Source organism: Pseudonocardia sp. D17 (assembly GCF_036984265.1).
Taxonomy (GTDB): domain Bacteria; phylum Actinomycetota; class Actinomycetes; order Mycobacteriales; family Pseudonocardiaceae; genus Pseudonocardia; species Pseudonocardia benzenivorans.
Window position 1 is genome coordinate 114044 of sequence record NZ_BPRG01000181.1, and the last position, 42018, is coordinate 156061.

Here is a 42018-nt window from a genome sequence, read left to right on the forward strand (position 1 = left end):
CCTCGTCCTCGCTCGTCGCGCCGTTGACGGTGACGCGGATCTTGTGGTGGGACATGTCAGCTCCGGTCCTCTCCGGCCGACTGCAGGATGCGCCAGACCTTCTGCGGGGTGCACGGCATCTCGACGTCGCGGACCCCGAGGTGGCCGAGCGCGTCGACGACCGCGTTCACGACGGCCTGCGGCGCCGCGGTGGCGCCGGACTCGCCGAGACCCTTGGCGCCCAGCGGGTTGAAGCTCGTCGGGGTGACGATGTGGTCGGTCTCGTAGCGGGGGAGGTCCATCGCCGACGGCAGCGTGTAGTCGACGAGGGTTCCCGTCGCGGGCTGGCCGTCGGCGCCGTAGCGGACCTCCTCGAGCAGCGCCTGGGCGATGCCCTGCGCGACGCCGCCGTGGATCTGCCCGGTCGCCATCAGCGGGTTGATGACGGTCCCGCAGTCGTCGACGGCGACGTAGCGGGCGACCTTCACGAAGCCGGTGTCGCGGTCGATCTCGACGACGCAGCAGTGCGCGCCGGACGGGTAGGAGAGGTTCTTCGGCTCGAAGTAGGCGGTCTCGTCGAGGCCGAGGTCGAAGCCGTCGGGCAGCAGGTGCGGCTTGAACGACCGCACCGCGACCTCCGCCATCGACACGCCCTGGTCGGGTGTGCCCTTCACCCGGAACCGGCCGTCGACGAGCTCGAGGTCGGACTCGTCGGCCTCCAGCATGTGCGCGGCGATCTTCATCGCCTTGGCGCGCACCTTGCCCGCGGCCTGGAACACCGCCGAGCCGCCGACGGGCGCGCCGCGGCTGCCCATCGTCCCGATGCCCTCCTGGACGGTGGCGGTGTCGCCGTGGACGAGGCTGATGCGCTCGAACGGGATCGACAGCTCGTCGGCGACGATCTGGGCGAACGCGGTCTGGTGGCCCTGCCCGTGCGGGGAGGTGCCGACCTTGATCACCGCGGACCCGTCGGAGTTGAGCCGCACGTTCGCCGACTCCCACCCGCCGACGTAGCCGAACTGCTCGAACAGCGGCGTCGGTCCGAAGCCGCCCATCTCGACGAAGGTCGAGAACCCGATGCCCAGCAACGGCTTCGAGGGGTCGTCGCGGCGGGCCGCCCGGTCGGCGCGCAGGGCGTCGTAGTCGATGACGGTCAGCAGCTTGTCGAGGGCGCCGGGGAAGTTCGCCTCGTCGTAGACGATGCCCTCGAACTGGGTCGCGAACGGCATCTCGTCGGCCTGGACGAAGTTGCGCCGGCGAACCTCCAGGGGGTCGAGCCCCAGCTCGGCGGCCACGTGGTCGACGACCCGCTCGATCATGAACGACGCCTCGGGCCGTCCCGCGCCGCGGTAGGAGCCGACCGGCGTGGTGTTGGTGACGACCGACCGGAAGCTCGGCGCGATGACCGGGATCTTGTAGCAGCCGCCCGACATGAACGACGTGAGCGTCGGCAGGCCGATGCCGGTGGCGTCGGGCCAGCCGCCGCAGTCCTGGGTGATCCGCACGCGCAGCGCGAGGAGCGTCCCGTCGTCGTCGAAGCCGACCTCGACGTCGTGCTCCTGGGCCCGGCCGTGGACCATCGAGATCATGTTCTCGCTGCGGGTCTCGACGAACTTCACCGGACGCCGCAGCCGCTTGGACAGCTCCGCGGTGAGGATGAACTCGGGGTAGAACGACGCCTTGGCGCCGAACCCGCCGCCGACGTCGGGCGCGACGACCCGCACCTCCTGCTGCGAGAGGCCGAACATCGCGGCGAGCTCGTTGCGGGAGTGGTGCGGGGTCTGTGTCGTCGCCCAGAGCGTGAGGCCGGAGGCCTGCCAGTCGGCGAGGCACACCGTCGGTTCCATCGGGACCGCGGCGCAGCGCTGGTTCTTGAGGTGGATCGAGAGCCGGTGCGGCGCGGCGGCGAGCTCGGCCTCGGCGTCGGTGGCCGAGAGCACCTGCTCGAGGACGACGTTGGACTCCAGCCCGTCGATGATCGGGACGGCGCCGTCGGCCGTCGCGGCCTCGATGCTCGCCATGACCGGCAGCTCCTCGTACTCGACGAGGACGGCCTCGGCCGCGTCGGCGGCGGCGTAGCGGTCGGCCGCGACGACGACGGCCACCGGCTCGCCGACGAACCGCACCTTGTCGCGGGCCAGGCAGGGGCGCTCCATGCCGGGCACCGACCGGTTGGGTGGGAGCCCCGGCAGGTCGGCGTTGGTCCACACCCCGAGGACTCCGGGCTTGGCCACGGCCTCGCTGGTGTCGATCGAGACGATCCGCGCGTGCGCGAGGTAGCTGCGCACGTAGACCATGTGGACGGTGCCGGGGAGCCGGACGTCGTCGACATAGGTGCCGCGTCCGGTGAGCAGGGCCGGGTCCTCCTTGCGGACGACCGCCGCGCCGATCATCGATCCCATGCGGACCTCCTCGTCCTCGACACTGTGAGCGGCAATGGTCGCTACAGCGACGATTGCCGCTCACAGGGTGCGTCAGCCGCGGGCCCGTGCGCGTGGCCGCGATCACGACGTTAGGAACCTAACGCCGGTCCCGTGGGGTCGCAAGGGCCGGGCGGCCCGGGTCAGCGGGTGCGGGTCGGCGCCCACCGCCCGGCCCGCACGAGCGGAAGCGTGCGGTGCGGGATGCGCCGGGTCAGGGCCATCTGGGAGCGGGTCCGCACGACCCCCGGCACCGCGATCAGCCGTTGGATGACGTGTTCGAGCTCGGTCGTGTCCCGCGCAACGACGTGACACAGCAGGTCGCCGTCGCCGGTGACCGTGTAGGCCTCGATGACCTCGGGGATCGCGGTGAGGTCCTCGACCACGGAGTCGAGGTAGCCCTGGGTGAGGTCGAGGTGGATGAAGGCGAGCATCGAGTAGCCGAACGCGCGCGGCTCGACGGCCGGCGCCAGCCCCGAGATCACCCCGGCCTCCTGCAGCCGCAGGAACCGCGCCGCGACCGTCCCTCGTGCCACTCCGAGGGTGCGGGCGTGCTCGCGCAGCCCGGCGCGCGGGTGCTCGAGCAGGAGCAGCAGCAGCGACCGGTCGAGCTCGTCGAGGGTCATGGTCCGTTGGCCTTCCTCTTCCGGCATCTGGCGCTCGGCACTGTACCGATGGCCCGGTCAACCGGGATCGACTCTGGACGATTGCTCAGTCTGTTCCTAGCGTCGCGCCATCCGTGACTACGCGAGGAGGCAACGGTGACGATCGTCGAACCCGGCCCGACGGAGACGCCGGCGCCTGCCCGCGCGTACTCCCTCGACGACCGCTACGTCGCCGAGGACGGCGTCGTCCACATGACCGGCGTGCAGGCGCTCGTCCGGTTGCTGCTGCAGCAGCACCGCCACGACCGTGCCGCGGGCCTCGACACCCGGACGTTCGTCTCGGGCTACGAGGGCTCCCCGCTCGCCGGGCTCGACCTGGAGCTCGGCCGCCGCCGCAGGCTGCTCGACGAGCACGGCGTCGTCTTCACCCCCGGTCTCAACGAGGAGGCCGCCGCCACCGCCGTGCAGGGCTCGCAGCTCGCCGCCGTGGCCGGCGGGCTGCGCCACGACGGTGTCGTCGGGGTCTGGTACGGCAAGGCGCCGGGACTCGACCGCGCCAGCGACGCGATCCGGCACGCCAACCTCATGGGCACCCACCGCACGGGCGGCGTGCTCGCCGTCGTGGGGGACGACCCGGCCGCGAAGTCGTCGAGCGTGCCGTGCACGTCGGAGATGACGTTCGCCGACCTCGCCGTCCCGGTGCTCTACCCGGCCGACCCGGGCGAGGTCGTCGAGCTGGGGCTGCACGGCGTCGCGCTCTCCCGGGCCAGCGGCCTGTGGGCCGGCATGAAGATGACGACGGCCGTCGCCGACGGGTCGGCGACCGTCCACGTCGACCGGTTCGGGATCCGACCCGTGATGCCGTCGCCGACCGATTTCCGGCACACCGTCACCGGCCGGCTGCTGCAGCCCACCCTCGGACCGCTGGAGCGCGACCTGCACGGCGCCCGCACCGAGGCCGCCCTGCGCTACGCCGCCGCCAACGGCCTCAACCGGATCCCCGTCCGCACCGGCGACGACCGGATCGGCATCGTCGCCGCCGGCAAGACCTGGCTCGACCTGCGGCACGCCCTCGACGCCCTCGGACTCGACGACGACGAGCTGCGCCGCCGCGGCGTCCGGCTGCTCAAGCTCGGGATGGTGCATCCCGTCGAGCCCGGGATCGTGCGCGAGTTCGCCGCCGGGCTCCGCGAGATCGTCGTCGTCGAGGAGAAGCGGGCGTTCCTCGAGACCGCCGTCAAGGAGATCCTCTACGGCCGCTCCGACGCGCCCGCCGTGCGGGGCAAGGAGCTGTTCGCGCCGCACGGCGAGCTCGGCTCCGACGCGGTCGCCACCGGCCTCGCGACGGTCCTGCACGACCTGCCGTCGGTCGTGGCCTGGCGGGAGGCTCGCCGTCCCGCCCGGCGCGGGCCCGTCATGCTGCCGCTCGCGACGACCCGCACCCCGTACTTCTGCTCCGGCTGCCCGCACAACACCTCGACCGCCCCGCCCGAGGACTCCCTGCTCGCGGCCGGCATCGGCTGCCACACGATGGTGCTGCTCATGGACCCCGAGCAGGTCGGCGAGGTCGTCGGGCTGACCCAGATGGGCGGCGAGGGCACCCAGTGGATCGGGATGTCGCCGTTCGTCGAGGCCGGGCACCTCGTCCAGAACCTCGGCGACGGCACGTTCCACCACTCGGGCTCGCTCGCCATCCGCGCGGCCGTCGCCGCCGGGGTGAACATCACCTACAAGCTGCTGCACAACGGGACCGTCGCCATGACCGGCGGACAGGACGCCGTCGGTGCGCTCGGCGTCCCGGCCATCACCCGGTTGCTCGCGGTCGAGGGCGTGGCCCGGACGATCGTCACCACCGACGAGCCCTCCCGGTACCGCGGCGTCACGCTCGCTCCCGGGGTCGAGGTGTGGCACCGCGACCGGCTGGAGGAGGCCCAGCGGCTGCTGGCGACGATCCCCGGCGTCACCGTCCTGATCCACGACCAGGAGTGCGCGGCCGAGAAGCGGCGCAAGCGCAAGCGCGGCAAGGCTGCCACCCCCGCGACCCGGGTCATGATCAACGAGCGGGTCTGCGAGGGCTGTGGCGACTGCGGGCAGAAGTCCAACTGCCTGTCGGTGCAGCCCGTCGAGACCGAGTTCGGCCGCAAGACCCGAATCCACCAGTCGTCGTGCAACCTCGACTTCTCCTGCCTCGCCGGGGACTGCCCGTCGTTCCTGTCCGTCGTGCCCGGTTCCCTCAGCAGGGAGGCGGCGCCGCACCTGGCCGCGGCGGCACTGCCCGACCCGGCCCCGACGGGGCGGACCGACGTCACCGTCCGGCTCGCGGGCGTCGGCGGCACCGGCGTCGTCACCGTGGCCCAGATCCTCGCGACGGCCGCTGTGATCGCCGGGCGCGAGGTCCGCGGGCTCGACCAGACCGGCCTGGCGCAGAAGGGTGGCGCCGTCGTCTCCGACCTGCGGATCACCGCGTCCGAGGTGGCGGCGGCGGGCAAGCTCGCCGACCGCGAGTGCGACCTCTACCTCGGGGCCGACCTCCTCGTCGCCGCCGACCAGACCCAGCTCGCCGTCACCGACCCGGCGCGGACGGTCGCGGTCGTCTCGACGACGCAGGTCCCGACCGGCGCGATGGTCACCGACACCTCCGTCGGGTTCCCGCAGGTCGACGGGGTCGTCCGGCGCATCGCCGACAGCGTCCGCGCCGGTACCTACCTCGACGCCCGTGGGCTGGCCGAGCAGCTGTTCGGCGACGACCAGTACGCCAACATGATCCTCGTCGGCGCGGGCTACCAGATGGGCGCGCTGCCCGTGCCCGCCGCCGCGATCGAGCGGGCCATCGAGCTCAACGGCGCGGCCGTCGCCGCCAACGTCCAGGCGTTCCGCCGGGGCCGGCAGGCCGTCGCCGACCCGGCCGCGCTGGACCGGGTCCTCGCGCCGGTCGAGACCGCGGCGCCGCACCCCGTCCGGGTGCCGGGTCTCGGGGCACCCGCCGACTCCGAGCTGGCGCGCATCGTCGGCATCCGGGTGCCGGAGCTCACCGACTACCAGTCGGCGTCATACGCGGCGCAGTACGTGGCGGACGTCGAGCGGGTACGCGCCGCGGAGGACGCCGCGGTCCCGGGCTCGACGGCACTCGCCGAGGCGGTCGCGACCAACCTCCACAAGCTGATGGCCTACAAGGACGAGTACGAGGTCGCCCGGCTCAGCCTCGATCCCGCGCTCACCGCGTCGGTGGAGGAGCAGTTCGGGACCGGGGCGCGCGTCGCGTACAAGCTGCACCCGCCGGTGCTGCGGGCCCTCGGGATGAACCGCAAGATCGCGTTGCGCCGCACCGCCGGCCCCGCGTTCCGCACGCTGCGGGCCATGCGTCGGCTGCGCGGCACCAGGTTCGACCCGTTCGGCCTCGCGGAGGTCCGCCGGGTGGAGCGCTCGCTGATCGAGGAGTACCGCTCGACGGTGACCGGCCTCCTGCGCGACCTCTCCGCCGACACCCTCCCGCGCGCCGTGCAGATCGCGGGTCTCCCCGACATGATCCGCGGCTACGAGGACATCAAGCTCGCGTCGGTCGAGCGGTATCGGGAGGCCCTCCGGTCCCTGTGAGTGGCGATAGTCGCCAGGGCGACCACTGCCACTCACGACCCCGGGGACGGTAGCGTCGGTAGGTCTCTCACGACGGGGGTGGCTGTGGACGAGGTCGATCTGGTCGTCGTCGGGTTCGGTGGCGCCGGGGCGGCGGCGGCGATCACCGCGCACGACGCGGGCGCCCGCGTGGTGGTGTGCGAGAAGCAGGCCGCCGGTGCGCACACCCCGAGCACCCGGATGTCCGGCGGGCTCGTCATGGCCGTCGACGACGCCGGCAAGGGCGCGGCCTACCTCGACGCCTGCGCGGGCGGGATGGTCCCCGCCGACGTCACCGCGGCCTGGGCGACCTCGGCCACCGACGTCCTCGACTGGCTGCGCACCACGGCGGGCCTCACGTTCTCGCGCATCAACACCGCCGAACACCCCGATCTCCCCGGGGCCGACGCCGTCGGCGTCCACCAGCCGGGCGACGCCGCGTTCCGGCTCGACCCGACGGCCGGCGGGGGCGACGCGCTCTTCGCCGCCGTCGCGGCCGCCGTCCACGAACGGGGCGTCGACGTGCGGTGGGCGACACCCGCGCGCAGGCTGATCGTCGAGGACGGGCGGGTCGTCGGGGTGGCCACGGACACCGGGCCGCTCCGGGCGCGCCACGGCGTCGTGCTCTCGTGCGGCGGCTACGAGTTCGACGAGGACCTCAAGCGCGACAACCTCCGCGCCCACCCCGTGCACTTCTACGGCAACCCCGGCAACACCGGCGACGGCGTCCGCATGGCCCAGGCCGCCGGCGCGGGGCTGTGGCACATGAACACCATGATCGGTCGTGCGATCGGGCACTTCCCGCTGGAGTCCGCCGAGGGCGGGTGGCTCAACTTCATCATCGACATCGACCCGCCCGGGCACGTCATCGTCGACCGCCGTGGTGAGCGCTACGCGAACGAGACGATGCAGGCGCAGCTCCTGCACGGCTTCTACTACGAGATGCTGCGCTACGACTACGACCGCGCCGCCTACAGCCGCATCCCCAGCTGGTGGGTCTTCGACGAGCGGCGGCGTACCGCGGGCCCGCTCACGTTGGCCCACATCGGTGCCGTGAAGGTCGGCCTCTACGACTGGAGCCCCGACAACTCGGCGGAGATCGCGCGCGGCTGGATCGCCCGCGGCGACACGCCGGCCCAGGCCGCCGCCGCGGCCGGGATGGAGGACCCGGAGGCGTTGGCGCGCACCGTCGCGGAGTACAACGCGGCCTGCGCGGCGGGCGTCGACCCACTGGGCCGGGCCGCCGACACCCTCGTGCCGCTGGACTCGCCGCCCTACTACTGCGTGCCGCTCTACCCGGGCGGGTCCAACACCTGCGGCGGGCCCCGTCGCGACGCCGCCGGCCGGGTGCTCGACCCCTACGACGTGCCGATCCCCGGGCTCTACGCCGCCGGTGAACTGGGGCAACCCGTCGGCATGCTCTACCCCGCCGACGGCGCCAACCTCTCCGAGGCCTTCTGTTTCGGGCGCATCGCGGCGTCGACGGCCCTCGCGGACTGAGCCCCTGGCACGAACGGCACAGTGGTGCCGTTCAGTTGCGCGACCGTGCCGTTCGTTCGGGGGTCGGGTCCGCGAACCAGCCCGACGGCGTCAGCGGGGCGCGGGCGGCGAGGCGAGGCGCGTACTGGTCGAGGAAGACCCGGCCGGTCAGTTCCCGGCGGCTGCGCACCCCCACCTTGTCGAAGATCGACTTGAGGTGGTCCTGGACGGTGTAGGCGGACAGGTGCAGTGTCCGGGCGATCTCGGTGGTGTCGACGCCGCGGAGCACGAGCGTGACGACGTCCTGCTCGCGCGCGGTCAGCCCGAACGCGGCGACGACGAGCGGCACGATCTCGGGCGGCCGGGCCTCCTCGATGGTGACCACGACGTCGGTCCCGGAGCCGTTGCGCGACACCAGCGGTGAGGCGTGCACGACCACCCAGCGGCCCGAGCGGGTGCGCAGCCGCGAGCGCGGGGTCAGCGTGACCTCGCCGAGCGCGAACCGGCGCGCGGCGCCGACCAGCGCGAGCACCGGGAACGGCAGCGGATCGTCGCCGATCGCGCCGCCACCCAGGTCGTCGACGTGCGCGGCGGCGGCGAGGTTGGCCTGCGCCACCTCACCCGCCGTGTCGACGACGAGAACCCCCGGCCCGTCGACACCGGCCGTGACGACCGGGTCCGCGGCGTTGGTGAGCAGCGCCGTCCGGTAGCCGACCGCGAAGGCCGACGACACGCTGCTGACGAACTCGTGCTCGGCCACGGTGAAGGCCGAGCCGGGGCCGTCGCGGAACAGCGCGAAGAGCCCCCAGGTGATGCCGTCGGCGCTGCAGCCCGCCCGCAGCTCGTCGTCGAACCCGTAGGTGGGGTGGAAGAACTCGGTGAACCGCCGCGAGCGGTGCGGGTCGCCGTCGGTCTCGTGGTGGGTCGAGGCGACGGCGCCCGGCCGGCGCATCACGTCACGGAAGTCGTAGAGGTCGGGCGCCTCGTACTCGTGGAACGCCCACTGGTCGTCCTCGCCGTCGGTCAGCCCGCCCCACTTCACGGTGGCGGTGACGATCTCGGTGGCCGGGTCGACGGTCCCGACGCACGCGGCGCTGAACGGCAGCGCGGTGCGCAGGACCTCGACCGCGGCGGTGGCGAACGTCGGCAGATCGAGGCCGGCGGTGGCCAGCGCCTGGATCCGGGCGCGGGTCCGGTCGGCCGAGGGGGCGGGCATGCGCCCAGTGTGCAAGTGCCCCACCGCGGGCGGTACCCCAGATCTCTGGGGGTCGGACTCCCCGGAGGTCTGGGATACCCGCGGTGCCGGAGCCGCCGCAGTGTTCCCGGCATGACGACGACCGCGCCTGCCGTGCGCCGCATCAACCCCACCAGCTGGAACGCCGCCTTCGGCTACGACCAGGCGCAGCTGCGCCCCGCGCCGGCCCGGGTGCTCACCCTCGCCGGGCAGGGCCCCGTCGACGAGCACGGCGCTCTCGTGCACGAGGGCGACGTCACCGCGCAGCTCGCACTGGCCATGGCCAACGTCGAGACCGTGCTCGCCCGCGGCGGGATGGACCTCGGTGACGTCCTGAAGCTGACGGTCTACGCCGTCGACGTCGACGCCGTCCTCGCCGGCTACGGGGCCGTCACCGAGCGCCTCGCCGCGTTCGGTGCCACCCCGCCCGCGACCCTGCTGGGCGTCACCCGGCTCGCGATCCCCGGCATGGCCGTCGAGATCGACGTCGTCGCCGCCCGCTGATCCCCCTTCCGCGACAGGAGAGTCCCGTGACCACGTTCGTCGACACCGACCTCGCTTCCATCGCCGGGCCCGTCCTCACCCCGGCCGACCCCGCCTTCGCCGACGAGGTCGCCGGGTTCAACGCGGCGATCAGGCCCTCGCCGTCGCTCGTCGTCGGCGCCACGACGACCGGCGACGTCGCCGCCGCCGTCCGCTTCGCCGCCCGCACCGGACGGCGCGTCGCCGTGCAGGCCACCGGCCACGGCCTGGTGGACGCCCTCGACGGCACCGTCCTGGTCTCGACCCGCCGGATGGCCGGGGTCGCGATCGACCGCGCGGAGCGGACGGCTCGGGTGCAGGCCGGTGCGACCTGGCGGCAGGTGATCGACGCGGCCGCCCCGCACGGGCTCGCGCCGCTCAACGGCTCGTCGTCCGGCGTGGGGGTCGTCGGCTACACGACGGGCGGCGGGCTCGGCCCGATGGCCCGCCGGTTCGGGTTCGCCGCCGACCACGTGCGGCGCTTCACGATCGTCACCGCCGACGGCGTCGCCCGCGACGTCGACGAGCGCTGCGATCCGGACCTGTTCTGGGCGGTCCGTGGTGGCAAGGCCAACCTCGGCATCGTCACCGGGATCGAGTTCGGGCTGCTGCCCGTGGCCCGCTTCTTCGGCGGCGGCGTCTTCTTCGCGGCCGACGCGGCCGCCGCGGTCCTGCACGGTTGGCGTGCCTGGGCGCCGACGCTGCCCGACGACGCGTCCACATCGGTCGCCTTGCTGCAGCTGCCGCCCGACCCGGCGCTGCCGGAGCCGCTGCGCGGGCGCTCCGTCGTCCACCTGCGGTTCTGCCACCTCGGCACACCCGACGAGGGGGAGCGGCTGCTCGCCCCGATGCGGGCGCTCGCCCCGGCGCTGCTGGACGCCGTCGCGGAGATGCCGTACGCGGCGATCGACGCCGTCCACATGGACCCGACGACGCCGATGCCCGTCCGGGACCGCGGGATCACGTTGGCCACGCTGCCCACCGAGGCCGTCGACGCGTTGCTCGCGCAGACGGGGCCGGACGCCGGTTCGCCGCTGACGATGGTCGAGCTCCGGCTGCTGGGCGGCGCGATCGCCCGAGAGCCGTTGTCGCCCAACGCCGTCTCGGGCCGGCACGCCGCCTTCTCGGTGTACGCGCTGGGGGTGCTGGCGGGCCCCACCGCCACCGCGGTCCCGCAGCGGGCCGACGCCCTCGCCGCCGCCCTGCAGCCGTGGGCGGCCGGCGAGGGGCTCGTCAACCTGCTCGGTCCGGCAGACGCGGAGCTGGTCGCGCGGCAGTGGGGGAGCCGCGACCGCGACCGGCTGCGGCGCATCGCCCGACGCTACGACCCTGCCGGGTTGTTCGCGGCGAACGTCCCGCTGCCCGCCTAGCTCCGGAGGCGGGCGGTCAGACGTTCTTGACCGTCCGCCAGTCGCCGCGGGGCGGGGCGTCGGCCTCGGGGTCGTTCACGTCGAACGGGCCCATGCTGACGATGTAGAACTGGCAGCCCTCGGGTCCGGCCGACTCGGAGCCGTACGCGGTGCCGCCGCGCACCCACCGGACGTCGCCCGGCCGGTAGGTGCCTTCGCCCTCCACCGAGAACTCGCCCTGGGTGATGATGTAGATCGTGTCGGACGGGTGCCAGTGCGAGGGGGCCCGGTAGTTCGGCGCGAACCGGGTGAGCATGAACGTGTGCCCGCTCTCCGGGTCGACGAGCGGCTTCACCGCGGCGCCCGGCGGGATGAAGCCGGTCTCGTCCTCGTACTCCACCCATGGCTGGTCGTCCACGTGGATGACCTGCATCTGGTCGAGGGGGTTCGCTGTCACGACAGTGCCTCCGGGGATCGGCGCCGATGACGATCATGGTCCAGCTCACGCGCCGAACCAGGGACATTGTTATCAGGAATCTGGGAACGGGGCAACCGTGCTGAACCGGGCGCGACGGCCGTCAGGCGCGCACGGCGGGCTCCTGGCGGGGAACCCACTCCCAGGTGATCTCGGGACGGTTCTCGATCACGGCGGCGTGCACCCGGCGCTCGGCGAACTGCCAGCCGTCGCGCGTGCGGGCGAGGACGTCGAGGTAGCGCAGGTGCGCCCGCCACTGCCGGCCTTCCCACTCCTCGTGCGAGGCGGTGACGTAGGTGACGGCGGTAGCCCGGTCGGGGTCGGCGGGGTCGAAGGTCACGCGGCTCTGCCCGAGCTGGTGGTGGGTCCGCCGGAACTGGGCCTGACCACCGGCGATCCGGTCGCGCACCGCCTCCCGGCCCGTGACGAGCCCGCCGCGGCCAGGGCCGTAGTCGGTCACGCAGTCGGGGGTGAACAGTGCGGCGACGGCGTCGATGTCGTACTCGTCGACCCGCTCGCAGTACAGGGCCATCAGGTCGCCGATGGCCACCCGGTCCTCGATGCGCATCGTCGTCAGACCTCCGTGTCGTCGGCTCGGAGCCGGGGCAGGACCTGCTCGCCGAGGATGGCGAGCCGGGTGAGCTGGACGTCCAGGTCCGGTTCGGGGAACAGCACCCGCAGCACGAGGTGCACGTTCGCCCAGTCGCGCAGCCCGTCGAGCACCTTCCGCAACCCGGCGACGACGTCGTCGACACCCCCGGCGACCTGGATGTACTCGTCGATGGAGCCGAGGGCGAGGCCGGCCGAGCCGGACGGGTCGCCGACCAGCCCGGCGTACACCGGGCGGCCGGCCTGGATCGACTCGTAGACCAGCTGCTGGGCCTCGAAGCCGGCCCGGGCCGAGGCCGCGCCGCCGCCGGGCGCGTCGAGCACGCAGGTGACGTTGACGGCCCGGGTGAAGGTCGGGTCGGACGCGTCGCGGACGGCGGCGAGCTGCGCGGACGCGGCGTCGACGATGTGCGGCGCACCGCGGCCGACGAGATGCCCGTCGGCGATCCGCCCGGCCCGGGTGACGGCAGCGGGCGCGTACCCGCCGAGCCAGATCGGGATGGGCCGGGTCGGGGTGGGGGTGACGCGGACGTCGGAGAGGCCCAGCTCCGGTGCCGAGAAGCTCGTGCCGGTCCACGCGTCCCGCAGCGAGCCGACCAGGGCTTCCAGGCGGGCCCCGCGCGACGCCGGATCGACGCCGAACGCCCGGTACTCGTGCTCGGCGTACCCGAGCCCGAGCCCGAGGACCAGCCGCCCGCCCGACAGCCGGTCGACGACGACGGCGTCCTCGGCCAGCCGCAGCGGGTGCTGCAGGGGGGCCAGCACGAGTCCCGTCCCCAGCTCGATCCGGGACGTCGCGGGCGCCAGCGCCGCCAGCAGCGTCAACGGTGACGGGAGGTAGCCGTCGGGCAGGCCGTGGTGCTCGGTCACCCAGAACGAGTCGAAGCCGGCCCGCTCGGCTGCGACCGCGAGCGGCACGGCGTCGCGGTAGTCGCTGCCCTGCCCGGTGTAGAGCCCGATCCCGACGCGCAGGCTCATCCCAGCGCATCTCCGAGCCGGGACCGCCACAGGCCGAGGTCGACGTAGTCGCGGAACGCCGTGATCAGCCCGCTGTCCGGATCGATCTCGACGACGCCGTTGCACTCGATGGCGTACTCGCGGCCGTCGATGCGGAACCGGTCGACTCGTTCCAGCCAGGCCCGCGTCTCGGCGAAGCTCGCGGTGACGATCTCCCACTCGACGTACTCGGCACGGTCGAGGATCGGCGCGAGCAGCCCTCGCACGCCCTCGGGGCCGACGACGGGCGGGTGCGGCATGTTCGCGTACGTCGCGCCGGGGGCGAAGCAGGCCGCGGCGGCGTCGGGGTCCCCGGCGCCGACGGCGGCGAGGAACCTCTCGACTGTGGCGCGGGCGCTCGTCATGCCCCGAAGACGACCGGGTACGACGAGAAGTGGTCGCGCGCCGAGTGCGGGTCGCGCTGCGGCGCCTTGTCCGGATCGGGGCGGCCACCGGCGCCGAGCAGCGCGTCGAGCATCAGCGTGACGGTGCCGAGCACCTGCTCGTGCGCCTCGTCGGGGGACTTCTCCGACGACGGCACCCCGCCCGCGAGCTCCGTCCCGATGCACGCGTGCATCCCGCCACCGAAGGCGTGCCCCCAGCGCGGCACCTCGGCCGGCACCTCGCGCAGCGGGTCGTACACGTCGGGGCGGTCGAAGACGGCGGGGTCGCGGTTGGCGGCGGCCAGGTCGAGCACCACGGCCGAGCCCTCCGGGATCTCGGTGCCGCCGCGCAGCGTGATCGGGGCGAGCGCGCGGCGCTGGGCGACCGGGCTCGCCGGGTGCAGCCGCAGCGTCTCGTAGACGCAGCGCTGCAGGATCGCCGGGTCCTGGCGGGCCTTCTCGGCCGCCTGCGGGTCGCGGGCCGCCCAGGCGAAGTAGTCGTCGGCGGCGTGGGTGAACGCGTCGGCGGTGGAGTGCGAGCCCGCCTGCAGGTAGAACGCGCACTCGCGGCGCAGGATGTCGTCGTCGATCTCGAGCTCGTCCCAGTTGCGCAGCAGCGCGGTGAGGACGTCGCGCGGCAGGTCGTCCTCGGTGATCTCGCCGGCGTCGAGCTGCGCGAGCAGCGCGCGGCGCCGCGCGATCGAGGGCTGCAGGAACATGGCGTCGAAGTCGTCGAGCGCCTGCTGGACCTCCGCGCGGACCTCCTCGGGGTCGCGGGTGGTGTGCACGAGCGTCGCGCCCTCGGAGAACTTCTTGGCGAAGCGGTAGAGCGCGTCGGTCTCCTCGACCGACCCCGTCGGCTGGTCGAGCCCGGCCACCATCGCCGTGAGGTTCATGATCGTGCGGTAGCCGAGCTCCTGCAGGTCGGCGCGGCCGGCCTCGACGAACGGGGCCAGCGTGTCGCGCACGACGTCACGCAGGAACGCCTTCTCCCAGTACCGGAACGTGCCGCGGCGGAAAAGGCGGTTCTCGACGCGGCGCCTGCGGCGATGGTCGGATCCGTGCAGCACGAGCAGGCAGTCGGCCATGACGACGCCCCCCGCGTCGTACAGGGCCTGCTCCAGATCGTGCTGCCGGAAGGCCTCGCGGACGTCGGCATAGCCGTCGAGGGTGATCGTCTGCATCGGCGTGGTCCCTGTCCGGTGAGTCGGCGTGATACTTCTAACGACGCTAGCAAGCGGCAGTGGGGCCGTCCAGGCTCCGTGGATCGAAGAACGGAGCCCGCGATGGAGTTCGGTGTCCTCATGATGGAGCCGGTGACGTCCCGGAAGCAGTGGTGCGACCGGGTGCGGCGGATGGAGGACGCCGGCCTGTCGACGCTGCACGCCACCGACCACTTCGACCGCGCCCCGATCAGCCCGCTCGTCGCGCTCGCCGCCGCCGCGCAGGTCACGGACCGGATCCGGCTCGGCACGCTGGTGCTCAACAACGACTTCCGGCTCCCGGCCGTGCTGGCCAAGGAGATCGCCTCGCTGGCGGTGCTGTGCGACGGTCGCCTGGAGATCGGCGTCGGCGCCGGGTGGATGGACGACGACTACGCCGTCTCCGGCATCGTCCGCGAGCCGCCCGGACGGCGGATCGACCGGCTCGCCGGCACCCTCGACCTGCTGCGCGCCCTCTTCCCCGCCGAGGGCCCGGCCGTCGCGCCGACGACTCTCGACGCGCCCGGCGTCGCCGTCCGGAACCTGTGCAACGTGCCCGCCCCGGCGACGTCGCCGCGGCTGTTCGTCGGCGGCGGGGGTCGGCGGGTGCTGACGCTCGCCGGCCGGACCGCCGACGTGGTCGGGGTGAACTTCGACATCCGTGAAGGCCGCCTCGGCGCGCACGCGACGGCGTCGGCCTCGGCGGACGCGACCGACGAGAAGGTCGGCTGGGTGCGCGCGGCGGCGGGGGACCGGGACCCGGTCCTGCACCTGGTGGCGTACTGGTCGGAGGTCACCGAGGACCCGCTGGACGCGGCCGCCCGCCGGATCGCGACCTTCGGCCTGGACCTGGCCCCCGAGCAGCTGCTGGCGTCGCCGCACGCGCTGATCGGGCCGGCGGGCGCGGTCGCCGAGCGGCTCGCCGAGCTGCGCGAACGCTGGGGCTTCGGCTACGTGTCCTTCTACGAGACGGACCTGCCGTCGCTGCTGCCGGTCCTCGACCGCGTCTCCTGAGCGGCGTCACGCTGGCTCGGGCTCCGATCGGGCTCGCCGGGGTCGGCCTCGGCGCCGCCCCGGGTCGTGAGTGGCGACGGTCGCCACCGCGACGATCGCCGCTCACGGGCGGGCAGCCGACGACTCGTCGTTAGGGGGTTGACGCCGCATCGTCGGCGTTAGAAGGTCTGGTGACTCCGCTCACCTCGTCGAAAGGCGGTCACCGTGGCCGAGACCTACGAGGCCGACGTCGTCGTCCTCGGGACCGGTCCCGCCGGGATGGCGGCGGTCTCGGCCGCCGCGGCGGAGGGTGCGCAGGTCGTCGCGGTCGAGGCGATGGACCACATCGGGGGCAACGCGGTGTGGTCGACGGGCTACCTGGCCTTCGTGAACTCGCAGATGCAGGCCGAGCAGGGGATCGTCGACAGCGAGGAGACCTTCGTCGCCGACGCCCGGCACATGGTCGACCTCGCGCGCGACCAGTTCGGCGTCGAGTGGGACGAGGCGCTGGTGCGGCTGTTCGCCCGCGAGTCGGCCGAGACCTACCGCATCCTCACCGAGCGGGGAGTCCGGTTCAGCCGGTTCATCCCGCGGCCCAAGCAGCACAGCGTCGACCGGATGGCCGCCGTCGAGGACACGTGGATGATCGGCCGCGCGTTCCGGCCCGACTTCGAGCGCGACAACGTCACGACCCTGTACCGGACGCTCGCCGACCGGCTCGTCGTGACCGACGGACGGGTCACGGGGGTGCTGGCCCACCGCGCCGACGGGACCCCGGTGCAGATCTCCGCCCGCAACGGGGTCGTGCTCGCCACGGGCGGCTACCAGTCCAACCCGGAGCTGCGGCGTCGCTACCAGCCCGAGTTCGTCGCCCGGGCGCCCTACCTGGGCGTCGACTCCTGCCGCGGCGCCGGGCACCTCATGGGCCAGGCCGTCGGCGGCGACCTCATCAACATGACGTTCGTGCCACCGCTGGTGATCGTGTCGTCGTCGGTCGTCGAGGACGCGATCGCGGTCAACGAGGCGGGGGAGCGCTTCCACGACGAGGCCGGGCCCTACGAGGAGCGCGTCGAGAAGCTGCACGCCCAGCCGAACCGGCGGGCCTGGTACGTCGTCGACGACGTCGTCGCCCGCGAGAAGGAGGGACTGATCGGCCAGATGCCGGAGCCGCCGGTCCGGGCCGACACCCTCGACGAGCTGGCCGCGACGCTCGGCGTCCCGGCCGACGCGCTGCGCGCCACCGTCGACCGCTGGAACGCGTTCCTCGACACCGACGGCGACGTCGACCCCGACCACGGCCGGGTCGTGCTGCCGCCGGGGCGCCGCAGGTGCGCGACCGGCCCGTTCACCGCGGTCCCGATGATCGAGGGCATCAACTTCTGCTGCGGCGGCTTCCGCACGACGACCGACATGCAGGTCGTCGACGTCTTCGGCGCGCCCATCCCCGGCCTGTTCGCGGGCGGCGACTGCGTCGGCGGGCTCAACCCCGTGTCCGACCTCGGGGGCATCCACATCTGCGGCGGCCTCACGCTCGGCCGGATCGCGGGCCGGGCCGTCGCGCGCGGTGTCGACGACCGCGGCGACCACGGCACCGTGCTGCACGCCGGGATGCCGAGCATGCTCGACACCCGGATCGCGTTGGTCCACCTCGACCCGGCCGCGGACCCGCAGCCGGCCGAGGCGCGGCAGGCGCACTGAAGCCGGGCGGGGCCCGATGCCGTGACCCGCCCATCCATCCACCACGAGGAGCCACGATGTCGGTCGGAGTCTTGTTCACCCAGGGGCTGGTCACCGGCGACCCGCACACGGTGCTCGGCGAGATCCTCGAGCAGGCCGAGGCCGCCGACCGGCTGGGCTTCTCCGCGGCACTCACCACCGAGCACAAGTACTCCGACGAGTACTTCGGCTCCCCGCTGCACCTGTCGTTCGCGATCGCGGCGCGGACCCGCACCGTGAAGGTCGGCACGGCCATCGCGATCGCCCCGCTCTACAACCCGGTCGAGCTCGCGCAGGACGCCGCGATGCTCGACCAGCTCTCGGGCGGTCGCGCCTGGCTGGGCCTGGGCGTCGGGTACATGCCCGTCGACTACTCGACCGTCGGCGTCTCGTGGGACGACCGCGCGCAGCGGTTCGACGAGACCGTCCGCATCCTGCGCGCGGCGCACACCAACGAACGGTTCTCCTTCTCCGACACCATCTACAGCTTCGACGACGTGTCCGTGATTCCGCGACCGGTGCGTCCGGAAGGGGTGCCGCTGCACCTCGCCGCGTGGACGCCGGGCGGGCTGCGCCGCGCGGGCCGGCTGGCCGACGGCTGGATCACCAACGCGCTGATGTCGCTCGACACGATGAAGGCGATGGCGGACCAGTACCGGGAGGCCGCCGCGGCCGGGGGCCGTGACCCGCACGTCACCTCGATCCGGTTCTGCTGGCCCTACCGCGACCGTGAGGCCGCGCTGGCGAAGTTCGGCGACACCGCGCTCGCCATGGCGCGCACCCTGTTCGACTACGGCGCCATCACCGACCTGCCCGGCGTCACGTCGTCGGACCAGATCACGCTCGAGGAGTTCGTCCGCGACCGCTTCGTGTTCGGCACGCCCGAGGAGTGCGTCGACACCATCGGCCGGTTCCGCGACCAGGCCGGCGTCGACGACTTCCTGATGATCTTCCGCTACCCGACCGGGCCCGACAACGCCGCCGTCCTCGAGGCGATGGAGCTGTTCGGCACCGAGGTGCTGCCGCAGCTCGAGCCGGCGGCCGACCCCGCCGCGGTCCGGGCATGATGGCTCGTCCGCTGCGGGTCGGGGTCGTCGGCGCGAGCTACGCGTCGGGGACCCACCTGCCCGTCTACGCCGAGCTCGCCGCGGCCGGCATCGTCGAGCTGGTCGCCGTGGCCACCGCGCACCGCGAGACCGCCGACGCCGTCGCCGCGAAGTTCGACGTCCCGCACGCCCACGTCGGGTTCGAGGCGCTGTGCGCCGACCCGGACGTCGACATCGTCGACGTGGCCACCCGGCCCAGCCGGCACCGGGAGATGGCGCTCGCGGCGATCGCGGCCGGCAAGCACGTGCTGTGCGAGGCACCGCTCGCCCCGACCGTCGACGACGGGCTCGCCATGGTGAGGGCCGCGGCCGACGCCGGTGTCTGCGGCGTCGTCGACATGCAGTCGCGGTTCCGCCCCGGCATCGCGGAGCTGCGCCGGCTCGTGCTCGACGGTTACGTCGGCCGCGTCGACAACGTCGCCGCCGAGGCGTTCTACCCGACGTTCACCAACCCGGCCGCGGTCGCGTCGTCGGGCTGGTGCGCCGACGCCGCCGACGGGGCCAGCTCCCTGCGGGTGCACGGGCTGCACACCACCGACGTCCTGCGCTGGACGTTCGGGGAGCTCACCGACGTTCGGGGCACCGTCGCCACCCGGCAGCCCGAGTGGCCCGGCGACGCCGGCCCGGTCCCCGCCACCAGCGTCGACAGCGCCGCCTACACCGCCCGCACCGCCGACGGCGCCGTCGTGTCCGTGCACACCTCGTGGGTCGCCCCGTTCGGGGCCGGCTGGCGGCTGGTGGTGCACGGCTCCGAGGGCGTCCTCGTCGCGGAGGCCGCCGGGCACACCGGGCACTTCCCGGTGGGGCTGCGCGGTGCCCGGACCGGCGACGACGGCCTGCGCCCGCTCATCGCCGCCGACGGCGGCCCCACCGAACCGTTCGCCCTGCTCGTCCGCAGCCTCGCCGCGGGCGACACCGACGACGTCCCGACGTTCGACGACGGGGTCGCCGCGCTGCGCGTCGCGGCCGCCGTCGAAGCCTGTGCACAGGCGCCCACCACCACGGAGGAACCATGACCGCAGTCGCCGAGGGGGCCGAGGCCTCGACGATCGTGCTGAGCACCTTCGCGGACGCCAAGGACGCGTACCGCAACAAGGACCTGCGCCAGTCGCTCTACGACGAGGGCGAGGTCGTCATGTCCGGCGTGCTCGTCAACCTGCACGGGCAGGAGCATCGCGACCGGCGGCGCGTCGAGAACCGGATGTTCCGTCGGGACGTGTTCGAGCGCTACGAGCGTGAGCTCTTCCCGGAGGTGACGGTCCAGACGCTGGCGCCCTACCTGGAGGCGGGCCGCGTCGACCTGGTGCACCTCGGGCACGAGCTGATGCTCAACCTCTCCGCGCTCACCGCCGGTATCGACCGGCCGCTGGGCACCGCGGAGGAGACCGGGCGGCTCTACGACTACAACGCGAAGTTCATCGAGGGTGCGACGATGGCGCACTACACCGGTGACAAGGACGCGCTGCGCGCCGAGATCGCGAAGGCGCTCGACGACTGGGACGAGGAGTTCCTGGCGCCGTCGATCGCCCGCCGGGAGGACCTGTTGGCCCGCGAGGCCGCAGGGGAGGACGTCGACGTCCCGCGCGACGTCCTCGCCACCCTGTTGCGCCACCGCGAGGAGCTGGACCTGCCGCGGCACGTCATCCGTCGTGAGGTGGCGTTCTTCCTGCTCGCGGGCGCACACACCAGCGCGACCGCGTTCGTCCGCTCGATCGACCACATCCTGGGCTGGCTCGAGGCGCACCCCGAGGACGCCGCGAAGGTCCGCGACGACGCGCTGTTCGTGCAGCGCTGCATCCACGAGACGGTGCGGCTCAACCCGTCGAGCCCCACGGGACGTCGCCGGGCGCTGGCCGACGTGACCCTGCGCTCCGGGGTGCACATCCCGGAGGGCTCGATCGTCGTCCTCGACCTGCAGGCGATCAACCGCGACACCGAGCTCTTCGGGCCCGACGCCGCGGACTTCGACCCGACGCGCACCATGCCGCCGGGCGTCGCGCCGTTCGGGCTGAGCTTCGCCGCCGGTATGCACGTCTGCATCGGACAGGACCTCGCCGCCGGGGTCGTCGCCGTCCAGGGCACCGACCCCGACGACCACCTCTACGGGCTCGTCACCGGGGCCGTGCGGCACATGTTCGGCGTCGGCGTCCGCCGCGACTCCGACAACCCGCCGCAGCGCGACACATCCACCGCCCGCCCGTACTGGGGCACCTACCCCGTCCTGCTGGGGGAGTGAGCCGACCGTGACCTACCGCATCAGTGTCGACCGCGACGTCTGCATGAGCTCCGGCAAGTGCGTGGCCGACGCCCCCGACGTCTTCCGCTTCGACGACGACGAGATCGCCGAGATCGTCCCCGGCGCGACGCAGCCGTCCGACGAGCGCATCCTCGACCTCGCCCGGGCCTGCCCCGCCGGCGCCCTCGTCGTGACCGATGTGGACTCCGGCGAGGAGATCGACGTCGGCTGAGGGTTCGGCGCCTTGTGCAGGAACGGCACTTTCCTGCAGCTGGGCTGCGGGAAAGTGCCGTTCCTGCACGAGGGCGGGGGCGGCCCGGAAGGATGAGGGCATGGACTTCGGGATCGCGGGAAAGCGCGCGGCGGTGGCCGCGGCCAGCACGGGGCTGGGGTACGCCAGCGCGGAGGCGCTCGTCGCCGAGGGCGCGAGGGTGACGATCTGCAGCTCCGATGCCGACCGGGCACGTGCCGCCGCGGAGAAGCTGGGCGGCGGCACCGAGTGGCTGGTCGCCGACCTGCGCGGCCCCGAGGGGGCGACGGCGTTCGTCGACGGCGCGGCCGAGCGGATGGGCGGGGTGGACATCCTCGTCGTCAACGGTCCCGGCCCGGCCCCGGGGATCGTCACCGAGGTGCCGCTCGACGCCTACCAGGCGGCGCTGGATCGCAGCCTGCTCGCGGTCGTCGCGATGTGCCTGGCCGCGACGCCCGGCATGCGTGAGCGCGGGTGGGGGCGGATCGTCGCGATCACGTCGCTGGGCGTGCGCCAGCCGTACATGAACCTGGCGCTGTCGAACACCGCGCGTTCCGGCGCGACCGGCTTCCTGCGCACGCTGGCCCGCGAGATCGCCGCCGACGGCGTGACGGTCAACTCCGTCCAGCCCGGGCTGCACGAGACCGACCGGGTCACCGGCGTCTACGGCTCCGAGGGCCCGGTGCTCGACGGCGCGCTCGCCGATGTCCCCGCCGGCCGCCTCGGCAACCCCGCGGACTTCGGTGCCGTCGTCGCGTTCCTGTGCTCGCAGCAGGCGGGCTTCCTCACCGGCGCGGCGGTGCCGATCGACGGCGGGGCCTACCAGGCGCTGCTCTGACCCACGCCGCCGGGCGGGCGGTGCGCCCGCCCGGCGGCGCCGGCGCGGCGGTCACTCGGGCCACGCGCTGCCACGGATGATCTCGACGAAGTCCGTCCGGTGGAAGGACGGGTCGAAGTGCGCGAGCACGTCGTCGTTCATCGTTCCGAACGTGGTGTCGGGCCGGTCGGCCATCCCGTTGTGGAACGCCCGCAGGATCCGGTTCTTGAAGTCCGGGCGCGGGTGCGCGGCGACGACCTGGGCGCGCTGCTCGTCGGTGATCTCGTGCAGGTCCAGTCCCAGGACGTCGGTCTCCACGCCCAGGGTGACGACGGCGACCTCCGGCGCGAGGTGCAGCGGGACCTCCGGGGTGGTGTGCAGCGCGATGCCCAGCCAGACGGCGCGGGCGTCGGCCGGGGACGTGCCGTGGTCGAGCAGGAAGGCCTCGGCGACCTCGGCGCCGTCGATCTCGAACCGGCGGTCCCGGGTGCGGTGGGTGTCGGTGAGCCCGAGATCGTGGAAGAGGGCGCCGACGTAGGCGAGTTGGGGATCGACCTCGAGCCCGCGCGCCGCGGCCTTGAGAGAGCCCCAGAGGAACACACGGCGGGAGTGGTGGAACAGGGTGTCGTCGGCCGCGGCGCGGACGAGTTCGGTGGCCTGGCGGACGAGTTCGGTGTCGGGGATCTCGATCCCGGCGATCGTCTCCGGCATGGGGTGCTCTCCTGTGCTGCTCGCGCGAACTGGACTGGTTCCAGTCTTGCGGGCGGACACCTGCACACCCACCGCAACACCTGCCGGGCGTCCCACAGATCCGGACACGCCCGCGCGGGGGAGATCACGGCGTCCGGCGGGGCTCCGCGCCGCGGCGCGTCGTGCCGAACCGTGCCCGGTACTGGCTCGGCGAGAGCCCGAGTCGGTTGACGAAGGTGCGCCGCATCGTCTCCGCGCTGCCGAATCCCGACCGCGTGGCGACCTGCGCGACGCCGTGCCCGTCGGCGAGCAGGGCCCGGGCGTGGTCGAGCCTGACCTGCTCGACGAACCTGGCCGGGGTGGACTGCAGCTCCGTCGCGAACATCCGGGTCAGCTGGCGCGGGCTGACCCCGACCCGTGCGGCCAGGGCGGGTGCACTGTGGTCGAGGTCGGGGCGGGCGGCGACCAGGTCGACCACCGTGCGCAGGCTGGGCGTGCGGGGCGGGCGTCGCTCCAGAGTCGCCGAGAACTGCGACTGTCCACCCGGGCGCTGCATGAACATCACCAGATCGCGGGCCACCGCGCGGGTCAGCTCGGGCCCGTGGTCCTGCTCGAGGAGCGCGAGCGCGAGATCCATCCCGGCCGACACCCCGGCGGAGGTGAAGACGCCGTCGTCCTCGACGAACAGCGCGTCCGGCTCCACCCGGACCAGGGGGCGGGTCCGGGCCAGCAGCGAGGCGTGCTGCCAGTGGGTGGTGGCCCGTCGACCGTCGAGCAGGCCGGCCGCCGCCAGCGCGAACGAGCCGGTGCAGATCGACACGACCCGCCGGCTGCGTGCCGCCAGCTCTCGGACGGCCCCGACCAGATCCGGCGCGACCGGCCGTTCGGCGAGCACGTCGCCGCCGGCGACGATCACGGTGTCGGGATCGGGTGCGGACTCCGCGGCGCCGTCGACGGGCAGTCGGAGCCCGACCGAGGTCCGCACCGGCATGCCCGTGGGGGAGACGTAGCCGAGCCGGTAGCGGGCACCGAACCGGTGGGCGTCGGCGAAGACCTCGGCGGGGCCGGTGACGTCGAGCATCTTCACCCCGTCGAACACGACGAAGACGATGTCGCGGGCGTCGGGTCCACCGTGTCCGCCCCGTCCGCCTGACATGGCGTCGCCGCCCCCTGCCCTGTGAGTGGTAACAGTCGCTACAGCGACTATTACCACTCACGAGGTGTCAGCCCGGACGCCACTCGTCCGGCCACCAGTGTGGCAGCGCCCCCGGACGCGGCGGCGCGGCGGCCGCGCCCCGGGAGCGGATCGCGGGAGTCAGAGACGCAGCAGGCGCGCGGCGTTCGCCGTCAAGGTGGGGCCGAGGTCGCCGGCAGGGTGCTCGCCCGCGCCGGAGTCCCAGCCCGCGAAGTTGGTGCCGAACACCAGGCGCTCGGTTCCCGCGTGCTTGACGAGAAGCTCCAGCGACTCCTCGTCGTGCACGTGGGTGTCGAACCAGATGCGCTTGTAGTAGTGGTCGAATCCGTTGTCGCGCAGGGCCTTGGTCGCCCACGGCCGCTTCTCGACGGCGCGGGCGAACCGGCCCGACACGAAGGCCGCGGCGCCGCCGCCGTGGGAGATGCAGACGTCGAGACCCGGGTGGCGCTCGAGCACCCCGCCGAAGACGATCGCCGCGACGGCCAGCGTCTCCTCGTAGGCGAAGCCGAACGTCAGGTCGAGGTCGAAGCGACGCAGCCGCGGGTCGTCGGCCGGGCCGTTCTTGCCCAGCGGGGACGGGTGCACGAACAGCGGCGCGTCCAGGTCGACCAGGGCTTCGTACAGCGGGTCGAGCTCGGGGTCGTCGAGGGTGCGCCCGGCCGGGTCGGTGTCGATGTAGACGCCGGGCATCCCCAGGTCGCGCACGGCGCGGCGGGCCTCGGCCACCGAGGCGGCGATGTCCTGCACGGGCAGCTGGGCCGTCGCGAGCAGGCGCCCCTTGTGCTTGCCGACGAGCTCCGCGAGCCCGTCGTTGTGCTTGCGCGCGAAGTCGGCGGCGGCGTCGGCGGGGAGGTCGTTGAAGTACGTGATCGGGTTGGGGGACAGGACCTGCAGGTCGATCCCCGCGGCGTCCATGGCGGCGAGCCGGACGTCGACGTCCATGAACGGGCTGCCCGCGTACTTGACGCCCATCAGCCGGTAGTCGCCGACGCGGTAGAACGGCACGCCGTCGTCGGTGGTGCCGAGCTCGGGGCCCGCGGCGCCCGCGGCTCCTTCCGTCAGCTCCAGCACCGCGTGGGCGTGGACGTCGATGATCTTCGGGGCCGTGCTCTCAGACATGCGACATCCGCTCCAGCTGCTCCTCGGTGAACGCCAGGGACCGGGTCAGCGGGCAGGCGGCCAGGAACCGCACCTGGTCCGACGTCCGCTGCTTGTGCTCCGGGATGGGAGTGGTGAGGTCGATCCGCTTGCCCGCCTTGATGACCTCGGCGATCTTGTCCTTCTGCTGCAGGATGCGCACGTCGGCGAGCGGATCACCGTCGATCACCAGGACGTCGGCGACCTTGCCGTGCTCGAGGGTGCCGAGGTCGTCCTCCATGCGCATCGCGAACGCGCCGTTCTTGGTCGCGGCGACGATGGCCTCCATCGGCGACATGCCCATGTAGTCGACGAACATCTCCAGCTCACGGGCGTGCCACTCGCCGACCGGCGTGACGGCGAAGCCCGTCTCCGACCCGGTGAGGAACTTGACCCCGGCCGCGTGGGCCTTGGTGAGCTGCTTGGCGGTGACCTCGATCTCGGCGCGGAAGACGTCGAGCAGCTCGGGGGCGGTGCCGACCTTCTCGCCGTAGTCGGCGAGGTTGCCCAGCAGGGTGAACGTCGGGCACATCGCGGCGCCGGTCTCGATGACGGCCTCGATGGCCTCGTCGTCGAGGTAGGAGGCGTGGTAGATCAGGTCGACGCCGGCGCGGGCGGCGTCGCGCGTCGACTCGGAGTTGCGGCAGTGCGCGACGACCTTGGTGTTGAGCTCGTGCGCGGTGTCGCAGACGGTGCGCAGCTCGTCGATGTTCCAGACCTTGACCTCGGGGCCCTTCATCGACGGGATCAGGCCCGTCACCATGATCTTGATCCAGTCGACGCCGTACTTGATCTGACGACGGATCTCGTTGACCATCACGTCCCGCCCGGTGACGACGGTGGCGTAGCCGGTACGGCCCTCGTCCTTGATCATCCGGCCGGCGGTGCCGCCGAGCATCGTCATCAGCGCCTGGCCGCCCGCGCGCATCCGCGGGCCCTCGACGATCCCGGCCTCGATGGCGTCGCGCAGCTCGCAGCCGATGTTCCACAGGCAGTCCGCGTCGAGCACACTCGTGACGCCCGCGCGCAGCACCTTGCGCGCGTTGTACGCCGAGAGCATCGAGCTGTAGGCCTCGGTGCGGTGGTTGAACAGCTCGTCGTTGCCCGTGGGCTCGCCGAACGTCAGGTGGGTGTGCGCGTCGATCAGCCCGGGCATGACCGTGCGGCCCGTCGCGTCGATGCGCTCGTCGACGCCGTGCACCTCCGCGTCGTCGACCGCCTGCCGGCCGAGCGCGGTGATGCGGCCGTCGCGGAGCAGGACCGCCTCGTCCGCACGGGCGGGGGAGCCCGTGCCGTCGATGACCGTGCCGCCGGTGATGAGGATGCTGCCGCTCACGGCGCCTCCTGGGAACGTCGTCGTAGCTGGAGTCGATCCGTGGCGCAGACCCGCCGTAAGAAGCCTGACGACTAGTCGCGCCGTGTGGTCAGTGTCGCACACCCTCCGGGGGCGCGGGGAGTCCCCGCGGTCGGGGCTTTGTGGGCGAATCGTGCGGATTTGCACCGGTCCGGGGCACGACGCGCGGGGAAGACCTGTAGACGGGCACCCGATGCCGCACTAGCGTCGTCAGAAAGCCAACGCCGCTCGTCGGATTGTCGTCCGGGGAGCGGGAGCGACGACGGAGGTCGGCCGTGACGAACGAGTGGGCCGTGGTCACCGGCGCGGGCAACGGCATCGGTGCCGTCATCGCCCGCAACGCCGTCAAGGAGGGATACCGGGTCGCCGCGTGGGACGTCGACGCCGCGGCGGTCGAGGCCGTGGCAGCCGACCTGGGCGGGGCATGCGTGCCGTCGGTCGTCGACGTCACCGACGAGGAGTCGGTGGCCGCGGCCGTAGCCGCGTTGCCGGTGGCGCCCGCGCTGCTGGTCAACAACGCGGGGATCGCCCGCTTCGGGCCTCTCCTGACTCTTGCCGCCGCCGAGTGGCGCGCCGCGGTCGAGGTGAACCTCACCGGGACGTTCCTGGTCGGGAGGGCCGTCGCCGCCCGCATGATCGAGGCAGGTGGCGGGGCGATCGTCAACATGGCGTCGATCAACGGCCTCGCCGCGGCCCCCAACGCAGGCGCCTACACCGCGTCCAAGGCCGGCATCGTCATGCTCACCGAGCACATGGCGATCGAGTGGTCGCCCTCGGGTGTGCGCGTCAACTGCATCGCGCCGGGCCTGATCAACGCCGGGATGTCCGACGCCGTCAACGCCGACCCCGAGGTGCGGCGGCTGCGCGAGAGCCGGGTCCCGCAGGGCCGCCTCGGCACCGCCGACGACATCGCCGACGCCGTGCTCTTCCTCGCCTCGGCCAAGGCGTCCTACATCTCCGGGCAGACCATCGCCGTCGACGGCGGCATCAGCAAGGGTGCGCTCGCCTCGCTGCCGCGGCCGAAGTCGGTCGACTCGGTCGGCGTCGAGTAGTGCTCGTACGCCCCGACCAGCGGCGGGGGAGTCCCGCCACCCCACCTGCGGATGCGACGATGGGGCGCATGTCCCAGCAGAGCGTCATCGAGGAGCTCCAGCGCCTCGGGATGTCGGGTTACGAGGCCAAGGCCTACGTCGCCCTGGTCGCGGCCGGCACGCCGCTCAACGGCTACGAGGTGGCCAAACGCTCCGGCGTTCCGCGCAGCACCGTCTACGAGACGCTGGCGAAGCTCGTCGGGCGCGGCGCCGCGTACGAGGTACGTGCGGGTGAGGCGAGCGTCGGCTACATCTCCCTGCCGCCGTCGGCCCTGCTCGACCGGATGCGGCGCGACTTCGACAGCTCCATCGACACGCTGCGCGAGGCCCTCCCGCAGGTCGCGTCGCCGCCGCAGGTGCGGCTCGTGCACAACCTGTCGGACCGGGAGTCGCTGCTCGCCCGGGCCGAGGACGTCGTGGCCGCCGCGCGCGACGACCTCTTCCTCTCCGGCTGGCCGGCCGAGATCGAGCCGCTCAAGCCGGTCGTGCGCCGCGCCGACGACGAGGGCGTCGACGTCTCGGTCGTCATGTTCGGCGACGATCCCGATCCCGTCGGGACGACGATCCCGCACCGGTTCTCCACGCCCGACGTGGCGCTGGAGAACCTGGGCTGCCGGCTGCTCGTCGTCGCCGCGGACCGGGAGCAGGCCGTGATCGGTGGGGTCGTCAACGGCGACGCGTGGGGCGTCTTCACCGACGACCCGGCCGTGGTGCTGGTGGCGGTCGAGTACGTGCGCCACGACATCGCGATGCACCTGATCGCGGAGAAGTTCGCGCCCGACGACTTCGAGTCGTTCTGGACCTCCGACCCGGCGCTGCGCCGGCTGCGTGCCGACCACGGCATCCCCGCCGCGCTGCTGGCCCGCGGCCCGGTCGGCGCCTCGGCCCCGCCGCGGCGCACCCGGCGCGGCCAGCACTGAGCCGGGCAGGCCTGATCGAGCGGGCCCGCCGCACGGACCCGGCCGCCACCGCAGCGCTGCTGTGGACCCGCCCGACGACGGTGAGGTTGCGGCCGACGGCCGGCGCGCAACCTCACGGCTGCTCTCCGCCAGGCGCACAGCGGTGAGGTTGCGCGCGGGGTCCTCAGGTTGCGGGCGTACGCCCGGCCCGGGCCCGTGCCGTCACCGCCCGGCAGCGCACGAAGCACAGCACGCTCGCCGCGGCGAGGCCCGCGCTCACGCCCCAGCCCAGCCCGTAGCCGCCCGTCGCGTCGACCGAGAGCCCGAACAACGGCGCGCTGAGCAGCGCGCCCAGGTAGTAGCCGGCCATCGTCGCGCCCGACGCGCGTCCGACGAGGTCCGGTGCGGTGGCCACGACGGCGGCATGCATCAGCCCTATCGCCGTGAGCTGGGCGACGCCGCCGAGGACGAGTCCGGCCGTCATCGACACCGGTCCGGCGACGATGCCCAGCCACAGCAGCGCGACCCCGGCCGTCGCCGCGGCGGTGAGCAGCACGACCGGGCGGACGCGGTCGCCTCCGGTGCGGTCGGCCCGTCCGGCCAGCACGATCATCGCGACGACGGCGACCGCCGACCCGATCGAGGCGAGCGCGCCCGCCGTCGCGACCGACATCCCGCCGACCTCGTCGAGGTAGGCGACGGACCACGAGTAGATGGGCTGGGTGCCCGCGATGAGCAGGAACGCCGCCACCGGGTACCAACCGAACCCCGCGGGCAGGCGGACGCGCCGGGGCGTGCCGGGACCGTCGCCGACGAGGTCGTGGGCCTCGACGACCGCCGCCGCCGGGTCTCCCGCGCTCCGCGCCGCCGGGAGCAGCCGGAAGCACAGGACCGCGACGACGACCAGCACCGGCACGACGACGGCGAGGACCGGACGCCAGCCGAACGCGGCCGCCGCGGCGACCCCGACGAGTGACTGGACTGCGCCGATCGCCGGGACGCCGGCGGTGCGGACGGCCATCGCGACGCCGTGCCGCGCGGGCGCGATGCTCGCCGCGACGGCCATGTTCGTGCCGGCGTTGGCCAGCGCGTAGCCGGCGCCGGTGACGGCGGCCATGACCAGCAGCGACGGGTAGGTCGGGACGAGCACGGCGAGGAGCAGGCCGGCCGCGACGACCAGCAGGTCGAACCCGACGGCCTTGTGGGCGCCGAGCCGCTCGGCCCACGCGCCGCCGACCGTCGACGCCACGCCCGTCGCGCCGAAGAACACCCCGATCAGCACACCGAGGGCGGGTTTGGAGATGCCGAGGTCGGCCTCGAACAACGGACCGAGGTAGCCGAAGAGGAAGCCGGGGATGCTGCCGAGCCCGATGCCCGCCGTCGCGACGGCAAGGACGACACCGCCGCGGCGGGCCGGTCGGCCGTGGGTCACGCGTCAGCCACGGGTGGCCCAGGCGATCGCCCGGCGCACCATCTCGCGGTGCTCGGGCACCTCGTAGGACGGGACGTGATGCCCCAGCGCGTCGTAGACGACCCGCCCGCCCCCGTGCTCGCGGGCCCACAGCAGCGGCTGCGGCCGGCCGTTCTCGTCACCGGGCCTGCGTGCCTGCAGGAGCGGTTCGACCCCGGGGCGCATGTCGAGGTCGCTGTAGACCTCGTCGACGATGCGGAAGTCGTCCAGCCCCTCGACGATCGGGTGTGACGACGCCACCGTGACCGCGACCTCCGGGCCCAGCGGCGGGTGCGAGGACGAGCCCCACACCCATGCCCCGCCGAGGGTGTCGCCCCAGCCCGGCCAGTCGTCGAAACAGATGCCGGCCGTGTGCATCCCGAGGACGCCGCCGCCCGCGGCGAGATGCCGCGCGAGGGCGTCGCGGGCCCGCGCCGAGGGGCTCGCGCCTTCCTCGGCGGCCTTGTCGCGGTAGCGGTCCGGCGTCGTGTCGCCCGTCATCGACCAGCGCAGCGCGTTGACGACGAACAGCGCGGCCCCGGGGAGTGCCAGCAGCGCGGAGTCGACCCCCGCGGTGCCGGTGTGCACCTCGACCTCGAGCCCGGCTTTCTCCAGCAACTCGGTCAGGCAGGCCGTGGTGGCCGGGAAGTCGTGGGTGAGGCCTCCGGACAGAACGACGGCGCGCACGACCACCTCCGACGGCGTGAGGGTTCTGACGACTATCAGACCCTAACTGTCGGGGGCGCCGGTGCGCATCCCTCTGCCGTGGTCCGGTCGCCGGAGGCGGTCCGGTGCAGGTTGGCCGCGAGATCGGCCGCGCCGAGTGCTCGGCTCGGGTGGGACGCAATTTCCGAGAGCGGTGCTCTTGACAGAGCGCGGTGCGCGGCGAATGCTGGTCTCAAGTGAGAGCGCTGATCTCGTTCAGGAGCAACGATGACAACTCAGGTGCACGTCTCCACCTCGGCCACCGGTTCGGACCACGTGGCCCGTCCGTGGGCCGGGCCGGCCGCACTCGCCGCCGCCGGCGTCCTCTTCCTCGTCTATCCCGCGCTGCGTCCCGGCGGCGACGCCGTCCCTAGTACCACCGCGGCAGCCTTCGCCGACTGGCGCTGGCCGATCGCGCACCTGGCGGGCGTCGTCGGGTTCGCGCTGGTCGCGGCCGGACTGCTCGCGCTCCGCGACCGGCTCGCCGGTACTCCGGGGCGTCGCCTCGCCGGGTGGGCGCTCGGCATCTGGGCCACGGGCACCGCACTCGTCCTGCCCTACTACGGCGCCGAGGCGTTCTCGCTGCACGCGCTGGGCGCGCACGTCCCCGACACCGCGACGCTGCTCGCGCTCACCGACGCCGTCAGGATGGGTTCGGTCCAGATGACGGTGTTCGGCGCCGGGCTGGTGCTGCTCGCGGTCGGCGGTGTCCTGGCCGCGGTCGCCGCGGCCCGCTCGGGTGTGCTGCCCCGCTGGTCGGGCGTCGTGTTCGCCCTCGGCTTCGCGCTGTACCTGCCGCAGTTCTGGTTCCCGATGGAGCTGCGGGTCGTGCACGGCGCGCTCGTCGCCGTCGGCTGCATCGTCCTCGCGGTGGCGCTGCAGAGGTCCCGTCTCGCGCGCTGATCGTCGGGTCGGGGGATCGGGCGCGGCCCGCAGCAGCGGCGGTCCTTGCTCGGGTAGCACCTTCGGGCCTGGTGGCTCGTCCAGTGATCGTCGCGTGCGGGACATGGCCGCCGAATCTGGCGCTGTTGTCCCAGGTCCGCTGATCTTGATGGTGCTCGCCCCGGCGCCGGCTCGCGCGGCCCGGCACCGCGTGCGACGCCGGTCGACGGCAGCCGGGCCGGGTGACGCCGAGCAGCCCGGCCGCGCGATGCGGCCGGGCTGCGGAGCGTCGGTGGGTGCGGGATCAGGCCAGGTGCACGTACTCGTAGTCGAAGGGCTGGCCGTTGATCCCGTTGGTCGGCGGGGCGATCCAGCCGGCGATCTTGCCCGGCTCGTAGACGGGTCGCATCAGCGACCGGACGTGGGTCTTGTCGGCCTCGCTGGGCAGCCAGCGGTCCTTCTTCGCCTCCCAGGCGTCCGCTCCGACGAGCTCGCCGGCCGGGGTGATGTGGTGGTCGGCGAAGAGGCCGACGTGCCGGTTGAACCCGACGTGCGGCAGCGTCAGCGTCCGGTCGACGCCCGCCTTCTCCAGCACCCGGTTCCAGCGCTTGAGCCCGGAGTGGCAGTCCTTGACGTACTCGTTGCGCAGGTCGTGGTTGAGCGCCAGCAGGGCCGGGACCTCGTCGGTGGTCAGCACCCCGTCGCGGACGACGTCGACGGAGGCGGCGTCGTCGGTCAGGACGTGGTCGTCGCGGCGGCGTTCCTCCTGCCAGCGTCCCTTGAGCCCGGCGGTGAAGTAGTTGGCCGCGTTGGTCGACTTCTCGGAGCCGAAGAGGTCCAGCGACACCGAGTAGTGGAAGTTGATGTACTTCTGGATCACGTCGAGCGGGACGCCGCCGTGCGGGGCGATGTCCTCGGTGTCGTGCTCGCGCATGAGTTCGGCGGTGCGCGCCACCACGCGGTCGACACCCGTGGTGCCGACGAACATGTGGTGCGCCTCCTCCTTGAGCATGAACTCGCAGGTGCGCGACAGGGGATCGAAGGCCGATTCCTTCAGCGTCCCCAGCTGGTACTTCCCGTCGCGGTCGGTGAAGTAGGTGAACATGAAGAACGACAGCCAGTCCGGGGTCTCCTCGTTGAACGCGCCGAGGATGCGGGGGCTGTCGAGGTCGCCGGAGTTGCGGTGCAGCAGCGCCTCGGCCTCCTCACGGCCGTTGCGGCCGAAGTAGGCGTGCAGCAGGTAGACCATCGCCCAGAGGTGCCGGCCCTCCTCGACGTTGACCTGGAAGAGGTTGCGCAGGTCGTAGAGCGACGGCGCGGTCTCGCCGAGGCGGCGCTGCTGCTCGACCGACGCGGGCTCGGTGTCGCCCTGGATGACGATGAGCCGCTGCAGGTCGGCGCGGTACTCCCCGGGGACCTGCTGCCAGGCGGGCTCGCCCTTCTGCTCGCCGAAGGCGATGCGCCGGTCGTCGCCGCGCTCGGCGAGGAACACACCCCAGCGGTACTCCTCCATGGCGACGTGGCCGAACTGCGCCCACCCCTCCTTGCCGACGTCGACTGCGGTGCGCAGGTAGACGTCCTGGGTCGGGACGGCGGGGCCCATGGTCTTCCACCAGTTGAGGAAGTTGGGCTGCCACGACTCCAGCGCGCGCTGGAGCTTGCGGTCGCCGGCCAGGTCGACGTTGTTGGGAATCTTCTCGCTGTAGTCGATCGACATGGTCTGTCCTCACACCCGCTTGCGGTCGAAGTCGGCCCGGCGGCCCGTCCCGTAGCGGCGCAGTGCGCCGTCGGGTCCGGACGCGTTGGGGCGCACGAAGATCCAGTTCTGCCATGCGGTGAGCCGGGAGAAGATCCGCGACTCCATGGTCTCGGGGCCGACGAACCGGTGGTTGGCCTCCATGCCGGTGAGCGCGTCGGGTGACAGCGACGCCCGCTCCTCCAGCATGATCCGGATCTCGTCGTCCCAGTCGATGTCGTCGGGCGCGTCGGTGACCAGGCCCAGCTCCAGGGCCTCACGGGCCTCGATCCGGCGGCCGACCTCCTGGCGCAGCTTCGCGACGTGGTCGTCGTCGCCGTAGAAGCGCGAGCCGAGCCGGGTGAGGCCGTTGCTCATCGGGAAAGCCCCGAAGTTGGAGTCGGACAACATGATCTGGGCTTCGTCGCCCTGCTCGGAACCTTCCTCGTCGAGGGTGCCGTCGAGCATGTACTGCCGGTCGCACGCCAGCGCCAGCTCCAGCAGTGCCCCGGCGAAGCAGGAGCCCGGCTCGATCAGCGCGATCAGCGAGCGTGACGTGACGTCGAGCCGCTTGAGGACGCGCTTGAAGTAGTGCCGTATCTCGTTGACGAGCCAGTCGTCGCGGGAGTGCTCGGCGATGACGCGCTCCATGGCGAGAGCGTCCTCGACGTCGCCGCGGGTGCGCAGGACCCAGGTGCCGAGCTCGAGCTCGTTGGCGCGCAACCGCAGGATCAGGTCGTCGAGCTCGCGGGTCATCGCCAGCGGCCAGAAGTCGGCCCCCAGCTCGTGGACCCGCTCCAGCGACTCGGGCACGCCGCCCTCGGGCCCGCGCACCGTGATCTCGACGAGCCCGCGAGCGCGGTCGAACGCCGCGGACACGTGCCGGTAGCGGATCCCGTCGGCGGTCTCCTCGCGCTGCAGCGGCGGCAGCGCGATGCCGGTGGCGTCGGCGGGGCGTGACGACGCCGCCGCGGCCTCGACCGCCCGCGCCTGGACCGTCTCGTCCCACGAGCGCTTGGGGATCGTCTCGTCGACGAGCCGCCACTCGACGGCCTGCCTGCCGCGGATGCCCTCGGCGCGGGTGGCGAAGACGTCGGCCCGGTCCTTGCGGACGCGTCGCTTGTCGACGACCCGGGTGAGTCCGCCGGTGCCGGGTAGGACACCCAGCAGCGGGACCTCGGGCAGCGACACCGCGGACGAGTTGTCGTCGATGAGCAGGATCTGCTCGCACGCCAGGGCCAGCTCGTAGCCGCCGCCGGCGGCGGTGCCGTTGACGGCGGCGATCCAGGTCTGGCCGGAGTTGGCCGTCGCGTCCTCGATGCCGTTGCGGGTCTCGTTGGTGAACTTGCAGAAGTTCACCTTCCACGGGTGGCTGGACTGCGCGAGCATCCGGATGTTGGCGCCCGCGCAGAAGTTGCGGTCCTTCGCGCTCGTCACGACGACCGCGCGGACCTCCGGGTGCTCGAAGCGCAACCGCTGGGTGGCGTCGTAGAGCTCGATGTCGACGCCGAGGTCGTAGGAGTTCATCTTCAGCTCGTAGCCGGGGACGATGCCGCCGTCCTCGGCGATGTCGAGCCGCAGGTAGGCCACGCCGGTCTCGGCGGCGCGCGCGAGGTCGAGCGTCCAGTGCCGGTAGTGCTCGGGCGTGGCGTCGAAGGAGACGGCGGGCGTCTCGGCCGGGTCCGGAGCGGCCGCGGACCCGTCGGCGACGGCAGCGGCGTCGGTGTCGATCGCCTGTGGGGTGGTCATCGGAGCCTCCTGCGCAGCAGCGCGGTCGGATTGCGAGAAACTCTACAACATGACCGCGCCACGCGCCAACGCTGTAGAACGTCGACGTGTCAGACCGTCGCGGGTGGCGCCGCCGGGGCGCTCGCCCGCTCCCGCAGCCGGTAGCGCTGCACCTTTCCCGTCGCGGTCTTGGGCAGCTCGTCGACGGTGACGACCGCGCGCGGTCGCTTGAACGCCGCGAGCCCCGCCCGGCAGAACGCGACGACCTCGTCGGGATCGATCGTCACGCCGGGGCGGGGCACGACGTAGGCGATCGGCTTGTCCAGTCCGTCCTCGTCGGGTACCCCGACGACGACCGCCTCCGACACCCCCGGGTGTTCGAGGATCCGCGCCTCGACCTCCGACGGGCTGACCCAGATCCCGCCGACCTTGAGCACGTCGTCGGCGCGCCCGAGGCACGTGTAGCTGCCGTCGTCGTTGCGGACGTACTGGTCGCCCGTGCGCATCCACTCGCCGTGGAAGACGGCACGGTTGACGTCGGTGCGGCACCAGTAGCCGGTGCACAGCGACGCACCCGCGACGAAGAGCATCCCCGACTCGCCGCTCCCGTCGATGACGGTGCCGTCGGTGCGCCGCAGCTCCACGCGGTAGCCCGGGACCGGGTAGCCCGAGCTCCCCGGGACGACCTTCCCCGGCACGTTGGAGATGAAGATGTGCAGCGCCTCGGTCGAGCCGATGCCGTCGAGCACCTCGAACCCGAACCGGTCGCGCACCCCGTGGAACATGCGCGCGGGCAGCGTCTCGCCCGCGGACACCCCGCGCCGGACGGTCGCGAACGCGGCCGGGTCGACGGTCTCGTCGTCGGCCGCGATCAGCGGGCCCCAGAAGCTAGGGACGGCGAAGAACAGCGTCACGCCGTGCTCGCGCACGCGCCGGGCGAACAGGGCGGGGGAGGGTCGGGAGGGCTCCAGCACCGCCGACGCCCCGACCGCCAGCGGGAAGAACATGCTGTTGCCGATCCCGTAGGCGAAGAACAGCTTCGCCACCGACAGGCAGACGTCGGTCGGCTCGATGCCGAGCACCTGCCGGCCGTAGGTCTCGGCGACGACGCGGATGTCGTCGTGGCGGTGCATGGCGCCCTTCGGTTTGCCCGTCGTCCCCGAGGTGTAGAGCCACAGCGCGGGCGACTCGTCCCACGTCGGGTACGGCGCGCCGACGGGCGCGGCCGCGCCGGCGTCGAGCAGGCCCTGCCACGTCAGCGACGTGACGTTCGGACCGAGGGCGGCGGGATCGGGGCCGGTGTCGCCGGTGAGCACGACGTGGCGCAGGTCCGGCGCCCCGGCCGCGGCCGTGTGCACGGCGTCCGCGAACTCCGGGCTGCCGAGCAGCACCCGCGCCCGCGAGTCGGCGACGAGCACCCCCAGCTCGCTCCCGGTGAGCATCGTCGACGACGGCACCGCCACCGCTCCGACGTACATCGTCGCCAGGATCGCGGTGAACAGCTCGACGTCGTCGACCATGCACATCAGGACGCGCTCCTCCGGGCGCACCCCGATCGCGACGAGCCCCGACGCGACGCGCCGGACCTCGTCGGCCAGCTCGGTGTAGGTCAGCGTGCCGCGCGGGTGGTGGACCGCGACCCTGTCCGCGTCGCCGGCGAGGACTCGCCTGTCGGTCAGGTACTCGGCCGCGTTGAAGAGTTCGGTCATCGACTGGCTCCTGTGCCGGTTCGGAAGATGGAACTCTACTGGTGAACAGCGTTGCGTCAACGATTCGTAGAAGTTCGTCCGCCGTCCCGGGCGTTCCGCAGGCTCGCCGAGCGATCTTCCCAACATCTCGGCAAGCTGTTACGAACAACGCTGTATCCCGGCGGCTGTGACCCTGCGCACCCAGCATCGTCGCGCTCGCCGGAACGCTGGACAACCACGCGATGGAGGGTCGATGAAGACCAAGGCCGCAGTGCTGCGCGGTGTAGGACAGCCGTTCGTGATCGAGGAACTGACGCTCGACCCGCCCAAGGCGGGCGAGGTCCTGATCAAGTACGTCGCCGCGGGGCTCTGCCACTCCGACGAGCACCTGCGTCACGGCGACATCGTGCCGCGCTTCCCGATCGTCGGCGGCCACGAGGGCGCCGGGATCATCGAGGAGGTCGGGCCCGGGGTCACCCGGCTCAAGCCCGGCGACCATGTCATCTGCTCGTTCCTGCCGGTCTGCGGGCACTGCCGGTTCTGCGCGTCGGGGATGACCAACCTCTGCGACACCGGCGCCACCATCCTCGACGGTGTGCTGCCCGACGGCACCTACCGCTTCCACGACGCCGACGGCGAGGACCTCGGCGGGATGTGCATGATCGGCACCTTCGCCGAGCGCGCCACGATCTCGGAGTACTCCTGCATCAAGGTCGCCGAGGACGTTCCGCTCGACAAGGCGGTGCTGATCGGGTGCGGGGTCCCGACCGGATTCGGGTCGGCCGTGCACGCCGCCGAGACCCAGCCCGGCGACACGATCGCGATCTACGGCGTCGGCGGCATCGGGGTCAACGCCGTCCAGGGCGCGGCGCTGGCCGGTGCGGCCAACGTCGTCGCGATCGACCCGCTCGCCAACAAGCGCGAGATGGCCGAGAAGGTCGGGGCCACGCACTCCGCCGCCACCGCGGAGGAGGCCCACGAGCTGATCCAGCAGCTCACCAACGGTGTCGGCGCCGACAAGGCGATCGTCACCGTCGGCATCGTCGACACCGAGGTCACGACGAACGCGTTCCACGCCATCCGCAAGGGCGGCACGGTCGTCGTCACCGGTCTGGCCGACCCGACCAAGAACACCATCGAGATCCCGGGCGCGCTGCTCACCCTGTTCGAGAAGCGCATCCAGGGCTCGCTGTTCGGCTCGGGCGACCCGTTCAAGGACATCCCGCGGCTCGTCGACATGTACCAGGCGGGTCAGCTCAAGATCGACGAGCTGATCACGAACACGTACAGCCTCGAGGACATCAACAAGGGCTACGAGGACCTGATCAACGGCGTCAACGTGCGTGGCGTGATCATCCACGACCCCGCCGCCTGACCGATCCTGACCGAACGGCCAGGACCCGTTCCGACGGCCGTTCCCCCAACGCGCGGCCATCCGGGAGACCCCGGGTGGCCGCGCCGGAGGTAGCCCCGCACGTGACCACAGTGACCCCGCCCGACTCCCGGACCCCCACGCCCGTCGTCGGGCTGCAGCGGGAGCGGGAGGTCCTCACCGTCGCCCTCGCGACCGGCCGCCACGTCGTCATCGAGGGACCGCCCGGCACCGGCAAGTCGACGCTGCTGCGCTCCATCGCCCGTGACGCGGGCCGGCACGTCGTCTTCGTCGAGGGCAACGCCGAGCTGACCCCCGCCCGCCTGGTCGGCGCGTTCGACCCGTCGCAGGTGCTCGCCGAGGGCTACCTGCCCGCGAGCTTCGTCGACGGCCCGCTGCTCACCGCGATGCGCGGCGACCCCGACCTCGGCGACGGGGCCGCGCCCGGCGGTGGGCTGCTCTACCTCGAGGAGCTCAACCGCGTTCCCGAGGAGACCCTCAACGTCCTCATCACCGTGCTCACCGAGGGCGAGATCGCCGTCCCGCGGCTGGGCACGGTCCGGGCCGGGCCCGGGTTCCGGCTGATCGCGGCCATGAACCCGTTCGACGCCATCGGCACGGCCCGGGTCAGCCAGGCCATCGCCGACCGGATGTGCCGCGTGGTGCTCGGCTACCAGGACGAGGACGCCGAGCGCGCCATCACGACGTCGGTCAGCGGCGTGCGCGGCTGGGTCACCGACCTGTCGGTGCTGCTCACCCGGGCCACCCGCGAGCACCGCGACCTGCGCATGGGCTCGTCGGTGCGGGGCGCGATCGACCTCGCGCTGGTCCTCACCGGGCTCTCGGAGCTGCGCGGGGAGGCGGTCCTCGCCCGCGAGACCGCGCGCGACGCCGCGCACGCCGCGCTGTCGGGCCGCGTCCGCATCGCCGACGGGGTCGACCGCACCCCCGAGTCGGTCATCGACGAGCTGCTCGACCGGTTCTGGCCCGAGAACGAGCCGCGGCCACCCGAGCGCTCCTCCGACGACGCCGGGGGCGGTGAGCCGGGAAAAGCTGAGGGCCCGCCGCCTCCCGCGGCGGGCCGCGGCAAGGAACCCCCGCACCGCAACCGCGGGAAACGGACGCTCGGCCGGCAGGAGCTCGGCGCGCGCCACGAGATGTTCGACGACATCTCCCCGGAGCTCGGCGAGCTGGACGAGGAGGCCTTCGACCAGGCGCTCGCCGAGGACCCGGAGGCCGCGGCGGCGCTGCTGGCCGACCTGGCCGTCGCCACCGACGGGCAGCTGCGGGCCGCCGCGCGTCGGCTCGCCGGACGGGTGTTCATCCAGCTCGGCAAGGTCGGCCCGGCCAGGGCTCGCGGCACCCGGCGGATCGCGCCGGTCCGCGGCGGCTCCGGCGACCTCGACCTCGACCGCACCCTCGACGGCTGGCAGCCCGGGACGGCCCGCCGGCCGGCCGGCGACGAGCTCGTCACCCGCGACTGGACGGCGCACCGGCGGGCGATCTGCCTCGTCGTGGACATCAGCGGGTCGATGCAGGGGCTGGCCGTCGCGCTGGCCGCCGTCGCGGCGGCGGGGGTGGTGCTCGCCTCGGAGGCGGGCGGGACGCGGCTGGAGCCGGGTGTGCTCGCGTTCGGCGCCGACGTGCGGACCCTGCAGCCGCAGGGTGTCCGCACGCCGCCGGACCGGCTCGTCGGCGAGCTCGTGGCGCTGCGCGGGCACGGCACCACCGACCTCGCCGCCGCCCTGCGCGCCGCCTCGCTCGGGCTGGCGGGAGCGGTCGCCGAGGAGCGGGTCGTCGTCCTGCTCTCGGACTGCCTGCACACCACGGGCGACGACCCGGCCACCGCGCTCGGCGGCATCGACCGGCTGCACGTGCTCGTCCCGCTCGGGCCGGGGGAGGACGGTCGCGACGCCGAGGTGGCCGCGGCCGCGCTGGCCGCCAGGGGCGGCGGGACCAGCCGGACGGTCCGCCGGCTCAAGGAGATCGGCCCGGCGCTGACGCGCGTGCTGGGCTGAGGACGGCCGTGCCCGACGACGCCGCGTTCGTCGAGGCGACCGAGCCGTTCCGGCGTGAGCTGCTCGCGCACCGCTAACGAGGCGCGGGTGACCGTCGGGAAGCCGGCGCTGCTGCTGCCGTGATCCTTCCCCGGCGCGTGCCCGGATAGGGTCACGTCGTGGGAACGATCGTGAGCTTCCATGCCCATCCCGACGACGAGTCGATCGGGTCGGCCGGCACCCTCGCCCGGGCGGCGGCCGAGGGGCACCGCGTCGTGCTCGTGTTCGCCACGCGCGGCGAGCTCGGTGAGCCCGTGCCGGGCGTGCTGGCCGACGGCGAACAGCTGGCCGTGCGCCGGTCCGCCGAGTGCTTCGAGTCGGCGAAGGTGATCGGCGCGTCGCGGGTGGAGTTCCTCGGCTACGTCGACTCCGGGATGATGGGCGAGCCCTCCAACGACGCGCCCTACTGCTTCTGGCAGGCCAAGGTGGAGCACGCCGCGAAGCGCCTCGCGCTGATCCTCGACGAGGAGGAGCCCGACGTCCTCACCGTCTACGACGACAACGGCGGCTACGGCCACCCCGACCACATCCAGGTGCACCGCGTGGGCAGGCGGGCGGCCGAGCTCGCGGCGGTGCCGGTCGTCGTGCAGGGGACGATCAACCGCGACTGGATGGTCCGGGGGATGACGGGGCTGGCCAAGGAGGGCGGGCTGCCCGACGGGTGGGAGCCGCCGAACCTGGACGACGCCACGTTCGGCAAGCCCGAGTCCGAGATCACCCACCGGGTCGACGCCGTCGACTACGTCGCGCAGAAGCGGGCGTCGATGCGCGCGCACGCGAGCCAGATGGGTCCCGACCACTTCATGCTCGCGATGCCCGAGCCCATGTTCGCGATGGGGATGGGCACGGAGTTCTACATCGTCGACCCGGTACCGAGCCCTGCCGCCGCCCCCGACGTCTTCCTGGACCTCTTCGCCCCGCTGCGCTGACGGGCCCGGGCGGCCACCGTCGGCGGACCGAAGTGTGACGCGACGGGTCCGGCCCCCCGGTGGTCGTTCTACCCCCCGTAGAGCAGAATGAGCCCGCGACGCGGTCGGGTCGTGCCGGTCCCCGAACCCGGCGACCGGACGGCCCTTCCGCGCGATATAGAGTCCGGCCTGCCCACCACAGGCCAGTGCAGGAGGCACCAGTGACAGCCGTCGCGCCCAAGCCGATCACGACGCGCCCGTACCCGGCGCGCCGCTCGGCCAAGGGATCCACGCTGCTCAAGATGATGCGGACGACGGACCCCAAGGACATCGCGATCCTGTACCTGGTCACGTCGTTCGGCTTCTTCCTGGCCGGCGGTGCGATGGCGCTGCTGATGCGCGCCGAGCTGGCCCGGCCGGGCATGCAGTTCCTCTCGCCAGAGCAGTACAACCAGCTGTTCACGATGCACGGCACGATCATGCTGCTGCTGTACGCGACGCCGATCCTGTTCGGCTTCGCCAACTACATCGTGCCGCTGCAGATCGGTGCCCCCGACGTCGCGTTCCCGCGGCTGAACGCCTTCTCCTACTGGCTGTTCCTGTTCGGCGGCCTCACGGCGATGGCGGGCTTCCTCACGCCGGGTGGCGCGGCCGACTTCGGGTGGTTCGCCTACTCGCCGCTGTCGGACGCCGTGCACTCGCCCGGCGCGGGCGCCGACCTGTGGATCATGGGTCTGGCGGTCGCCGGTCTCGGGACGATCCTCGGTGGCGTCAACTTCATCACCACGATCGTCTGCCTGCGCGCGCCCGGCATGACGATGTTCCGGATGCCGATCTTCACGTGGAACATCTTCGTGACGGCCATCCTGATCCTCATCGCGTTCCCGGTGCTCACCGCCGCGCTGCTCGGCCTGGCCGCCGACCGGCACCTCGGGGCGCACGTGTTCGACCCGGCCAACGGCGGGGCGATCCTGTGGCAGCACATGTTCTGGTTCTTCGGCCATCCCGAGGTCTACATCGTCGCGCTGCCGTTCTTCGGGATCGTCTCGGAGATCTTCCCGGTGTTCAGCCGCAAGCCGGTGTTCGGCTACAAGGGCCTGATCTACGCGACGATCTCCATCGCGGCCCTGTCGGTCGCGGTGTG

The 42018-nt window shown here is 73.0% G+C and carries 36 protein-coding genes (1 of these 36 running past the window's edge); 18 read left to right on the forward strand and 18 right to left on the reverse strand.

Annotated elements, in window-relative coordinates; translation table 11 throughout:
• The 3 genes from PSD17_RS25750 to PSD17_RS25760 all read right to left on the reverse strand — a co-directional run.
• Positions 1–55, reverse strand: partial view of a (2Fe-2S)-binding protein gene (locus PSD17_RS25750; protein WP_013673634.1) — the 5' portion only. Its footprint begins 449 nt before the window's first position; only the first 55 of its 504 coding nucleotides appear in the window; the start codon lies at positions 53–55; the stop codon falls past the left edge of the window.
• Between the two features lies 1 nt (position 56).
• Entirely contained in the window at positions 57–2381 is a 2325-nt protein-coding gene (locus PSD17_RS25755) for a xanthine dehydrogenase family protein molybdopterin-binding subunit (RefSeq protein WP_339124933.1), read from the reverse strand.
• Positions 2382–2542: 161 nt separating this feature from the next.
• The gene (locus tag PSD17_RS25760; RefSeq protein ID WP_013673636.1) at positions 2543–3025 is read right to left on the reverse strand and encodes an Lrp/AsnC family transcriptional regulator; all 483 of its coding nucleotides are present in this window, start codon (positions 3023–3025) and stop codon (positions 2543–2545) included.
• A 135-nt stretch (positions 3026–3160) separates the two neighbouring features.
• On the opposite strand from PSD17_RS25760, the gene PSD17_RS25765 reads away from it, so the two are divergent.
• The gene (locus PSD17_RS25765) at positions 3161–6598 is read left to right on the forward strand and encodes an indolepyruvate ferredoxin oxidoreductase family protein (protein WP_339124935.1); all 3438 of its coding nucleotides are present in this window, start codon (positions 3161–3163) and stop codon (positions 6596–6598) included.
• Positions 6599–6682: 84 nt separating this feature from the next.
• Entirely contained in the window at positions 6683–8116 is a 1434-nt protein-coding gene (locus tag PSD17_RS25770) for an FAD-dependent oxidoreductase (RefSeq protein ID WP_339124937.1), read from the forward strand.
• A 31-nt stretch (positions 8117–8147) separates the two neighbouring features.
• On the opposite strand, the gene PSD17_RS25775 is transcribed toward PSD17_RS25770, so the two are convergent.
• Positions 8148–9311 (reverse strand): response regulator transcription factor, encoded by a 1164-nt coding sequence (locus PSD17_RS25775; RefSeq protein ID WP_339124938.1) that lies wholly within the window; start codon positions 9309–9311, stop codon positions 8148–8150.
• 111 nt (positions 9312–9422) lie between these two features.
• On the opposite strand from PSD17_RS25775, the gene PSD17_RS25780 reads away from it, so the two are divergent.
• On the forward strand, positions 9423–9833 hold the full coding sequence (locus PSD17_RS25780; RefSeq protein WP_013673640.1) for a RidA family protein: 411 nt from the start codon (positions 9423–9425) through the stop codon (positions 9831–9833).
• Positions 9834–9859: 26 nt separating this feature from the next.
• Positions 9860–11221 (forward strand): FAD-binding oxidoreductase, encoded by a 1362-nt coding sequence (locus PSD17_RS25785; RefSeq protein WP_339124939.1) that lies wholly within the window; start codon positions 9860–9862, stop codon positions 11219–11221.
• 16 nt (positions 11222–11237) lie between these two features.
• On the opposite strand, the gene PSD17_RS25790 is transcribed toward PSD17_RS25785, so the two are convergent.
• The 5 genes from PSD17_RS25790 to PSD17_RS25810 form a co-directional block, all read right to left on the reverse strand.
• Positions 11238–11657, reverse strand: a complete 420-nt coding sequence (locus PSD17_RS25790) for a cupin domain-containing protein (RefSeq protein WP_339124940.1) — start codon at positions 11655–11657, stop codon at positions 11238–11240.
• Between the two features lie 121 nt (positions 11658–11778).
• A complete protein-coding gene (locus tag PSD17_RS25795) occupies positions 11779–12243 on the reverse strand; it encodes a nuclear transport factor 2 family protein (protein WP_013673643.1) in 465 nt (154 codons plus the stop codon).
• Between the two features lie 5 nt (positions 12244–12248).
• A complete protein-coding gene (locus PSD17_RS25800) occupies positions 12249–13262 on the reverse strand; it encodes an LLM class flavin-dependent oxidoreductase (RefSeq protein ID WP_103381675.1) in 1014 nt (337 codons plus the stop codon).
• Entirely contained in the window at positions 13259–13645 is a 387-nt protein-coding gene (locus tag PSD17_RS25805; RefSeq protein WP_013673645.1) for a nuclear transport factor 2 family protein, read from the reverse strand. The genes PSD17_RS25800 and PSD17_RS25805 overlap by 4 nt, the downstream gene beginning before the upstream one ends.
• Entirely contained in the window at positions 13642–14847 is a 1206-nt protein-coding gene (locus tag PSD17_RS25810; protein ID WP_013673646.1) for a cytochrome P450, read from the reverse strand. Before PSD17_RS25810 ends, PSD17_RS25805 begins: the two co-directional genes overlap by 4 nt.
• Before the next feature lie 102 nt (positions 14848–14949).
• On the opposite strand from PSD17_RS25810, the gene PSD17_RS25815 reads away from it, so the two are divergent.
• The 7 genes from PSD17_RS25815 to PSD17_RS25845 all read left to right on the forward strand — a co-directional run bounded on the left by PSD17_RS25815 (position 14950) and on the right by PSD17_RS25845 (position 22004).
• Complete coding sequence (locus PSD17_RS25815; protein WP_013673647.1) at positions 14950–15879, forward strand: TIGR03621 family F420-dependent LLM class oxidoreductase; 930 nt, start codon at positions 14950–14952, stop codon at positions 15877–15879.
• A gap of 204 nt (positions 15880–16083) precedes the next feature.
• Positions 16084–17556 (forward strand): FAD-dependent oxidoreductase, encoded by a 1473-nt coding sequence (locus PSD17_RS25820; protein WP_339124942.1) that lies wholly within the window; start codon positions 16084–16086, stop codon positions 17554–17556.
• Positions 17557–17612: 56 nt separating this feature from the next.
• Complete coding sequence (locus PSD17_RS25825; protein WP_103381677.1) at positions 17613–18641, forward strand: LLM class flavin-dependent oxidoreductase; 1029 nt, start codon at positions 17613–17615, stop codon at positions 18639–18641.
• Positions 18638–19696 carry a Gfo/Idh/MocA family protein gene (locus tag PSD17_RS25830; RefSeq protein WP_013673650.1) on the forward strand — a complete coding sequence of 353 codons (1059 nt, stop codon included), beginning with the start codon at positions 18638–18640 and terminating at the stop codon, positions 19694–19696. Before PSD17_RS25825 ends, PSD17_RS25830 begins: the two co-directional genes overlap by 4 nt.
• Complete coding sequence (locus tag PSD17_RS25835) at positions 19693–20916, forward strand: cytochrome P450 (RefSeq protein ID WP_339124945.1); 1224 nt, start codon at positions 19693–19695, stop codon at positions 20914–20916. The genes PSD17_RS25830 and PSD17_RS25835 overlap by 4 nt, the downstream gene beginning before the upstream one ends.
• Positions 20917–20923: 7 nt before the next feature.
• Positions 20924–21148 carry a ferredoxin gene (locus PSD17_RS25840; protein WP_013673652.1) on the forward strand — a complete coding sequence of 75 codons (225 nt, stop codon included), beginning with the start codon at positions 20924–20926 and terminating at the stop codon, positions 21146–21148.
• Between the two features lie 100 nt (positions 21149–21248).
• Positions 21249–22004 carry an SDR family oxidoreductase gene (locus PSD17_RS25845; protein ID WP_013673653.1) on the forward strand — a complete coding sequence of 252 codons (756 nt, stop codon included), beginning with the start codon at positions 21249–21251 and terminating at the stop codon, positions 22002–22004.
• Between the two features lie 51 nt (positions 22005–22055).
• Here the strand turns inward: PSD17_RS25845 and PSD17_RS25850 are convergent, their stop codons facing one another.
• The 4 genes from PSD17_RS25850 to PSD17_RS25865 form a co-directional block, all read right to left on the reverse strand.
• Positions 22056–22694 carry an HD domain-containing protein gene (locus PSD17_RS25850; protein ID WP_339124947.1) on the reverse strand — a complete coding sequence of 213 codons (639 nt, stop codon included), beginning with the start codon at positions 22692–22694 and terminating at the stop codon, positions 22056–22058.
• Between the two features lie 124 nt (positions 22695–22818).
• Positions 22819–23829: a GlxA family transcriptional regulator gene (locus PSD17_RS25855; RefSeq protein ID WP_339124949.1), complete on the reverse strand. Its 1011-nt coding sequence runs from the start codon at positions 23827–23829 to the stop codon at positions 22819–22821.
• A 159-nt stretch (positions 23830–23988) separates the two neighbouring features.
• Positions 23989–24987, reverse strand: a complete 999-nt coding sequence (locus PSD17_RS25860) for an amidohydrolase family protein (protein ID WP_339124951.1) — start codon at positions 24985–24987, stop codon at positions 23989–23991.
• Complete coding sequence (locus PSD17_RS25865; RefSeq protein ID WP_103381684.1) at positions 24980–26341, reverse strand: metal-dependent hydrolase family protein; 1362 nt, start codon at positions 26339–26341, stop codon at positions 24980–24982. The genes PSD17_RS25860 and PSD17_RS25865 overlap by 8 nt, the downstream gene beginning before the upstream one ends.
• Before the next feature lie 293 nt (positions 26342–26634).
• Between PSD17_RS25865 and PSD17_RS25870 the strand changes: the two genes are divergently transcribed.
• The gene (locus tag PSD17_RS25870; RefSeq protein ID WP_013673658.1) at positions 26635–27411 is read left to right on the forward strand and encodes an SDR family NAD(P)-dependent oxidoreductase; all 777 of its coding nucleotides are present in this window, start codon (positions 26635–26637) and stop codon (positions 27409–27411) included.
• A gap of 68 nt (positions 27412–27479) precedes the next feature.
• Positions 27480–28370 (forward strand): TrmB family transcriptional regulator, encoded by an 891-nt coding sequence (locus PSD17_RS25875; protein WP_041759390.1) that lies wholly within the window; start codon positions 27480–27482, stop codon positions 28368–28370.
• 163 nt (positions 28371–28533) lie between these two features.
• Here the strand turns inward: PSD17_RS25875 and PSD17_RS25880 are convergent, their stop codons facing one another.
• Entirely contained in the window at positions 28534–29781 is a 1248-nt protein-coding gene (locus tag PSD17_RS25880) for an MFS transporter (protein WP_103381685.1), read from the reverse strand.
• 3 nt (positions 29782–29784) lie between these two features.
• On the reverse strand, positions 29785–30486 hold the full coding sequence (locus PSD17_RS25885; RefSeq protein ID WP_013673661.1) for a ThuA domain-containing protein: 702 nt from the start codon (positions 30484–30486) through the stop codon (positions 29785–29787).
• A gap of 246 nt (positions 30487–30732) precedes the next feature.
• On the opposite strand from PSD17_RS25885, the gene PSD17_RS25890 reads away from it, so the two are divergent.
• Complete coding sequence (locus PSD17_RS25890) at positions 30733–31407, forward strand: hypothetical protein (RefSeq protein WP_339124953.1); 675 nt, start codon at positions 30733–30735, stop codon at positions 31405–31407.
• A 283-nt stretch (positions 31408–31690) separates the two neighbouring features.
• Here PSD17_RS25890 and boxB read toward each other — a convergent pair whose 3' ends face one another.
• The 3 genes from boxB to PSD17_RS25905 all read right to left on the reverse strand — a co-directional run bounded on the left by boxB (position 31691) and on the right by PSD17_RS25905 (position 36558).
• Positions 31691–33103, reverse strand: coding sequence for a benzoyl-CoA 2,3-epoxidase subunit BoxB (boxB, locus tag PSD17_RS25895; RefSeq protein WP_103381688.1), 1413 nt, complete (start codon positions 33101–33103; stop codon positions 31691–31693).
• Positions 33104–33112: 9 nt separating this feature from the next.
• The gene (boxC, locus tag PSD17_RS25900; RefSeq protein WP_339124956.1) at positions 33113–34870 is read right to left on the reverse strand and encodes a 2,3-epoxybenzoyl-CoA dihydrolase; all 1758 of its coding nucleotides are present in this window, start codon (positions 34868–34870) and stop codon (positions 33113–33115) included.
• Positions 34871–34959: 89 nt separating this feature from the next.
• The gene (locus PSD17_RS25905; RefSeq protein ID WP_339124958.1) at positions 34960–36558 is read right to left on the reverse strand and encodes a benzoate-CoA ligase family protein; all 1599 of its coding nucleotides are present in this window, start codon (positions 36556–36558) and stop codon (positions 34960–34962) included.
• A 232-nt stretch (positions 36559–36790) separates the two neighbouring features.
• On the opposite strand from PSD17_RS25905, the gene PSD17_RS25910 reads away from it, so the two are divergent.
• The 4 genes from PSD17_RS25910 to PSD17_RS25925 all read left to right on the forward strand — a co-directional run.
• Complete coding sequence (locus tag PSD17_RS25910) at positions 36791–37912, forward strand: NDMA-dependent alcohol dehydrogenase (RefSeq protein WP_013673666.1); 1122 nt, start codon at positions 36791–36793, stop codon at positions 37910–37912.
• Positions 37913–38013: 101 nt separating this feature from the next.
• Complete coding sequence (locus PSD17_RS25915) at positions 38014–39927, forward strand: AAA family ATPase (protein ID WP_339124959.1); 1914 nt, start codon at positions 38014–38016, stop codon at positions 39925–39927.
• A gap of 158 nt (positions 39928–40085) precedes the next feature.
• Positions 40086–40895, forward strand: a complete 810-nt coding sequence (locus PSD17_RS25920; protein WP_013673668.1) for a PIG-L family deacetylase — start codon at positions 40086–40088, stop codon at positions 40893–40895.
• A 200-nt stretch (positions 40896–41095) separates the two neighbouring features.
• The coding region (locus PSD17_RS25925; protein WP_339124960.1) for a cbb3-type cytochrome c oxidase subunit I at positions 41096–42018 on the forward strand (923 nt) is incomplete at its 3' end.

Excerpts from the sequence above, each read along its gene's own strand:
- PSD17_RS25835 (WP_339124945.1), top strand. The coding sequence starts at position 19,693 with ATGACCGCAGTCGCCGAGGGGGCCGAGGCCTCGACGATCGTGCTGAGC.
- PSD17_RS25830 (WP_013673650.1), top strand. The coding sequence starts at position 18,638 with ATGATGGCTCGTCCGCTGCGGGTCGGGGTCGTCGGCGCGAGCTACGCG.
- PSD17_RS25780 (WP_013673640.1), top strand. The coding sequence starts at position 9,423 with ATGACGACGACCGCGCCTGCCGTGCGCCGCATCAACCCCACCAGCTGG.
- PSD17_RS25815 (WP_013673647.1), top strand. The coding sequence starts at position 14,950 with ATGGAGTTCGGTGTCCTCATGATGGAGCCGGTGACGTCCCGGAAGCAG.
- boxC (WP_339124956.1), bottom strand. The coding sequence starts at position 34,870 with ATGACCACCCCACAGGCGATCGACACCGACGCCGCTGCCGTCGCCGAC.
- PSD17_RS25805 (WP_013673645.1), bottom strand. The coding sequence starts at position 13,645 with ATGACGAGCGCCCGCGCCACAGTCGAGAGGTTCCTCGCCGCCGTCGGC.
- PSD17_RS25890 (WP_339124953.1), top strand. The coding sequence starts at position 30,733 with ATGACAACTCAGGTGCACGTCTCCACCTCGGCCACCGGTTCGGACCAC.
- boxB (WP_103381688.1), bottom strand. The coding sequence starts at position 33,103 with ATGTCGATCGACTACAGCGAGAAGATTCCCAACAACGTCGACCTGGCC.
- PSD17_RS25800 (WP_103381675.1), bottom strand. The coding sequence starts at position 13,262 with ATGAGCCTGCGCGTCGGGATCGGGCTCTACACCGGGCAGGGCAGCGAC.
- PSD17_RS25795 (WP_013673643.1), bottom strand. The coding sequence starts at position 12,243 with ATGCGCATCGAGGACCGGGTGGCCATCGGCGACCTGATGGCCCTGTAC.
- PSD17_RS25775 (WP_339124938.1), bottom strand. The coding sequence starts at position 9,311 with ATGCCCGCCCCCTCGGCCGACCGGACCCGCGCCCGGATCCAGGCGCTG.
- PSD17_RS25755 (WP_339124933.1), bottom strand. The coding sequence starts at position 2,381 with ATGGGATCGATGATCGGCGCGGCGGTCGTCCGCAAGGAGGACCCGGCC.
- PSD17_RS25875 (WP_041759390.1), top strand. The coding sequence starts at position 27,480 with ATGTCCCAGCAGAGCGTCATCGAGGAGCTCCAGCGCCTCGGGATGTCG.
- PSD17_RS25850 (WP_339124947.1), bottom strand. The coding sequence starts at position 22,694 with ATGCCGGAGACGATCGCCGGGATCGAGATCCCCGACACCGAACTCGTC.
- PSD17_RS25845 (WP_013673653.1), top strand. The coding sequence starts at position 21,249 with ATGGACTTCGGGATCGCGGGAAAGCGCGCGGCGGTGGCCGCGGCCAGC.
- PSD17_RS25855 (WP_339124949.1), bottom strand. The coding sequence starts at position 23,829 with ATGTCAGGCGGACGGGGCGGACACGGTGGACCCGACGCCCGCGACATC.
- PSD17_RS25825 (WP_103381677.1), top strand. The coding sequence starts at position 17,613 with ATGTCGGTCGGAGTCTTGTTCACCCAGGGGCTGGTCACCGGCGACCCG.
- PSD17_RS25760 (WP_013673636.1), bottom strand. The coding sequence starts at position 3,025 with ATGACCCTCGACGAGCTCGACCGGTCGCTGCTGCTGCTCCTGCTCGAG.
- PSD17_RS25905 (WP_339124958.1), bottom strand. The coding sequence starts at position 36,558 with ATGACCGAACTCTTCAACGCGGCCGAGTACCTGACCGACAGGCGAGTC.
- PSD17_RS25910 (WP_013673666.1), top strand. The coding sequence starts at position 36,791 with ATGAAGACCAAGGCCGCAGTGCTGCGCGGTGTAGGACAGCCGTTCGTG.
- PSD17_RS25860 (WP_339124951.1), bottom strand. The coding sequence starts at position 24,987 with ATGTCTGAGAGCACGGCCCCGAAGATCATCGACGTCCACGCCCACGCG.
- PSD17_RS25810 (WP_013673646.1), bottom strand. The coding sequence starts at position 14,847 with ATGCAGACGATCACCCTCGACGGCTATGCCGACGTCCGCGAGGCCTTC.